Genomic DNA, 57,671 nt, shown 5'->3' on the forward strand with positions numbered 1-57,671 from the left:
CATTGACAATCTATAATAAAATTAAGGTGAGCCCGGTCTCTGTCAGAGAATGCGTCCAAGCAAACTGGTTTTCATCGCCTCAATCGCCTGGCAGGTAATCAGGTGTTCTTCGATCAAGGCATGGTCGTGCGGACCGGCCATTTCGGCGTCTGCGACCTCAAGCGTCTCGGCGAGGACGCTCAATCCCTCAACCGCTTTGTAGTAAGCCTCGCGGATTTCCTGCGCCCGGTCTGCATCCATGTTACGGAAAATATCTCTGAGGTCTTGTTCGCGAGTTTTCTTGTTCTGGTCTGTCATGGTTGTTTCCGTGTTGAAGAGTTGCTTTGCTATGACACATGAAGCCATGAATTCGGAGAGACATCAAGCGCTGTCCGCCAGTATTCACGAGTAATCTGGAAGCTGTTTAAAACGGCACGTCACTGAGATCGACCGGTTCCCATGCAGGGTTTGGTTCTGGTTTCGGTCCAATTTCGTAACCGACGATCTTGTCGTACTTTTCTCCCACGACAGAGCGAATCTTCAGAGACTCACAAAATGCCAACGCACCTGCATTGGCGAGGTCGACGGCCTCCTTTGCTGTCTTCGGCGCTGGATCATCACTCCGCTCGCTCCACCAGCTTTCCGCTTTGCGGCGTGCCCAACCGGTGTGCTCCAGGCAGACCCATTCACTGACCCAGTAATCGAGTCCTAATCGGTAATCGATTCGAAATGTTTTCGGTGCATCTTCGGGAGCGTTCTTCTTGGTATGCACGCTGTAATTGATGTCACGGACTTCGAAGTCTCGATCAACCACTTGACCAGTGAGAATTCCTTCTTCACTCGCCGATGCGTCATGTTCAGTTCGTTCGGGATCGGGAAATTCGTAACCACATTGCGGACAGAGTTTGTAAGCGGTGGCAACGAGGGCTCGACATTCAGGACATTCCTTGGCGGGAGCGAGTCCGTCACTAGCAGGTTGTTTTTCTTCAATTCGAATCGCATCAACTGGTCCATGACGTAATACGTTGCCACCGTAATCAAGAACAAGACAGTTCTCTTTTCCTGGTGAGAGCCTGAACCCACGTCCGACCATCTGGTAATAAAGACCAGGCGACATCGTCGGTCTGAGTAGCACCACGCAGTCCACGTTTGGTGCATCGAACCCAGTGGTCAACACATTCACATTGCAGAGATATTTGAGTGTAGGCTTTTGAAACAGTCCGCGCTGTTCATTACGAAACCGTGACAGAACTTCTTTTCGTTCCTGATCTGAGGTTTCGCCACAGACAAAGCCACATTCGACGCCATGCTGATCTTGTAAGACTCGCTGAACGTGCTGACCATGCGCCACACCTGATGCAAAAACCAAGACTGACTTCCGATCCTTCGTCAGTTCCATGATCTCGGCACAGGCTTCTTCAACCAGTGAATCCTCATCCATCACCGCTTCGACTTCGCTGGCGATGAATTCACCAGCACGGACATGGAGTTCATCGGTTTGTGCTTTGGCGACTCCAGCCTTCGTGACCAATGGCGAGAGATAACCTTGAGCGATCAGTTCTTTAATGCCAACTTCATAACAGACTCCATTGAGAAAGTGGTCGTCACGACAAATCGGTCCTGCATCCAACCGAAATGCAGTGGCCGTGAATCCAACAACGCGTATCTCGGGATTGATGACTTTTGCGTCGGACAGAAAACTGCGATACATCCCTTCGCCATCGGCAGGGATCAAATGACACTCATCGACCAAGATCAAATCAAACGCATCAAGTTCACAGGCACGTTTATAAACCGATTGTATACTCGCCACGATGACGGAATGTGATGTGTCTCTCCGTTTCAGTCCTGCGGAATAAACGCCGACATTGAGATCGGGAGCGATCTGACGAATCTTTTCGACTGATTGTTCCAACAGTTCTTTGACATGTGCCAGGATCAGAACACGTCCGTTCCAGGTCTGGACCGCATCCCGGCAAATTGTCGCCATCGCTGGTGTCTTCCCGCCACCTGTTGGGATCACGACGACCGGGTTGGTTTCTTTTTCCCGGAGGTGCGAGTAGACCGAGTCGATGGCTGATTGTTGGTAGGAACGGAGTTGCATGGCTCTCGTGGTTGAATACTGATTTCGGCACGCCCTTCACCATCCGGTGCATGCATTTCGATGACAGCCCGTTTGATCTGGCTGTCGTCTGCGTAAACTCCAGCGTGCTGCAGTGAATCCCAGATTCCTTTTTGAAAGTTGTCGAAATCTCTCCTTCGACGATCTGGAGGGAACAGGTCCAATTGGACTTCAAGGTGACCTTGAAGAGGCTGTCCGACCCGCCTCGCGAGGAGTGAGCAGACGCGTTTGCGATACTCACGACCTTCGCGGCTGAGGAGTGTGCGATAGCCAACATGCCGGTAGTACCGGTTCACACTCGGCGGGAACGGCAGCACAAAATGCAGATTGGCTACCTTTGCTGATCTGTGCGGGAAAGACAGAGCGCTGTCTCCAGATTCAGCCATCATGAGGTCCGCTTCCAAGGTGGAACGGACCCGTTCGTCTCCGCAGCGGCGGAAGACGGAGCAGAGTTCGGGGTCGAGACGGGAGTTTGAGCATCCCGTCGCTTGTACCCCTTCACCTCATTGGTGAGTTCATTGGTATCTGCACGTTTCTTGCAGACCACCTTGACCAGTAACGGCAGGTCGTGCAGTTCGTAAGAATCCTTCGGCTGCAACACGTTGACCGCTCGGCAGATTGATGAGAGAGTTCCCTTGGCGATCTTGACCGCGGTTTCATTGGAATTATTGAGATTCAATCGATCCCAAACCTTGCGTCCCTGGCAAGGACCTTCAATGACATCCAACTCGAGTTCGAGATACGAACCGTCTCCCGCTTTGGTTGGTTTCATTTCTGAGGATGAGATCACACAGAGGTAATCCCCATTTGGGAGTGGATCGAACGAGTCGTTTGGTTCAACAGTGTTCGCATCGAAGCCATGTAGGTCGACCATAAAATTCTCCTGAAAGCTAATTGATGATTTAAAAACGCAGACAGACCGGGAGCGCAGACGCTTCTAAGATGCACGGCCGACGAGCGATCGCGTCATTTAAAGAGAAGTGTGTGTACGCTGTTTCGTGGGACTGGCTTCCGTAGAAGTCGCCTGGTCCCGGTCATCCGCGGTGAACATGTCAGCACGGGGAACGGCTAAAGTGTTGAGCCAGTTGCTTTGACCTGCATGCTGAGATGTTCTGCGTACGCTGCAAAACTGAGTGGAAGTTCATCCGGCAGATCGAGACGATTCTTCGCGACATGGGCAGGACGTTCAGTCGTCCGCAAGATGCGATCTCCTGCGCCAAGGCCTCGTGTTCGAGTCTTATCGAACCCTTCATCGGTCTGCTTGGTATGCACCTTGTATGTTGCAAACAATACTTCGTCGCACCATTCTTGGATCAGCGCTGAAGCGTGTTTATTCAACCTCGGTGAATACCGGTCGTAAGGATCGGTTTCGGGATTCTCGAAGCGCTCAATCTTGGCGTGAGCAATCAAGATCACCATCATGTCACGCTCTTTACGCAGAGCCGTTAGTCCATCCAGAACTTCCCGCCATGGTTCGAGGGCATACGTATATCCCTTGGCGAACCCGTAATCCTCAATCGAGGTGACATCACGACCACGTTCCGTTGTTGGTCTTCGCCGAACAACTTCTTTCCAGATCAGTTGTTCCAGCCAGTCCGCTGAATCGATGACAACTGTCTGGAATTCATGCTGCTCAGAATAGAGGGCTAACAGAGAATTCATGACATCGTCAAATGACTCCGCCAACGGAAAACGGGAGGCTTCAACATTGGCCATTCCATCTTCGGTCTGAATAAAGACCGGCTGGGGTGCCATCGCACCGAAACTCGTTTTTCCCACCCCATGCACTCCATATACCAGAACACGACGGGGTGCTTGAGATCGTCCGGATTCAATGGTTTGTAATAGACTCATGATGGACCTCAGTGTTGAAAGTGTTTTCTCAATTCCTCTATTACTAGGCTTTGAGATTGAGAGCGATTCGGGCGGGATATTTCTGCTAATTTTCTGAAATTAGTGCCTCACTCGACATCGTTGAGTTTCATTTGCAGACGAGACCGGAGATCACGTAACGTTCGACGGGGAATGCCATGCAGGTCTGCGACCTCAGCTTGAGGTAATTCCGAAAGTTCGCTCAGCAACTTCCGCTCTTCGTCAGTCAACTGTTCGAGCAGATCCTCGACTTCGATGCGAAGTTCAGTGAACTGCAATTCATCGAGTCCATAATTTCCGGTCACGGCAGAGAGTCGATCTGTTCCAATCTGAGATGCCAGTGTGACATCATTACCTTCACCATCAGTCACCAGTACATCGAGTGAGCAGATGTCATTTCCCTGTTGGTGTTTGAGTGTCCGTCGACGCCGTAAACACATCGCTGCCTGACGTTCCACAACTGTGGCGACAAATGATTTCCAGTCCCCAACAGTCGGATCAAAATTTGGAACGGCATTCCAGACAGCCAGCTTGAAATCCTGTTCAAGATCAGGCTGATCTGATTTTCTTAGTGAAGTATGACCGACCATTCTTCGAGCTTTTTGGCGGATAAATCTCGCAGTGAACCCTTTCGTCAGTTCATGGTCAATGTCGATGTTTTTAAGCGCGTGGTTGGTGGGCTGTGTCATGAAAAGCTCCGATCTGAAGTGAGTGGAGCAGCACTGCTTGTACTGCGAACAGCCTCCACCGAAATTGCAGATCCTGAAACTTTTCCTTAACCCCTTTGTTGTAAGTGACCTTCCTATTGAGACTTAAAAAACGAAAAAATGAATTGCAGTTGCAGATTTCAAAACAAACTGCAATTTCCTACCCATATCTCAACACACCCTCGAGATCATCCGCGAGATTCCAAAGCAATTTTAACTGTGTTGCTTCATCGTCATTCAATGAACGGCTCACCCGCGATTCGGAGATACCCAGCCTGTGTGCCAGCTGCTTTTGAGTCGGTCGTGGAAGCAAGGCTGGAATGCCCGTTGAATCCCGACTGTAAAATGCATGATCGCGAGCTGCGCGAAGATGTTGTTTCAACTCTGCAATCAAAGCTTCGATGTCGACAGCCCGTGTTTGACGTTTGGGCGTCGCTGGTTTCTTTATCGGAGACTGAGCAACAACTCTAAGATTGAGAAGTTCCTCCAAACGGTCTTCATCCCAGTCAGGCTCACCCTGCTCCCAATAAGTAATTTCGCGCAGAGAACTACAAACGACACCAGCAGGAATCCCATTCCGAGGACTTCGCCACGGAGAAATGAGCAATGAATTTGGTGGTAGGTGAGCCTCAAGCAGGGGCTGGGCATCTCGTCGACACATTCCGATTCCGAGCCAGACGGTCCACGTATTGTCAGTTCTCTGCCAACGACCGAGTCGCCACAATCGATCTGGTACGATGTCTCCCTGTCGACCATTGATTGGAAGTGATTCTCGAATCCATGTTCGCATTGCGAACTGATCGACCTGCCATCTTCTGAGCGAATCGATCGGGATTTCGTATAATCCACATTCCGGGCACGAGAAAAGAACTCTGGAATTACCACGTGACGGCTCAGTCACAATGACATCTCGATCATATCCTTCAGCACACTCTAAACATCTGAGATTTATAGCAGGAGGTAATTCTCGCAGAAGCTTCCGATTCAGCAATTGTTCAAGTTGTCCCGCAGGCCATCGAGGCGTCATCCAGCCTTGGACTTCAAGAGATCGTGCATCGAACGCGTGCAAGATGGTGTCCCAACCATCCTGGTGAAGATCAATCATTTGAGATTCTCCACATCCGTAAATGGCGACGCGCGATTTCGATACGTTCTTCGGGATGGTTCCGGAGATTGCAGGTGTTGGGAGCTGAGATATTAATCGTCATGGAACCACGACGACGATTTGCGGTTCGACGAAACAGAAACCTTAAGGTTGCGGACGAAATTTGCACATCTTCGAGTGGAACTTCGTCTTCATTGAGGCATTCATCGACCATGCGAAACACATCGTCTGAAGTTGAGGTTGATTCCAGAACGATACGTCGACTGCCACCTGGGAGATCGAGTCTTAATTTTTTCAACTCGACATGGACATCATCAGTCGGAAGTGTTTCCAACTGAAAGTCTCGATCCTTGAGTCGATTCAGGTGATACACTTGTCGTGGGATTCGGGGGCCGAGTTGTGTATCCAAAATCATCCAGGCAAAGGCGTTTTCAAGTGGTCTGCGAAGCTTGGTCGGAACAACTGCTGACATTTCGAGCGTCCCGGTCGGTTGGTGAAACGCATAGACAATCTCAAAAGTCTGGCGAACGGAGCGGGCCTGAAGATCTCCCTGGTCATCATGCATCGTGACCGTCCGTACGAAATCATCTGGATAACAACAGAAGTAGTCCATCCCGTTTTCACGTTGAAAATATTCCACAGTGCAATGCTGTCCACGTCCCTGTTCCTTGACGAGCAAGCGTGAGATTTCAGATCCCAAGCTCTCCAGTGCATGTTGGTCGGTGCGCGGCGCAGTGGTGGGCAGGTCATCCCGCTTTCGCCAATGACCTTGATGTTCGATTTGATGGTAAACGAGCCCTTTCTCAAAGACATCAGGAGCATCTAGCCAGACACGCATTGTGCGGTGATAAAGATTTCCGGTCGACAACGTTCTGTCAAGAAGTACGGACTCTCCCAACTCGGTGGCTGCTTCGCGTAATGCTTGTTGACCACGATCACAGGCCAGGTCGAAGACATTTCGAAGAACGTCTTCCACAAATTCTCTGGTTTCTGATGGCCAGAGCCGCAAGAGATTGACCAGATGCTCCGCTTGACGTTGGCCCATGCGAGTCCAGTCAATGCTGTAACAGGGAACCGGGAGTTGAGTAAAAAAACGTTGCAAAAGTTCGTTTGGAACTTGGCGTAATACAGAAGGGAGTGAAAAATGACGAGCCATCGGTCTCCTCTTTTCTTTCAATTGAGATCGGGTTCGCCTTCCATGGATGAGCGCGCAGCAGTCCCGCTGCCAGATAAAAGATTGTGGTGAGGATCAGGCGACTTTCCGCACAGCGAACCGCTGCTCAAGAACACCTGAAACGCACTGAATTCACAGATTAATTAATGGTCAGGTTTCAGCTTGCTGTGCTGGAGACAGCGTTTGATTGCAGACGCTGTTGGTGCATGAACGTTATCGTCATGGCAACATTCCTCATTTCAGTTGTTGACTCCTACAGCGGTCAACATGCGGCCGGACCCCGCCGGAAATGGTACGTGTGAACACTTTCTTGCCTGCAATCCTTAGCCCGACATTGGAAAGTCACATACCACAATAGTAGGTGACAAGTGTTCACTTATATTAGTTTAGCTCACCGAAATGGAAGTGTCAAAGGATTTCACCTGTGGCGCTCAAATTAGTGAAACGTCTGAACATGTTGTGTGAACAGGACATCCGCCAATGTGTCAGTTTAAGTGATAACAAAATTCAAAAATCGCTCCGCCCAAGTCATCGCAAATTGCAAAGCCTAACAATAGGGGGCGTACGCGCTCAGTGTTCATTTCAATTTCATGTTTATCTAAAAAGTACCTCTGATCTTGTGACTGATTCAGAATATCCACGACTTATGAATTCAATGGAATCGGATCAAAATCCTAAAGATCGAATTGGCTCTACGAAACCACCACTACACCTGATTCCACCTGCTGCTGAGATTCTGGAATCAGTCGTCATGGGACTCGGTGCCAAGAAATACGGAGCATATAACTGGAGATCCTCCAAAGTCCGCACGACTGTCTATATCGCTGCCGCCAAACGACATTTAGCACAATGGCTCGATGGCCAGGATGATGATCCGGAAAGCGGCGTCTCGCATTTAGCACATGCGAGGGCCTGTCTCGGAGTCCTGTTAGATGCCATTGCCAATGAAAATGTCATTGATGATCGTCCACTCAAAGGTGCCGCTTCTGCATTGATTCAGAAGCATACGCAGACGACACACAAGTGATCGACCTAGTTGCTGCGGGGGATTTCAATGGTACGGGGATTTAGTTTTTCATGTCCGTGTCGGATGATAATCCGCGCATTCTGGCAACGATCATGTGACTCCACGATTGTCTGCATTGCAAGCCATAGCTGCTCGGCATCATGACCAAAGAAATAGAGCACTGTGTCATTCGGACCTTCCCACCAGGAACGCAGTTCTCCAATCTCATCGATCGCGTCCTCCATTTCCGAAATCATGTCATTAATATCTGAATCATCGTAGACCTCGTCGGGAAGTGTGGTGCCGTCGAGGACGATGGCTAAGCATTCCGCGACTCCGAACTCCAAAGTTTGAATCTCGTTATTACTGGAGTAGCGCAGTAATGAACCAATTGGAGCACCACGAGATTCCAAGACATCGACGATGACAGGTAGACCACATTCTAGATCTTTGAGCCGAATTTCAATATCGACACTTTCGATTCCATAGGTGTCGGACATCGATGAGCCGCCGCCACAAGTTTCTCCCAAGCTCTCTTCCTCGAGGACTTTGTCCAGTGGATCTTCATAACGATCGCCTCGATCCAGAGGCATGATGTATTCCCATAGTGTTGCAGTCACAAAGTGTTTGTCAGGCATTTATGAATTCTTCAATGGAGTTAATCAAAAGGACCGTGAAAGTTTTGACTGAAGGGCTGCGATTGTCAAATCAACCTAAGAGAGTGCCGGAGGAAACCTTCTAAAGATGGTTCAGCCTGGTCATGATACTCCCACTCCACTGGAAGCCGCTCATGAATACGTGCGACGCGGCTGGTCCGTCGTGCCAATTCCGTATAAACAGAAAGGTGCGGTCATTAAAGGCTGGGAGCAGTTCCGTCTGACCGACGAAGATCTGGCGGACTATTTTGACCAGCCTGCTAATATCGGAATCATTCTCGGCGATGCGTCCCGTTGCCTTGTCGATGTTGACCTCGATTGCGCAGAGGCAATCGAGATTGCCAGCAAGTATCTTCCTGCAACGGATTCAAAAACCGGACGGCTTGGTGCGCCTCATTCACATTGGTGGTATTACGCGACGGATGTGGTGACCGGCCAACATCGTGATCCGCAGACCAACGATATGCTCGTTGAACTGCGAGGAAATGGCGCACAAACAGTCGTGGGACCAAGCATTCATCCTGATGATGGAAGTCAGTATGAAGTGCTGCGTGGTGAACCGGCGTGTGTTCCCGCACCAATGTTGACTGCCTGTGTCGATGCGTTGGCCAAACGTGTTATTGAGATGCGGTACGGCAGTGACGGTCCACAAAAGAAATCTGAAACCAAGAATACCAAAACGGCGACGTTGTCGGTTGTCAATGATCGTCCCCAAATAGACTCACTGCAGATTGAGCGACGAGCACTCGCCTATTTAGACAAGATTCCATCCGCCGTCAGCGGTCAAGGTGGTCATAGCACAACATATACAGCTGCGGTTGCTCTGGTGCACGGATTCGAGATCGATCCCGAGCAGGCACTCGCCATGTTACTGGCACACTACAATCCACGTTGTGCGCCACCATGGTCTGAGAAAGAACTGCGACACAAAGTCGAAGATGCAGCTAAGAAATCGCACTCTCGACCACGAGGGTGGTTGCTCGAACACCAATTCGAGTCGCTTGTCGATCCTGGTGTGAACATTCAGACGATTGTCGCTGAAGCGCAGGGAAATCGAGATGACCAGTCAAAGATAATTTTAAAGAATTCAGAGCAAGGAACTTCATCCGACCCAGTTGATCCAGGACCAATTCCTGAAAAGTTGCTTTACATTCCAGGCTTTGTCAATGACGTAATGCAGTTTTCGCTTGAGACCGCTCCATACCCTAATCGTCCGTTGGCGTTTGTGGGAGCGATTGCGCTGCTTGGTACATTGACCGGTCGCAAAGTACGTGAGCCAGGGAATATTCGCACAAACGTTCAGATTCTCGCATTAGCTAGTTCTGGAGTCGGAAAAGACTGGCCACGCAAAGTGAACGCCAATATTCTGCTCCATGCTGGAGAAGCACGTAAATTGGCAGGAAAATCCGCCAGTGGTGAAGGGATTGAAGATCGACTCATTAGACATCCAGTGATCCTCAAGCAAGATGACGAGATCGATGCGTTGTTTGAGAATATGAAAGACAACAAAGAAGTTCGCTATCGCAATCAATTCGGTATGCTACTGGAACTGTATGGTGAAGCAGGCGGCTGGAGATCGATCCGAGACAAGGCGGGATGTGAGAGTGGATTGATTCATCAACCTCATCTCGTCCTATTCGGAACCACGACTCCTGGGGAATTCTACGATTCACTCTCCGGAAAGATGTTGAACAAAGGGTTGCTGGCCCGGATTATCTCGGTTGAAGCAGGTCAACGAGGCAACCGTCGTCGAGCAAACTGGACAAGCCCTCCAGAGAACATTATTGATACGGCTCGATCCTGGTCGGAATTTCGGCCGCCAGGTTGGGGAAACCTGAGTGAAGAGTCCTCTGGCGAAGCGACGCCTTTGATCGTTCCCATCACCCAACAAGCTCTACGTCAATTGGATTGCTTCGCCGACGAGTGCGATTCCACATACCGAGCGGCTGCAAAATTACCGAATGAGCCTGTGATGGCAATCTGGGCGCGAGCCATCGAAAAGACCACGCAACTTGCTCTGATCTATGCCTGTTCACAGCATGGCATCAAGCCCGTGATTGAGCCAGAGGCAATCGACTGGGCCAGTGCGTTTATTCGACACACAATCCAGAGAACAATATTTGTTCTCGGAAAACGCTTTCATGAAAGCGATTTTGAGCAGAAATGCAAACAAGTCCTCGAAACATTAACCGACTGGTATCAACAACATGGATGTGATTGGATGCCATTTCGGGACATCTCCAGAAAACATCGCTGGCCACGACGCGAACATGATGCGGTCCGCGAGACGTTAGTTGATCAAGAGTTGATTGAGACCGACACATTAAAGACAGCTGGTCGTCCCAGGCTTGTCTATCGGTTGCTCACAAAGGAAGATAATTGAGGTTCGAGTTTCAGACTGGACAGATACTTTTGTCCAAAACAGGTGCGCAGAGTTTTGATTGGACACGAGGCTTTTGTCCTCGGACAAAAGCAGATTCAGTTGGACAAAAATTGGTTGCCGTAAATCGTGGTGAGTCAGAGAGTAAGAATGTTTTTAATTAAGAAACAACCCCTTTTGTCCTTATGTCCACACCCTCACGCGAGAGACACCTACGTACACCCGCGCGTGTCTAAGCGGGACAAAAGGACAAAAGTGAAGTCAGAGTATTTCGTTTGGAGACATTCATGGTCGACACCAGGAGATACGTTCCGCAAAATCCTTTTGAAAGTCTCCGCGCCAGCGACTGACGGAGAGACGAGGATCATTTCCCATCTGGTAACGATCTCGATACCAGCCCGTTGACGATTTGATGTACTCGCCTCCCCAGCCTGGTTGCTTAGGATGGGAAGGATCGTTGCCTCCCAGCGGGAGGAAGAAGAACCAAGAGGGCGTGTCACCTTCCTTCATGCAACTGTGACGATTCGGAGCCGTCCATGTTTTTGTTGGATAGAGTTGGCCAAGTGGACCAGTGCTACGAATATGTTTCTCGATCCAGTCTCGACTGGTCAGTGATTCATCGCCTGTGAGATACATCCCCCGAAACGAGGCTTCGCGTTTGTCATGCTGAGGACGAGCATCGCTGAGAATATAAAACATTCCTGGGAACTCGGACCTCATCCAGTCCGCAATTCCGTCCTGATCAGCAATATCAAAGACCCGGAATCGTTTTACGAATTCCGCCAGACCAGCATCACCGCGATCATGTTTAATCCGCCACAGAGCTTGAGCGAAATCAGTTTGACCACCCCAGATAGAAATGTTCAAAGGATGTTCGGGGGATCCGGCATCAATACGCTCAACTAACCACTTCGAACCTTCCGTGTCATGCTTGGCACCAATGTGATCGCGACCACGGTTTGGGTTTCCGGTTTTGATCAGCCGCAGCAAGGAATCGGTCTCTGGCCAGTTATTTTCATGATTCAAGAGGTTCTGACGAACTTGTCCGTACGCATTTACAATTTGCCGAATGAGATCGGGACGGGTTGTGGCAACTTTGAGCTCACCCGGTGTCCCTGATGCAGTTGCAACCAGTCCCTCGATCTCAAATTGGTTCGCGTAGACCATCAACCGAATCATCGATTGCTGATCATCAGGATCACCGCCGATGTCAGTCAAAATGCACAGCCGAGGACGTTCTTCAGCTTGTAGCGCAGCGTTGGCAACAAGGAACAAGCAGAGAGCGAGAGTCATTCGGTTTGTTTTCATTAAGAATACTCATCACAGGTGAACAGTGAAGTCTGAATCTTTGCAGATCAACGATGGCTCCACCAGCAATTCATTTGAAATTCTGTCGGTACGGTTCAGTTTGGAGATCTCAAGGCTTGTAATGCCAATAACAAACCAACTCCGAACAAGATCGCATACCCAATTTTCCAACTCACTGAAACTCCTGGTTCAAATGAGGCCAGAAAACCAAAGACACAAAATGCGGCGACAGAAATACTGATCGCGGAGATTAGGATTCTCATGACGTTATTCACACTCAATCTCGCAAATAGTTCAGGGGGTGTTCTGAAATTGTCAGGCGTGAATTCAAAACGAATCTCACACGTTTTTTTGTGGGCCACAGTTTTTCCCCACGTTGCGTGGTTGTCGCGACCGCGAGACATTCTTCGACTTGCCAACTGGACGCGACAGGCGGCCAACAGTGGCCACTGGGCGGATGCCCCTGGACCGCCAATGGTTCCTTCCGATCGACGTAAGTCCTTTGATACCATAGGGAACCGCCGCGTTGTCAGACACACTTTCTTTCGTTGGCAGCCGATTCGTAACTCTTGATGAGCACTAAAGATACGAAAATGTGGTCGCAGACAATGAACCGCATGCGTAGACAGTGAGAAATCGTCGGAACTAATCCAGAAGTGTCGACACAACCTCACTCTTTGACGGAACAAGACACCTCCACTGCTGAATATGTGGAGGGGATTTTTACCACTCTCTTTTTTTGAAAGCAGCATCATGCACATTGAAACCTGGTCCATCGACCGACTCCAACCTTACGAAAACAACCCTCGGATTAACGATGGTGCGGTCGACTCCGTGGCGCAATCGATTACAGAATTCGGGTTCCGACAACCGATTGTTGTCGATGATCAGGGAATCGTGATCATCGGTCACACGCGGTTGAAGGCGGCGAAGCAACTGGGACTCTCGGAAGTCCCAGTCCACGTCGCGAAAGGTCTCTCGCCAGAGAAAGTGAAAGCACTTCGGCTGGCTGATAACAAGACTGCGGAATTGGCCGACTGGAACATGGAACTGCTGCCAATCGAACTGGCGGAACTGCAGGAGATGGATTTCGATTTGAACATGCTCGGGTTCGATCAAGATGAACTCGCCAAGTTGCTGAATCCGGAAGGAGAATCAGGATTGTGCGATCCCGAAGATGTTCCGGAGCCTCCAGACGCAGCGATCACTCAACCTGGCGATCTCTGGATCCTGGGTGAGCACCGATTGCTCTGCGGAGACAGTTCCAGTGTGGAAGATTTGGACAGACTGTTGGATGGCCAACCCATTCATCTGGCGAATACCGATCCCCCGTACAACGTGAAAGTCGAACCACGTTCGAACAATGCGATCGCTGCGGGTCTCTCTTCATTCGAGGGAACCAAGCACCATCAGAAGTTGGACCTCGAACGGCATCCGGAAAAGTCACAATCGACTCACAAAAAGTTACGCGCCAAGGATCGCCCACTGGCGAACGATTTCGTGACTGATGAAGAATTCGACAGGTTGCTGGATGCCTGGTTCGGCAACATCGCACGCGTCCTGGTACCGGGACGCGGGTTCTACATCTGGGGCGGCTACGCCAACTGCGCGAACTATCCTCCGTTCCTCAAGAAACATAAGCTGTACTTCTCACAGGCGATCATCTGGGATAAGCAACACCCTGTCCTCACAAGAAAAGATTTCATGGGTGCTCACGAGTGGTGCTTCTACGGTTGGAAAGAAGGTGCCGCTCATGAGTTTTTAGGTCCCACGAACGCGACCGACCTCTGGCACGTTAAGAAGGTGAATCCACAAAGTATGGTGCATCTGACTGAGAAACCGGTCGAACTCGCAGTGCGAGCGATGCAGTATTCGTCGCGAACAGGCGAGAACGTCCTTGATCTGTTTGGTGGTAGCGGATCGACATTGATCGCCGCACAGCAGACTGGTCGTCGAGCATTTCTGGTGGAACTGGATCCGCTTTATTGCGATGTCATTGTTCAGCGCTGGGAGCAGTTCACTGGGGCTAAGGCTGAGGTCAAATCATCCGGTCAGGCAGTAGCGTAAAAGCTCAGAGGGGATTACGCTTAGTAGAGATTTTAGGTTCGCTCTGACTGTTATCGATAGGAGATTAGCATGTGTAGGCTCCGACTGAGTCTTTGATTGCCACCGGCTGAACAGACCTAAACGATCTGGTTTATTGAAAGGCATATTCATGAAGCGTCCGACACTCTATCTGATGGTGATGTTTTGCGTGAACGCGATCCTGTTGGCAACCTCTCAGGCAGAGGCTGGCGATCTGCGGGCAGGAGCATCTGCCGAGGATGTTTCGCCGCAGCAGTTTCCGGTCAGCTTGAGAAGTGGAAAAGCATTGGATGCGAGCGCAATTCACGACCCGCTGCACGCCCGAGCGATCGTATTGGACGACGGCGAGACAACTCTCGCGGTTGCCGTCCTCGATGCACTCGGGGCTCCTCCTGAAATGCTCAACGAAGCAAAGCAGATTGCTGCAGAGAAAACGGGAATCTCCGTGCACCGGATGTTGATCTCATCGACTCATTCTCATTCGACACCCCCGTCCAATCGAACGGAAGGTTCGCCGGGTGATGTGGCATATCGCGAATTGCTGATCAACGGTCTCGCTCAGGCGATTATTGAAGCTTACGAAAAGCGGGAGCCCGCCGCAGTGGGAGTGGCCTCGCACGATCTTCAGGAAGAGGTCTTTAATCGCAGATGGTTTTTGAAGCCAGGAAAGATGCCAGCGAATCCCTTTGGGAAGATGGACATCGTCAAAATGAACCCTGGTACGAATCCAGAAGTTCTTGACCGTCCCGCTGGTCCGACCGATCCAGAGCTGATGATCCTCTCACTTCAAAATGCAAAACGAAAACCATTAGGGATGCTAGCGAATTACGCATTACATTATGTGGGAGGTGTCGCGCCGAGGCATGCTTCGTCGGACTACTTTGGAGAGTTTTCACGGTTGATGCCGAGTCGTTTACGAGCCGCTCCAGAGTTTGTGGCGATGATGTCGAATGGAGCATCAGGAGATATCAATAATATTCCATTTCTTGTCAATCGACCTCCACGAGAGCCTTTCGAGCAGATTGGAATCGTTGCCAGAAAGGCCGCCGATGCAGCCTATTTCGCGTACAAGAAAATCGACTCGCACGACAGCAACATCACGCTAGACATGATCGAGCGAGAAGTTGCACTCAGGTATCGCCGACCGAGTGAAGACGATGTAATTGCTGCCCGCAAGGTTCTTTCAATAACTGATGAGGACAAGATCTCTCAGTTGCCGAAGAAAGCGGAAAGCTATGCAAGACAGACCATCCGGGCACATGAACGTGAAGAAGAGTTCTTAACGGTGACCATCCAGGCGATTCGGATTGGTAATTTCGCGATTGTTGGCATTCCTTTTGAAACGCTGGTTGAGATTGGACTGGAGATCAAAGACAAGAGTCCCTTTTCAAAGACAATGGTCATCGGTTTAGCGAACGGACGACATGGTTACCTGCCACCGCCGGAACAACACCGGCTTGGTGGCTACGAAACCTGGCTCGGGACCAACATTGTCCAAGAAGACGCATCAGTGATCTTGACGGAGAATCTCTTGGAGATGCTGAATGAGTTACAGTCTTCAATGAAAAATGATTGAGAACGAATCGTATCGACCACGGATTGTTCTCAATTCGGTATGACAAAGACCTACTTCTTAAGTTGAAATTGACCTTTGTCGACTTTGGCGAATCTCGCCTCCTTCCCTTTGTTTTTGATTTCCCGAGTGATCGCGGAATAGAGCGTCGCCCAAGGCGTCTTACCGCCTGGGCTAGACCAGTACCCTTTGGAAGCCATCGCCTCGATCATCTGTTTGGTGGTCATCGGTTCCTTACTCTCAGTGAGCACCTTGACCGCCGCATCGAGTTGGCTCATTGAACCATCCGTGGAGGGTTGCTTTCTGGTGTTTGTGGTCTTCTTCGTCGTGGAGGCTTTCTTCTTCGCCATGGTGGAATTTCCTTCATCAAGAGGTTGAAAAGAAAGGACTTCGACCGACACGATCGGGGTCCAGGAGGTTTCGATGTAACGAGTCGCTCGAAAATTACGGGGTTGTCCGTTGCGACCGATGAACTCGACATTACGTTGTGGTTGGTCAATCCGGACGCGAGCGCGGCAGGCATTGACCATCAACAGTGTGCCAGTGATCCCCAATTCAGGTTGCCGGAACCGCGTGCCAGGTTTGAGTTGGTGCAGAGGTTTTCTCATCCCCATGTCTCCGTCTGATGCTTTCAAGACAGGACATCAGTTACCTCGATCGCTGCAAAGCATCCAGCAACATCTCCCTCATTTATCCAGGATTCTGAAACTCAACCCATGTCCTCCGAAGCTCCCTTAAACCCGAATGCCCTGACACCGGAACAACTAGCGATGCTGCTTTCAAAAGGGAGTGCCAACCGCTGGCGGATCACAGCTCAAGAGATCGTTCAAGACATGGAGTCCGGTCTCCCTACGAACTCTGATGGGACTCTGAATCTCATGACTTACTCAGCTTGGCTCATTCAACAACGTGGACGTGGCAAGTAGTCTCAATTGAAAGAACAACTGTGGCCAACGATCCACTCCGCATGAAGAAAGCCGATGCTTGTCGCGCGTTGAACTCCACCCCACTGGGGACGGTGACCAACGTGCGGCAGTTGGAACGCTATGCGCAAGCGGGTGGTTGGCCGGTCAGTGACGGTAAGACGATCAACTTGATACGTCTCACCGCCTGGCTGGCTCATGAACGTCATCATCCTCGCGAAAAACAGTCCTATGAGGACCATAAAGGTCGCATGGGACAGAAAGCCCGTCAGCAGAGTGCAGATGGACGTGACATCGGTGAGCTCCCGGTCATTGAGAACCCACAACGTCGTTTGCAGGCCGCTGCGAACTTCCAGTACTTCTGCGAAGTCTACTTTCCACAGTCATTTCATCTGGCGTGGTCAGAAGACCATCTGAAAGTGATTCGCAAGATTGAAAAGGCCGTCTTGGAAGGTGGTCTGTTTGCAATGGCGATGCCGCGCGGAAGTGGCAAGACGACCCTCTGTGAATGTGCTTGTATCTGGGCCATCTTGAACGGTCATTGTGAGTTTGTGTGTCTGATCGGTTCTGATGAAGGGCATGCCATGGACATGCTGGAGTCAATCAAAACCGAACTCGACGCCAACGATCTGCTCCTGGTTGACTATCCTGAGATCTGTTTTCCGATTCAGGCGTTGGAAGGGATTGCGAATCGCTGCAATGGCCAGTTGTACCAGGGAGAACGGACACACATTGGTTGGACTGCGAAGCAGATTGTGCTGCCGACACTCTTTCCAACTGGCTGGAATGAGAATGATCTGACCAGCCCGTTTGTGCATAATGATGGTCGCTCAGTTGGGAGCGGAGCGTTAATCAAAGTCGCCGGACTGACCGGCCGTATTCGGGGAATGAAGTTTAAACGACCTGATGGGAAGAGTGTGCGACCTTCCCTCGTGGTGCTGGACGATCCCCAGACAGACGAGTCGGCGCGTTCGATTTCACAATGTCAGCAACGGGAAAGCATCCTGGCCGGTGCGGTTCTCGGTTTAGCGGGACCGGGTAAGAAAATCTCCGGGATTATGCCTTGTACAGTCATTCGTCCGGGTGACATGGCTGATCGAATTCTCAACCGAGACAAACATCCGCAGTGGCAAGGTGAGCGGACTAAAATGGTCTATGCGTTCCCAACCAACACCGCACTGTGGGACCGCTACGCAGAGATCCGTGCCGAAGGGTTACGCAACGAAGATAGTGGGAAAGCAGCGACCGATCACTATCGAGAGCATTATGAAAAGATGAACGTTGGCGCCGAGATCGCCTGGGAAGAACGGTTTAACCATGATGAACTCTCCGCGATTCAGCATGCGATTAATCTGAAACTCCAGGACGAAGCGGCGTTCTGGGCAGAATACCAGAACGAACCACTCCCTTTGGATGCTCCTGATGAAGATGAGCTGACCGCTGATCAGATCGCTGAGAAAACTAATGGACTCCCCAATGGCAAGATTCCGCTCGGTTGCCAGCACCTGACAATGTTCATCGATGTTCAACAGAAGTTGCTGTTTTATGTGGTGACTGCCTGGAGCGATGATTTCAGTGGAGCGGTGGTGGACTATGGAGCCTATCCCGACCCAAAACGCTGGTACTTCACGTTACGGGATGTGACCAACACGTTAACACTCGTCGCTCCCGGAACAGGACTGGAAGGTGCGATCTATGCTGGACTACAGACACTCACCTCCCAGTTGCTGGAACGGGAATGGCAACGGGAGGACGGTGCGATGATGAAAATTGATCGTTGTCTGATCGATGCCAACTGGGGATCATCCACTGATATCGTTTATCAGTTCTGTCGGCAATCGCCCCATGCTGCGATTCTGCTGCCGAGTCACGGGCGGTTCGTGGGAGCCTCGAGTCTTCCGATGAACCAATATCAGCGGAAACCAGGAGATCGAGTTGGTCTGAATTGGCGAATCCCGAGTGTCATGGGGAAAAGAGCAGTTCGTCATGTCTCTTATGATACGAACTATTGGAAGTCGTTTATTAACGCCCGACTTTCCGTTGCCACGGGTGATAAAGGAGCGTTGACACTCTTTGGCAAGAAGGCAGAACGCCACCGACTTTTCGCCGAACACCTCACTGCAGAGTACCGTGTTCGCACACACGGACGTGGACGAACTGTTGATGAATGGAAAGCTCGTCCCAATCAGCCTGACAACCACTGGCTCGATGGAATCGTGGGTTGTGCGGTGGCGGCATCGATTCAGGGTGTGAACCTGTTTGGTAATGAGACTCAGGCAATGAAAACAGGTCAACGGCTCAAGCTGTCAGAAATTAGGCGTTTGCGAAGATAAAGAAATAGTGCCATTCGTGTGCCGGACCGGAGCAGAAATACAAACAAAGTGTTCTTTTCGACTTTATTTCATCCAAGTTCAATCATCGAAATGGTTACTATCGACCTCGATCCTACGAATAAAATCGATCGTCCATTTCGATCGCTGAGTACTGCGAGCCAGAGACGCTATTACACTCATCACTCGGTCTCGGACATCGATTTCATCATAGCGTTCCAGAACAGCGGTCTGTCGGCAATCGCTTCAGCTTCGTCGATGATATCTAAAATGTGAGTACGGGAATGAGAGTCACTTTCTCCGAGTTGTTCAGCCAGATATTGATATTCCAATTTCATCCGATGAAAATCCCCGATTACCTTGGTAAATTCTTTGGGATGAGAGTTTTCGACTTCAACCAATGCGTCGATTGCGGACTGATAATGTTTGAACGACTTATTCGAATCACCGTCATGTGCATCCACTCTCGCAAGAAACAGATGTTTTCTCACCTGTTGTAGCGCGTCGGTTTGTTCCAATCGGCATCGTATGGTCCAGTAATCAAGTGCCAGCGATTCTCGGGCTGCCTCCAGAACTAGCCGAGTTTCCTCATGCAATTCAATTTCATCCGTTCTGTCGATGAGATCATCCAACCGGGAAGGAAATAAAGCCGCAATCGGAAGTTCTGTGTCAGTGAATTCATCAAATTGTCGTTCTGCTTCCTTCCACGCCAGACGTGATTGTTTCCAAAATCCTGCTTCCGACATCGCCTGTGCATATCTTGCCTGCACGTAAGCGGGGCGTGAGAATGGAAGCAGGACCGACATCTTCAGGTCCCATTGTGGCAATTTATTGTCTTCAATCGTTTCAAGACACATCTCTGCGAGACATTTAGCAACAATCCAGCTATCGACGTCGTATTCGGGCGAAGCAACATCGGACAGTTCCACAACTGTTTCAATCTTTTGATGTAGTTCGTGGTCATTTGAAAACAATTTGCGAAATTCATCACGTTCGTCAGATCGACCAATTCTGCGTCCTATAAAGTTGCCAAGCAGACACTTTAGTTCGATTGATTTCGGATTTTTTTCGATTCCCTCGATGAGAATTTCAATGCCGTGTCGAGTCCAGTTGTATCGCGTTTGAAATCCGTCAAAAACAGGAGGGACATTGAAACCTATTTGATGCGCGCGGCGCATCCATGCCTGTGGTGTTTCAGGAATGCGACTCGTTGTGTGTTCGTACATTTCACAGGATGCTGCAAATCGATGCCGATTGAAGAAGTCTCTTCCCATTGCCTCTTCCACATTTGCCAAAGCAAAGCGAACCGATTCTTTGTCGAAGCTCTCAATTTCAGGTGCTTTGAATAGAATGGTGACGTTCCGTCCGCGCCGGTCGACGTCAACATTGGCTAGCGATCGCTCCATAATCTGTTGCAATATTTTGATCCGTTCTTCAATCGTTGGTCCGTTCGAATTGCTGAAAGAAATCGAGTCAAAAGCCATCGAAGTCAGATGACTAAATGCGGCTAACCGATTCACCGACTGTTCGATTGCCTGGCCAGCTGAAGCTTTTCTGTTTTCAATCATGTTGTCGAAATCGATTTTGAAATTGCCAGCGTTGCGAGATGTGTCGAATCGCAGCGAGACATTTGCATCCAACTTTTCTGTCGTCCCCAGTGAAGCATGTAAACCGGTTAGCGAATCTCCATCAAGTTGTAATGGTTCGAGAATCGGATTACTGAGCCTCAACAACGATTGGAGATGCTCGTGATCTTGGGGGTTCTGCACGTCAACAATTGCGACAATGCCATCATCTGAAGGTGGAAACGTTTCGGAGATCGTTGCGTCGTGAGACGCCAACAGCGATGTCATGTGTGCCACGGATTGAGTGACGACCAGTTCGTCGTCGGACTCATAGACATATTCGAACGCTTGGGGTCTGATGTTCAAATGCTGCGCACCGACTCCCAGGTAAATTCCTTCATGATCTGCTTGAAGGATCACTTCGAGTTTTCCGTCCACAACCAAATTCTTCAGTAAATCGACACTGCGAGTTTCTCCTGCTTCATGAATAGGAATTTCGCGTGAAAGCTTCAAACGCTGCTTAACATAGGATCGCGTCTTGAATGAAATAGGTTGGCTTTGCATGCCCGATACAGGATTTCGCAACATGATCGTCGCAGTTGAGAATTCGTCTTCGACAAAGTAGGTGGCAAATACATTCAAATAAAACTCCAAAATCAATTGGTCGTCTGCGAGGTCCGCCTCGTCGATTTGATCCAACTCAAATATCGCTGACGCTTTCGTTTGCCCCTCGATGTATCCGCGGTCATCATAAATATCGCCCACAACAAGTCCTTCATCTGCAGGCGTGCCATCTCGATTGGTGAATTTGAGTTTAGACTCGATTCGACGCAGTGGAAAGAAGCATCCAGCAGGGACTCGAAAACAGTCTTTTGATCCAATTTTGATCGGTGTGACCACAAATGTGGGTGTCGGTTCTCCCGGCACAGATGATCGATTCCAGAGTTCAATAATCTTTGTCAAATCATCAAGCTCGGAAAACTTTGCAATCAAAGCCCACTCAATCTCCGCTGGATAGTGACTCGTGCTCTGTTCCCCGGTTGCACCACTGCAAATGACAGCGATCTCCTTAATGTCCATTTCAGTGAGGCGTTTAAATGAGAATTGTTCAGGCAGGAACAATCCAACTGGCAGAGATCTAGCCAACTCGTGGTTGATCATCTGAGTCGGTCGAATCAAACAAGCGGCAAAAGCGGACTCTGCTGGATACCCAAGGATGGTAGAGCCGAGTCTCGGTGGCAGTGGTTCTTTGAAATCCCAAAATCTCATTCCGCTGAAGAAGATGCTGCTAATGCATATAAAGGCACATAGCATGATAAATACGGGCCATTTTCTTGAGCGCATGGTGTCTCTCGAATTCATAGGAATTACGGATGAACCACTAATGTCACCTAATGACGTACTGCACGCCTTGGTCATAACATTACGAATCGGGAACGGTTGTGATTAACGTGCGGCGTCTGAGTGGACGAATTGATACGAATACAGATCGCCGTCGATGACCTCGAAGATGAGACGCACAGGTTTGCCTGAAAGCGAGCTGAGGTCCGTATTATCACCCCAGACAACCGTTCGTTCGACCGAATCACCGAACTCTTCGCTGCAGTCGTCCAGTCCGAATCCGTCGATCGATTTGCCATCGGCAGTTTGGATGCCAACACGGATGCTGCCGACGGCAGAAGTCGCAAAGTTTAGACGCAACTTGTCGCCTCCAAACCGAATTGGTTTTGTGGTCATCGTGCCACCTTTCCACTTGCCGTGAATGGAAACAAACCCATCCAGCCGCAACGTGTAACGTCGCAGTGCATTGCTGTCTCCCGTCCACCCGCCTTCGCTGGCATAAAAGGAGAGTTCATTTGCCGCACCCGGCAAGGAGGATTCTGTTTCGACCACATGCCAAGCCACGTAGTTCTGACCGTACTGCCATGTTTCAGGGCGTTGGATTCCAGGGCGGATAAACGCTTCGTTCCAGCGTTCGAAATGAACTCCATCACGACTTGCCATCACGAGTGCTTCAGTGAGCGATGTACCGTAGCGAAGATGAGCCTTTGAACGCATTTCCCGATGTTGCAATTGCGGCAAATCCCGCATCGAAGGAGACCAGCCACGTTCGACATAACGCGTCGGTAGACCGATCAAAATATGAGGAGCTCGGAAATACGGAGCGACCTGGTTTGTGTAAATATGCTCCGCCGGTGAATCTTCGTAGATCAAGTCTGCCTCGTTTCCCCAGGACAGAAAGTCCTTCGACGTGGCTGTTCGCACGGCGCGATATCCCGCCGGTTTCCAGACCTTGCCTGTCGTCGTCCCTTTTGTGAACGTTCGGAAGTACGCTCTGTAGATTTTCGCGGTAGGATCCCAGAAGGCGAGGTTCTGTGAATCGAACGCCCCCTCAGTCACGACTGGCTCTTTTTGCATCAACGACCAATGGATTCCATCTGCTGATTTGAATGCGAATAGCCCTCCCTCTTTCGCTGTACCCGCCAGTGCTTTGAATCGAGCATTTGGAGCACAATCAGGGTTCGTATCGAGAAATGGAGCAAAATTGTGAACACCGACTCCGTCCCAGACGATATTGTTTTCCTTTGAGCTGTTGTACTCGAAGAGTCCGAGGTTCGGCTTATGAAACTTGATGCCATCTTTGCTTTCGGCATAGCAGAAAACCTGTTTCCCCACGACCAGCCGGTCGTTTTTCACCCCCAACGCCGAGCCACGGTAATACATGCGGTAAAGATCACCATCTCTGATGACCGTGTGATATCCACTCCCAGCGCCTTCCCAGGGTGCGTCATGGATGATGGCAGTTTCACGAGGGACTGGATGATGCAGTTTGCGATCAACGCCATCGAGTTTGCCGATCAACATTGCATCGACAAACAGTTCTCGTCGTGAGTCAATATTGACAACATCGTTAGCCCAGACTGCAGACGAAAGAGTGAGGACAATTACTGAGAGAAAAATTGTCGTTGTAGAAAATAGAAGCTTCATGATCACCAACTTCGAATTTGTTTGCTGCGAATTCATGCCAGATTAAAACTATGCAATCATTGAGATCGGTCGTCAACCAGCAGACCTCCTGTTCTCAACAACCAATCGGAGCGAAGGCAAATAGTCACAATTGTTGAAGCCAAGATCACAGTCTTGTGATTCACGTGATCGCGACCTGGGACACATTTTCATTCATTACAGCTTACGCTAGTCACCGACCGAAGCGACTTACATGAGTTCAGACCGACCTTTTTAATGAAATGCAGTGCCTCGAAAAGTGATTATCGATGAAAACATAAGAGCACTCTACTCAACCAGATTTCCATCAATAATTCTGGCCAATATTTCCTTTGTGTGTTGCAATGGCTCATCTGCATTCGAGTAATAGCGATTCCATTGCCGAGGAAACAGAATCGCCTTTCCACCATCGTTCTCAAACTCTTCACAATGTCGTTCGTGATCATCAATCAGAATCCGGTTTCGACCAGCAAGTAATCGTTTATTTGGTGTGAGAATATAGCGACGAAATCTCTCACCAAACATCAACTTCAGAGCTTCCAGTTTCCCTTTCAGTGAATCGGAGTTTCGTGCTGGTGAAGATAAGATGTACCACTCGCTGGAGTTTCTCTCCACGAGGTCAACGAGCTCGCGGCTCCAGGGATATTCTGGCATCTCATTCCAGAAGGCATAACCGTGATGGCCAATCCTTTCCCACATCTCATCCTCAGTCATGCCGATTTGTGGAGCAATGTTGCGAACACCTGGTGCCAGCTGATCCTTGATATCGGGGATATTCAGAACTTTTCCAAATGCAGCCACAAAGTCAAACAAGACTCCGTCCATATCAAGGTAAATGATTGGTTTTACGTTCATGATGAAGCTTTTTGGACGCTCTTGGTCTAGGCAGTTTTTGATGAATTGACAATGTGAAGAGTAGGAATGTATGCCAACCCCATGACGGCATTCACTCAATGTCTTGATGCATGGGGAAATTAAACATCGCTTGCAATTCCGAAGTCAGAATTGACGATTTCTCGACACGGTAAAAAACAATTTCATAAAATTCTTTGAATTTCACCGCCCAATGCGACTCAAATCGCAAAGCCTAATAATAGAGGGTTAGTAAATTGTAATACATCATGCCAGACAATCTTGAAGAATCGATCCGTGACAACGCTGCTGGCCCTGCTGAGGCACATGGCGATTCAGGGGGCATGAAACAGCACTCTCTCAAAGATCAGATTGAAGTGGATCGCTATCTCGCTTCGAAACGAGCCATGCGGAAAAAACGGCGTGGCGTTCGTCTTTCTCAAATCACACCTCCCGGAGCTCAGTAAGCTCCGTGTAGATTCTTTTCTTGTAAAGTGAGTTGGCATTGCTCCGCTGGCGACGTCAAAAACCGAAGTCCTCAGAGAAGGTCTCGTCACCCTCAATGTTTCAGACATTGCGGTTGATGAAGGCCCGTTACGACGCGGCAGCGACAACTAATGAGAACCGTCGACACTGGCAACATGCCGATGATCTCTCCGCGAATGCTGCCAACAGTCCAGATGTTCGTAAACTGCTCCGCAATCGTTGCCGTTACGAAATTGCGAATAACAGTTATGCCAGAGGGTTGGTCCTCACACTGGCCAACGATGTCGTCGGAACAGGACCTCGACTGCAGATGCTCACAGAGAGCACGGACGCCAACCGCAGGCTTGAACAGGAGTTTGCCAACTGGGCGCGGACTGTCCGGCTGGCTGAAAAACTTCGCACGCTCCGCATGGCACGTGTGGCTGATGGTGAAGCGTTCGCCATTTTAACCAACAACCCGGTACTCCCAGGTCAGGTCAAACTCGACCTCAAACTGGTCGAAGCGGATCAGGTCACGTCACCAAACCTGAAAACAATTCGCGACAACGAAGTCGACGGCATCAAACTCGATGAGTTCGGGAACCCGCTCGAATATCATGTGATCAAAGAACATCCTGGCAGTCTATTTGGTAGCCTGAACCTGAAATTTGATCGTGTTCCTGCCGACGACATGATCCACTACTTCCGGACGGACCGACCAGGTCAGGCACGTGGAATTCCGGATATCACCCCTGCATTGCCGCTATTCGCTCATTTACGGCGTTACACCTTGGCGGTCATTACGGCTGCTGAAATTGCCGCACTCCCGGGCGGGATTCTGTACACCGATGCCCCTGCTAACGGAGAAGCCGAAGAGGTAGAACCACTCGATTCGTTCGAGCTCGAACGAGGCATGTTAATGACCATGCCAGGCGGCTGGAAAATGAATCAGCTCCAGGCACAATTTCCGACGACAACATATGGAGAGTTTAAACGCGAAGTCCTGGGTGAAATTGGAAGATGCTTGCTCGTGCCGGTCAATGTTTTAACCGGGGATTCATCGAGACACAACTACGCTTCCGGTCGTCTCGATCATCAGACCTATTTCAAGTCGATCCGTGTTGAGCAATCGCATCTCGAAACCGTGGTGATGGATCGGATTCTGGCTGCCTGGTTCCACGAAGCAAAGCACATTGAAAATCTGATTCCCGCGAATATGGGAATCGAGGGATTGAGGCTGCGTAGCTGGATGTGGGACGGAACTTCGCATGTCGATCCACTCAAAGAGGCCAATGCTCAATCAGTTCGACTCGCCTCGTTCACCACCACATTGGCGGATGAATACGCTCGCATGGGGCTCGATTGGGAAACTCAACTCCGACAGCGTGCCAAGGAACAAGCCTTGATGCAGGAATTGGGACTGAATGAAGTCGATGCAGAGTCTTCAAACTCTTTCGACGACGAAGAAGAACACGACGAGAACGATGACACCAACAATGAGGAGTCGCTGAAACACAATGCCGCCGCCTAACGAGCCTGAAACATCTTCTACGAACCCTCGGAAACCAGACACTTGGTTCGTCCCGACCAGCTTCCGAATTCTGGAAGCACAGGGACCGAGTGACTTCCAATTGCTCGAAGCGGCGGCTGACGCGGACGATGCCAAACAGCTTCGTAAGTTCAAGATGACCGCCTATACCGGTGGAAAACTCCTCCTGGCGGGTTATACCTATCCGGTGGTGGTCGATCTCTCCGGAATCCGCGTGACTGCCAAAAGTCGTCCCATCCTACGTGATCATGATGCGTCCCGCATCGTAGGACATACCGAGACGATTGAGATCAATGCCGGTTCCATTCGACTCTCTGGTGCGATCTCGGGATCGAACGAACATGCTCGTGAGGTGACCGACTCCGGAGACAACGGGTTCCCCTGGCAATCGTCCATTGGAGCCATTGCACAACGGATGGTGTTCGTTGACCGCGGGGAATCGGTCGAAGTCAACGGACGGAAGTTCTCCGGTCCACTCTATGTCGCCCGCCAATCCTCACTGCGGGAAGTCAGCTTCGTGGCGCTCGGAGCGGATGACCAGACGATTGCGAAGCTGATTGCAGCCCGTGGTCACGACCTTTCTGAAACCAATTCACCTTCTGCTTTATTGAAAGCTCTCCCCATGAATTTTGAAACGTGGCTGCAAGCCAAAGGGTTTAAACCAGATGAACTCTCCGAGGAACAATCTAGCAGCCTCCAGGCTCTGTTTGATCTGGAGACCAAAGAGCCTGACCCCAAGGAACCGGAATCGAACGCTGATGAAACCGAGACTGTGACCAGCGAAACCGTCACCGCCACAGGTGAGACGGGCATGGTCTCAGTCATCGACGCAACCACTAACATGATCAAAGATCTCCGGGATAAAGTGGTCGCCGAACGTCGACGTATCGCCAAGATCAGCGACATCTGCAAAGGCGACTTTCCGGAGATTGAAGCGAAGGCCGTTGCCGAAGGCTGGGACACCAACAAGACTGAACTCACAATCCTACGGGAATCCCGTCCTAAAGCTCCGGCCATTCATGGTGCTCCACCTGTCGCCTCGGCTCGTGTGCTGGAAGCAGCTGTTTGGATGTCCGCTCATATTGCGGAACCGCAATGTCTGCGTGAATTCGGTGAGCAGACTCTCGAAGCGGCTCATCCCCTGCGTCAGATTGGCTTGCGAGAACTGGTGGCCGAGTGTGCACGATTGGAAGGCCACGATGTTCCCCGTGTGTTCGGAGACGGACGTGCGGTGATCAATGCCGGATTCTCTACGATCGCGCTGCCAGGGATTCTGGAAAGCGTGATGAACCGGACGATGATGGCTGCTTATGAAGCCTCACCGATTGCAGCCTTACAACTTTGTGCGGTCGGTTCGGTGAGTGATTTCAAAGAAGTGAGCCGTTATCGATTGCTGGGAACCGGTGGATTCGAGAAGGTCTCTCCGACTGGCGAGCTCAAGCATGGATCTGTCGACGAACAAAAATTTGGCAATAAGGCTGATACTTACGGCCAGATGCTGATTCTGGATCGTCGGGACATCGTCAATGATGACCTCGATGCGTTTCTGGATCTGCCACGTCAAATGGGACGCAGTGGAGCGGAGTCGATCGATGATCTCTTCTTTACCCTGTTCCTTTCCAACCCGGGGAACTTCTTCAAAGCTGGAAACAACAACTATCTCGAAGGTGCTGAAACAGCATTCGGTCCTGATTCGCTGACCACGGCTAAGACTCTGTTCCGTAAACAGAAAGCTGGTCCTGGCAGTAAAGCGAAGGACCAGAAGCCGATCAACGTCCGGCCGAAATACCTTGTCGTTCCTGTCGAGGTTGAGACCGATGCCGAACTGTTGATGGGTTCCTCGCAGTTGATGATCGATGCCTCCGGGACCAAGACCAAGATTCCGGTCGACAACCCGCATCGCAATAAATACGAAGTGGTCTCGATGCCGCATCTGTCCGATTCGTTTTACCCTGGGAACAGTGCCAAGGCATGGTATCTGTTCGCCGATCCAGCTGTGCTCCCTGCTTTTGAGATTGTCTTCTTGAATGGACGGCGGACACCGGTCGTGGAACGGGTTGAAGCTCCACCGAATACGTTGGGGATGGGATTTAGAGCTTATTTGGATGTGGGCTGCCGGGAGCAAGATCCCCGCGGTGCTGTGAAATCCAAAGGTGAGGCGTGAGCCTCACTCTGGAGACTTGACGAGGGTTCTCTTCAGGTCTCGGTTTCTGATCTTCTCGTAATCAATCACTCATTCATTTTTTTGGAGTCGTCATGGCCACACCATTGGTCACATTTGTTCAAGAAGGGAGTGCGATCGACTATACGCCGGTCGCTGATGTTGAAGCGGGTGCGGTCGTTGTGCAAAACGATCTGCTCGGAGTCACCAAACGTTCAATCGTGGCCAACGAGCAAGGAGCGTTGCATGTTGCGGGTGTTTTCGAATTCCCGAAAGCGACAGGTGGTGGTTCTGCGATTGATGTTGGTCTCGAAGTCTATTGGGACGATGCAGAACAGGTTGCCAAGACCGATGATGAAGCGGGCGCCAACAAGAAACTTGGCAAAACCATCGCCGCGGCTGTTGATGCTGATGAGTTTGTCCGTGTCCGTCTGAGTCAGTAATGGCTGATCTCCTGGCGAATGCCGCCTCGTGGTTGGCACAACAACGGACGAAGCATCTGACTCAACAGATTGTCTATCGCCGTGAGACGCTCAGTGTCACAGTTCCTGCCACGGTCGGAAAAACGGAGTTTGAAGTTGATGATGAATTCGGTGTTGTTCAGCGAATTGAGTCACGTGATTTTCTCATTCTGACCAGTGATCTCATCCTCGACGGGACTGTCACAATCCCCGAGCGTGGTGATGTCGTTGAAGAACAGGCGGGAACACAGACGTTGCAGTATGAAGTGAATGCACCCGGCAAAGAACCGTGCTGGCGTTATTCCGACCTCTATCGTCAGACACTCCGTATTCACACCAAAGCAACCGGAACCAGTTAATCAACTATGCCGCTCATTACCGCTGTCGCTGACGCCGTCGTCGCAGAACTGAACTCTAAAACTTTCAGTCTGCCGTTCACTGCCCAGCGTCACTACCAACCCCATTACGAACTCAAAGACCTCAAGTCGCTGCATGTGACCGTGATCCCCAATGGTCTGACAACAGGGAACTTGGGACGAAGAGTACAACAACAAGAGGTGGCGATCGATATCGCAGTGCAACAGAAGCTGACCAAAGAGACTAATGCCGATCTCGATCCGTTGCTGGCACTGGCTGAAGAGATCGCTGAGTCATTTCAGCCTCAACGGCTCACAGCGTATCCATCCGCCATTTGGAGGCAGACCGAGTTCCGTGCGATCTACTCAGCGGAACACCTGCATCAGAATCGTCAGTTCACCAGCGTGATGACGATCACTTTCAAAATCATGACATAGCGCGAGAACCCGATGGTCTCCATCGGCATGAAGCTCAATAAGACGAAGTCGCAGTTTTTCGACCGAGCGAAAGTTCAGAACGCGATCAGTCGCCGCGAACGCAAAGTGCTCTCAAGGTTCGGAGCGTTTGTCCGCTCGGATGCTCGAGCGAGTATTCGTCGTCGTAAACGTCCTTCCAAACCGGGACAAGGACCGACGAACCAGACGGGTCGTCTGAAGAAGAACATCTTCTTCGTTTACAGCCATTCCCGACGATCTGTAATCATCGGACCCACGCTGCTGAATGGCTCGACCAACGCTCCCGAGATTCTGGAGTACGGTGGCGTCACCACGGTGCAAACCGTGAGAACCGTTCGTCAACGCAACGGAAAACGCAAATCAATCCGCGTTGTCAAACGGGTGCATATTGAACCACGTCCTTATATGGGACCTGCGTTCGAGAAAAACAAAGACCAGAAGCTCCCTGGTCTCTGGCAAGACGCCGTCATCGGCGCTGCTTAATTCTTTAAATGATACTTGGACAACTCAATGCCTCACTCTCCCTCAGAGCCTGAAAACTCTGCTCCAAACACGCTGATGCACGCTCTCGGGATGAACGGCCACGGTTATGTTGTGATTCCGAAATGGTTTGTTTCCTTTTTGAGTTTTACCGTTTCTGTCATTTTCGTGGGTGCCATTCTGTGGGCCTGGCAAATGAGCTCGGACGTCAGTGCGATTAAGGCAGAAGTTCGCTCCAGTTCGCAACTGCGGGCCGCAGAACTGGAAGATATTCGCCGTCGCCTCGCTCGTCATGATGAACTCTTTGATCGGTTACGAGGGCTCGAATGAACTGTTCAGACCCTGAGTTTCAACCACTCGATATCGCAGCCTGTTACGGAACCGGGCTGACAGCCAAAACGATCAGTTACGGGACCGCATCCTTCCTCGCTCCGCATAGACTTCGCATTGGCCCTTCCCATGTTGCGGTCCTTTGCCGGTTCCAGGGAAACATGGTCTGGATCGAGTCCACCACGTTGTGTCCGCATCCTTGTGCAATTCTCGGTTACCAACTGGATGGCTGCCAGGCACATCTCCCGGAACAGAGGATTCGAGACTATGTCGCTGCAGGCGGGCGCGTGGATCTCTATCGCCTTTCTCCGATTGATCGACTTTCCGAACCAGAGTCGGAACTACTTACAAAAATCCTGGTCAAACATTTCATTGGCCAGCGGGTCACCTACGACTTGGGTGGAGCGTTGCTCTCCGGAACCCGGCTTTTCAAGCGGACGCAACTGTTGCCGCAGGCCGATTTGAACGAACTCTTCTGTTCGGAACTGGTCGCTGCGGTACTGATGCGGTTGGGACGCATGAATCGGGCGAACCCGACGCAGTTCAACCCCGCGTCACTCCTGCGTCAGCTCGTTCGTCAGGGGACGTATCAGTTTGAGCAACGATTCCGCAGTTGTTGAGGAATGTTTCTGTGCTTGTCCTTTTGTTGTTGTGGAGTATTCGGTTGTCGAAGTTCTTTTTATTCCTGATCTTTCTGCTGACGGTTCCCGCTCTGGTCTTTGCCAGTTCAATTGACCAGGCGGTGGTGTTGGTCAACGGCTGTAGCGGTGTCTGTGTCGATCCAGCAGGACTCGTCATGACCGCGAAACATTGCGATTTACCTGAGACCGTCACCATTCGGTTCAAAGAGAGGACGGTGACAGCTCAACGGATCTATCAATGCCAAGAGACTGAAGGTCCGGTGGTTTATGACTGTGAAGGAGATGGTTATCCATTCCTGAATGTCGCTGCCTCGCCCCCGATGTTGGGAGAGAATGTCTGGACCTACGGCTATCCCCAGTCAAAGCATCAACGCGAACTTCGCTGGACTGCCGGTAAACTTCTGCGTTGGAGTACGTTTGAATATGGCGGCGGTTCGTTCACTGGCAACGTGGTGAAGTGTCGAACTGGCTCTGGATGGAGCGGCGGACCGCTGCTCAACGCGAAAGCCGAAGTCTGTGGATTACTAAATAGTGGCGATCAGCGAACGAGCGTCTTTATCTCATCAGCTGCCGTTCGCGAGGCGTATGCCAAGGCGAAAGACGAACTCCGCACAAAGCCTGAGAAGGAACCAGTCCGAGCAGACGTAAAACCGACGCTCTACGTGTTCGGATCCACCACTTGCCAGCCGTGCCGCAAGTTCAAAGAGGATTTCGGGAATGTGGAATCGTTTTGGAAGGCGATTGAAGCGGCGTTTGTGGTGGAGTTCATCGATGTCGATAACGATCCAGAACTAGCATTCAAGGAGAATGTGACGGAGGTTCCGACATTTTTGGTTCGGGACAGCTTGAGAATTACTGGGTATCAGAATCCGGATGATCTCCTTGTTGCTCTGGGACTCCAACAACAGGTCGCATCAAATCAGGTTGAAGTTCCGCCTGCCGTAACAGAACCAGTCAGTCAACCAACACTCCCTGAAAAACGAGAACCTGAAACTCAGACTTCCACTGTCGAATCCCCATCCATTCTTCAAGCAACGCCATCCAACGACCGTCTTGATCGACTCTCAGGATTGATTCAATCAGCCATCACGGTCTCCACCTGGTTAGGAGTGACAGGAGCAACGGGAGGAACCGCGGGACTGGTACTGGGGGGAATTGCTTGCTGGCGAACACTGCGTCGACGATCTCAGCATCGTCCTGGCCGCGCACCACCTGTCAGTCAACCGACCACCATCACCGTGGAAAATTCTCCTCTGCCACAGGCCATTGTGCCGGAGACACGGTTCACTCCCTATGAACGAGACACCTATGCAGAAGCGTTCTCCTGGGCCGAATCTGAAATGGCCCGTAAATATCCCGGCTCGGTCGGCACGCTGGAATCAATCAAAGGTTTGATTGACCAGTACCTCTCGGCGAAGGGCTACAAGCCCTCAACCAAGAAATCCTAATCCTCTAATCTTGGATCATCCTTCATGTCTCACGATGCTTTTCTGTGGTACAGCGCGAGTGACTGGGGTCGTTTCGGTCTCGCGGTTCCCAACTTCTCCAACGATACCAAGTCCCAGAACGACACGATTCGTTATCTCAACGATGTGCTGGGACGGAACCTGCAAGCCATTCTCTGGCATCCCGATGCGAGGCTACGGACTCCACCCAGTATCAACACGCTGACGCGGATCCATAAACTCTGCACTCGAGCGCGATCGATTCTGGCAGGCCGTGCGGTGCCAGCTTCGACGCTCAATATGGAAGCGGCCCACGCCCTACCTGCTCCCGAGGAGTTCCTGGTTTATCCGACTCCGTATTTCAAAGTCCGCAACCAGTGGCTGAAGCAATACGCCGGCTTGATGCTCCTTTCTCTGACGGAAGCGATGCAACATCAGGAAAATGCTCGCCCACTGGAAATCAGTGAAGCGTTTGCGGGGTTGATTGGCCAGTACGTGCAGCGTGTTTATCGCTTGATGGCGACTGAACTGTTTCGAGTTCCGCTCGAAGAAGCCTCGAAACCAGACTTCACGCTGACTGATCAGCAACTCGCTGGATACAACCCAGCCGCCTGGTTCACCAGCACCGAACTCCTGGATACCGTCCCTCCGATTGATGACTGGCCAACCGAGGATGACCTCGAAGTCCTGACTAACGGGATTCCGATCAGTCATCTTCCCGTACTGGGACGTTGGCCATCTGGACCACTCCCAACAACCGACAACGTGTCGATGAATGCGGTCCCTGGTGAATCGTTTGCACCAGCTCCGGGAGCGTAGTGAATTCACGAAATGTATGAATATCGTGCCAAGATTGTCCGGTTGATTGATGGGGACACGGTGGTTGCCGATGTGCAGCTTGGCTTCCACGTCTCCCTCCGGACCACGTTTCGCCTGTTCGGGATCGATGCTCCCGAAACTCGCGGTGTCGAACGTCCCGATGGCCTCGCTGCGACCGAGTATCTCAAGCGATTCATCTCCAAACTGACCGACGGCAGCAACGAACTAACGATTCGCACGCAGAAAGACCGGACGGGCAAGTACGGTCGCTATCTCGCCGAGCTGTGGGTTGGCGACATCAACCTCAACGAAGCTCTGGTCGCTGCCGGACACGCTGCGATTGCTCACTATTAATACTGTAAGGATTTCACATGGGAATTCGACTTGGTCTGGAAGCCAAGCTGTATCACAATACTGCCGACTTCACGGGCACGATGGAGGAGATGAAGAATGTCAAAGATTTGACACTCAACATCGAAGCGGGGGAAGCGGACGCGACCACACGTGGAAACAATGGTTGGCGTGCGACGCTGGCAACTCTCAAAGATGGCTCGATTGAATTCGAGATGGTGTGGGACACTGCGGATGCCGCATTCAACGCTGTGCGAACGGCGTTCTTTTCCAGATCAGCAATCGGGTTCGCGATTCTGGATGGTGATATCGCTGATACCGGAACTCAGGGATTGAAGGCGGCGATGGCGATTACAAACTTTAGTCGCAACGAACCGTTGGAAGAAGCGATTACGGTCAGTGTGACGGCGAAGCCAACCTACAGCGATAATCCTCCAGAATGGATGGTGGTCTGATTATGAAATCGTTTACTGATGCCAAAGGAAACACCTGGACCATCGAGGTCAACGTCACCACGTTGCAGCGGGTCAAAGGTTTAACGGGCATTAATCTCACCAATTTGATCGATGCCAAAGGAGACACATTTACCAAAGTCGTCGAAGATGTGTTTGTCATGTTCGATGTCCTGACCGCATTGGTTCGACCACAGCTAGACGCACAAGGGATGACGACTGAGCAGTTTGGGGAATCACTCGATGAAACTTCTCTGGAAGCTGCAGTGCACGCGCTGATTGAAGCGGTGATCGATTTTTTCCGGGAAGGGAAGCGGACGCTGCTGAAGCGAGCGTTCACGAAAGTGAAGACAGCGGCCGAACGTCGTCAGTCGACAAACATCGACAAAGCGATGCAGGCAGTGGAGAGTCCGGAGTTCGATCAGGCGATCGAAAACGCCCTGCAGTCGACGTCTGGAAACTGATTTTCGAGTTGGCGGGCATTGTCGGTGTCGATCCCGCATTGCTGACGTTACGGCAACTCTGCTGGATGGTTGATGCGGCGAGTCACGATCGCTGGAACCATACCGCTTCCCTGATGGCATTGATCTCCAATTGTCACCGCGATCCCAAGAAATCACGACCAGCGAGACCGAAAGATTTTCATCCGCATACGCAGCCGCCGCCTAACCGTTCTCCTGAAGCCAAGCCGCGTGTCGGCGTGGAAGTGCTGAAACAGGTCTTCGTCGATCGGCGACCACTCGATGCTCGCTAATTCTTTCATGTTCAACAGGAATTTAACGTGGTCGCTGCTGGTGCCATTCGTGCTTCACGTGCGTATGTCGAGTTGTTTGCCGATGACTCGAAATTGGTACGAGGACTGCGTCGGGCTCAGGCAAAACTGAAAGCGTTCGGGAGATCGATTCAACAGTTCGGTCGCAAGCTTCTTTCCATTGGGAGTTTGGCGGCCGTTCCTTTTGCGCTGTCGGCCAAGACATTCGCGAACTTTGAATCGCAGATGGCTCGCGTTAAAGCCTTGACCGGAGCGACGGAGAACGAATTCAGTCGTCTGGAGAAAGCAGCCAAACGGCTCGGAGCGACCACTGTCTTCTCAGCGAGTCAGGCGGCTGAGGCGATGAGTGCGTTTGCACTGGCGGGATTCGATGTTGATCAGATTCTCGCTGCGATTGGTCCCACCCTCGACCTCGCTGCAGCCGGTCAAATTGAGATTGGAGAAGCTGCCGACATCGCTGCCAAAATCATGGCGGGGATGGGACTCTCTGCGGAAGAGTTGGGGAATGCGGTCGACGTCATGGCGAAAGCGATGACGACTGCGAACACCGACCTGACGATGCTGGGAGATGCTTTCAAGTTCGTCGGACCGATGGCGAAGTCAGCGGGGATCTCACTCGAAGAAATCACCGCAGCCATTCAGTTGCTGTCAAACGCCGGCATCCAAGGCGAGATGGCTGGTTCCACATTACGCGGGATCCTGCTTTCGCTGACGTCTCCTTCCGCGGCCGCTGAATCAGAATTGAAACGCCTCGGAGTCCGAATCGTTGATGAAGCTGGCAATGTCCGCACATTGGCTGACATCCTGGCGGATCTGGAAGGAGCATTGAGCAGCGTCGGTTCCGGTGAAAAACTACGCGTCCTGGGGACCATTTTTCCGGCTCGTCAAGCTGCTGGAGCTGCGGAACTCGTGGCACAAGGTGCTGAACGGTTACGGGAGGCGACTGATGCTCTCGGAGATGCCACCGGGACCGCCGCCAACATCGCAAACACACAACTCGACACGCTCAAGGGGGATGTCACGATTCTGCTGTCTGCACTGGAAGGAGTCGCCATCGCAGTCGGAGATGCGTTTGGAACGGAACTGAGAATGGCAGTCCGTGGGGTGACAGCATTCTTGTCAGCACTGGGTGATTGGATTGGTGAGAACAAACAGCTTGTCCTGACGACGGTCGCGATCATCGCGGGACTCATGACCGCTGGCGTGACGTTAATCGGTCTGGGTGGAACGATTCAGTTGGTCACGTTCGGCTTGGGAGGGTTAGCGACACTCTTGGGGACAGCCGCGTCGTTGCTCGGAGCGATTCTGTCTCCGATTGGTTTAGTGGTCGCAGGATTGGGAACGTTGGCAGCTTATCTGGTGACCACAACGGATATTGGCGGGCAGGCTCTCGATTGGTTGGGAAACAAGTTTTCTGCGCTCAAGGGAGTTGCTCTGCAGGCGTTTCAAGGAATCGGAGATGCCCTGGCAGCGGGCGACCTTGGCTTGGCTGCCCGGATACTCTGGCTGACGCTCAAAATGGAGTGGCGGAAAGGGACAAATGCCTTAAATGCGCTCTGGCTCTCCGTAAAGGAAGCCTTTGTGGCGACATGGACGGATGCCGTCTTCGGAACTGCAAAAGCCAGCACCACGGCTTGGTCGGGATTGCAAAAGAGCTGGATTGAGACCGTTGATTTTTTGAGTGATCTCTGGTCAATGTTCACCACCGGGATGGTCAAAGCCTGGAACATCGCGCTTGGGTCAGTCCGGAAAGTGTTGACACAGTTTATGGGACTGTTTCAGGCACTCCAGGAGATTGTGCAGACGATTAATCCTTTCACCGACAAAGCGTTCTCGGACATCATTGATCGCGTCAAGTCTGCTGTCGACGCCAACCCAGAACAACAGGCCATTGATGAGGAGGTTACTCAGCAGAACAGTGCTGCCGATTCCAAACGAGACTCAGCAATTTTTGAGCGGGAACAATCCCGCAAACGAAGAGTTTCCCAATTAGATCAACAACAAAGTGCCGTTCGCTCAGAACTCGGTCAGATGCAGGCCACCGAGAAAGCCCGCCAACGTCAGCAGTTTGCGGCCGACCTGCAGGACTCAGAAGCGGCGTTGAATCAAGCTCGTCGTGAATGGCAAGCAGCTTTGGAAGAGGCCGCCAAGAAGCGTACCACCAGTGAATCCGAGACAACACCTGATGGGAAATCTCCGACTGACCTCATGGGAGAACTCCAAGACAAACTCGCTCAAGCGGGTCAGGGGCTGCAATCCGCCGCCGACAAAGTGAGTGTCAGCGGAACGTTTAACGTGTTCGGATTACGAGGAATGTCTGGTGGTTCTGCTGCGGACCGTACAGCCAGCGCCACCGAAGAGACCGCGAAGAACACGAAACGTCTGCTCGATGAAGCACATCACGGTGGTCTGCAATTTAGTTAATGAGGTTTGATGTCTGTCATCGTCACCGAGAAATGGGATTCGCGAGAACAGTCGGCTGGGGAACAACCCTCGGTTGATCTGCGGTATCTCGTGCTCGGGACCACCGATGACATTGAAGCTCACAGCGAACTGATTGCGCAGACACCGAACGTTTATTCTGGGCTGGTTCGCCAATCGACACATCTGGAACGACTCGCGGACGATGCCTGGGAAGGCTCGGTCCGCTACGGCAAAGAAGCACCACCAGAAGCTGGTGATTCTGCCTATTCGTTCGATACAGGTGGCGGAACTCAGCATGTGACGCAGTCGATCGCGACTGTCGGCGTTTATGCGGCTCCGGGAATCTATCCCCCGAACTTCAAAGGAGCGATTGGCGCCACGAAAGACGGGATCGAAGGAGTTGATATCAGTGTCCCAATCTACAACTTCTCCGAAACACATTATGTTGATGCCAACCTGGTGACCGGTGCTTACAAGTCGACACTGTTTTATCTGACAGGAACGGTCAACAACGGTGGGTTTCGGGGGTTCTCTGCGGGCGAGGTGTTGTTCCTGGGAGCGGGAGGAGCCAAGCGTGGTCAGGATGACTGGGAGATCAGCTACCGGTTCGCAGCCAGTCCAAACGTTCAGGGCTTACAGGTGGGTGACATCACTGGGATCGCCAAGCGAGGCTGGGACTACCTCTGGATTCGCTATGCCGATGCCGTCGACAACGATGCGTTCATGCTCGTGAAACGACCTTTATCCGTTTATGTCGAACAGGTTTATCCCTATACAAATTTCTTCGGTCTTGGAATCGGAACGTGACCGGCACAGCCGGATTGTCCTGAACGTCAATCACTTCGATGCATGTTCCGATAAGACTCGCGTCGAATGATCTGACAACGAGGCAACGTCGTGGGCGATCCATTCAAGAAGGTTCAGCGTGGTGATTCGCTCAGAATCCAAGCTGAAACTTTCAATACGTTTATCGATGCCGCGCAAGACTTTCGGCAACGGACGCAGAACCGTGGTTCAAAGAACCAACCCGAGATTCAACAACCGGGGATCATCCTCGTCAAAAATGAGTCTGGTACGGATCTCAACCGCTTTGAAGTGTTGGGGATTGAACGGCCACTCTTCTTGCCTGCTGAGAACATGTTCAGTTTTCAGAATCAACTGGCCGTCATCGGAAGTAAGCCTGATGAATCGAACCATCTCGGTCGATTCGTGGTCCTGCAGGAACCGTTGCGGGCGGGGATGATTGGTCGGGGACTGATCAGTGGAGTCACTACGGTTCAGCTGAATGTCGTGGATGAAGAGCATGAGTGGGCGGATGTCGAGCATGACGAGACCGATTCTCTCAAAACCGACACTGCAGGGAGTGCGTTCATTCTCTGGAAAGAGTCCGGCTCGGGATCGGGCTACGGTGGTTATGGATATGGCTACGGGTATTACGGCAGCCTGCGTTGGGCACTGGTGCGGATTGGGAATCTGAGTGATGGCGATCAATGGGGGACTGTGTGAGTCCGGTTGATGATTTTCTGAATGAACTCACCGAACGTGGTATTCGCCTCGAACTGCGTGGTGATCAACTGGTCTATTATCCTCGCCGAAAGCTGACAGCAGATCTTCGCCAGCGGCTCGTTCAACTCAAACCGGAGATTCTGAATCGTCTTCGTGGAGTTCATGAAGCAAGAGAGGTTCCAAGCCAGACTACTCCTATCACAGAACCGCCTCGTATTGAGCACCCTCCGGTTTCGGTTGTGATCAGTGATCCCCAACCAAAATTTCTCGAAAGCCTGTTGATCAACGTTTTATCGCAGCGCCCGGCTCCCGCTGAAATCCTCATCACAGGGAAAACGAATCGGAGTATTCGCAAAATCGTCAACCGATTCAGATCACGTGGCGTCCACATCGCCAACAGTTCGCTGGATGTCCAGCACAACTCCGTCTGTCTTATTTCACCTGACACACAACTTGGTCCAGATTGGCTGCCTCAAGCAGTTCAAAAGTTGAATACTCCTGAAGTCGGAGCAGTCTATTCCGATCACGAACTCATTCAAACTGAAGAACGGACTGACTATCCGGGACACGTGACAGCCAATGATCTCGCGAGATCGGGAATACAAGCACCGACCATCCTGGTGCGTCGTGAAGCATTGGTGGCAGTACATCACCAAGGTGAGCCACTGAATGTTCTGTTACGACAACTGTCACGATCAGGATGGGAACTCCGTAAACACTCCGGAATTGTTTACGTTCAAAGTGACCGCAAGGAATCGTATTTTCAGCAACAGTCTCTCGATCAAGAATCGATCACGTTGTTTATTCCGCTGTCAGGACGAAAACATCTCTGGCCAAAGCTTCAACACTTCTTGCAACAACAGACGTGGCCGCATCATCAGACGCGACTCATTCTGTGTGACACAAGTCGTGATAAATCGTTCTCGAACAGGATTCGGTCGTGGTTCTCAACGTGCGACTATCCCGACGTACGAAATATTCGTCTTCCATCAAAGCAGGCAGGATTGGCCGACCTCCCACGCGATCAGCAACTGATTGCCGTCAACGAGCAGATGTGTCGCATCTATAACCTGCTGCGGGCGGAACTGAAAACCGATTACGTTTGGATCCTGGAAGATGACATCATTCCACCGGTTGATGTTCTTTCGCGTTTATTGCATTCCTTTGAGGAGAATGTCGCTTCTGTCTCCGCACCGTACCGATCACGGTTCGATGGTAGGTATTTGGTTTGGTCACGTGAGCGGTCTGGAAATGCAGGAGTTCATCAACTCTGTCGCCCCTTACCAGATCGTCCCCAAGTTGAAGAAATCCGAGGGAGTGGGTTTGGGTGTCTCGTAATGAGAGCTGAGGTTCTCAAACAACGACCATTCTGCCTCCCGGAGGGAGAGACTTGTTATGACGTTCGCTTTTTTCGTGAACTTGAACCTCACTGGAAGCGACTCGTCGATTGGACCACCGCATGCCAGCATCTGCACAACGTTCCTCAACCGAAAAGCAACATCACAACTCGCAACCTGATTTATCACATCACGCCATTTGCGACGAATGACATCTGGCTCCGCAATGTCCAACAGTTGTTGAAACGGATCGATTTGTTCAACGGCAGACGAGTCATTGCGGTTGCCACAGGTGAGGGACTTATCACTCCCGATCAGGTTCAAGCAGCATTTGGGAATCACCAGATTGAGATCATCACCAGACCCAACTCGGCACAACTGCGCGAGAATGCCACATTCCTACCATTACTGGAATCAGTCGCCGATCCTGATCCCCACACGGCCACGTTTTACGCTCACGCCAAAGGAGTCGGGAAAGATGTCTGTTGCCTTGGGCCACCGCGTGGCTCGCGTTATTGGCGGAACGCCATGTATCACGAGTTACTCGATGACTGGTCACGGATCAATGAGTTGCTAATCGATTCCGCAATCGTGGGAACACATCGCCGCCAGCACAACGAAAACCACCAGATCTACCCCGATGGCCAATCAACATCACCCTGGCATTTCGCGGGCACATTCTTCTGGTTCCGAAATACCGATGTGTTCAGTAGCGAGAAATGGCGGGACGTCTGGCAACCGACTGGCTGGGGCGCCGAAGCCTGGCCGGGACGGATGTTCGATTTCGAGCAGTCCGCCTGCGTCGCTTATGACGGTCTCGAAGATCTCTATAACCCCGCTGTCTACTTTCCTCAGATTGAAGATGAATGAACATTTCGCTGGTCACCGTAATCTACGAGCCTGATTGGTCAATCACGGGGAGGATTCTTAGTCAGGCATTGAGTGCTTTAGAAACCAGCAACCTTTCCGGTGAGATACTGATCGTCGATAACTCACCGTCACCAACAACTCAAGCTCAGCAACTCGCAGCAGCCGATCCTCGAGTTCACCATCTCTGGAACGATGGCTACAACATCTACATCGGTGGCGGACTCACCAAAGCTGTCGAACAAGCTAACGGTGACAGCTTCGTTTATCTCTGTGCTTCACATGGTCTGCAAAACGATCCCTCCTGGCTCAAAGACTTGATCGCTCCGTTGGTAGATCCGCAAGTAGGATTAGCCGGCCATATTCATCCCTGTGAATTCAACCGCGTTGCGGCCGTTCCTGAAGACATCATTGAACCTGAGATCCATGTCCAGGGTGGCCTGTGGTCTGCCCGCACTGAAACGTTACGTGAAATCGGGTTCAGTCATCGGTTCCCGTTTGAGTTTTGTGATGTTGATCTCTCCCGCCGCATGCTCACTGCGGGCTATGCCCTCGTTACCGTTCCTTCGATCGTCTCCGTCGCTGGAGGCATCATTCCCGATCCCGAGCGTTACAAATATGTCCACGATTACCGCACCACTACAACGGACTGATTTTGATGACTGGTACTTTGATCGACCATTCCGTCACGAAGTCATCGACAACTGGGCACCTCCCGAGTTGGTCCGCGCCGCCGAAGCCGAATGGCCTGATCATCATTGGCCGTTCTGGCATCGCTATGAGAATGGAAAACTGACTTCCAAAGATCCGTTGCGGATTCCACCTGCTTGCAGCGAACTCGTGCGGCGAATGCTCTGTTTGCCGATCGCGGAATTGATGGGAATTGAGAATGCTTTCGGCGACTGGAACTGTCATGCCTCGGGACTGCACGGGATGCCGACGGGAAGTTCGCTGGGAGTCCATCTTGATAGTGATCACCACCCGATCACTGGTTGGCAACGGGCATGCAATGCAGTGTTCTATCTGAACAGCGATTGGCAAGCTGACTGGGGTGGTCAGTTTGAGTTGTATGACTCAACTGGTCAGAAGTGCGAGAAACTGATCGCACCACGGTTCAATCGATTGGTGCTGTTTGAGCCGTCGGATGTCTCGTACCACGCAGTGTCGGAAGTGACCGGTCCAGAGACTCGTAAAACATTGACGGTCTTCTTCTGGAAGAAAGTGGAATTCAGTACCGCAAAACGCGCTACGGCTCAGTTCATTGATAGGGATGCATAATGCCTGGAGCATTTCAGCTATCGAATGCCTTGAGCAAACAGGCAGAATCTTATCGCTGCAAGTTTCTGATCCTGTGCCAGCCACGAACGGGCTCGAGTCTGCTCAACGCATCGCTGCGGAAACATCCTGAGATTGTGATGCACCGCGAGATCTTGAATCATCAGCAGCCTCACAGGTTGCCGCAGGATGGCAAAGAACGCATTCGGGCTGTCTATGCCAATCAATCAGCGTCCGCAATCGGATTCAACGTGCATGCGTTTCAGCCGGATCGTCGCTGGTCTGGTTGGCAGGATTGGGAACCCGCCTGGGAAGCGATCGCTGAAGATCGCAGTATCAAGATCATTCATCTGGAGCGGCTCGATACCCTCGCTCAGTTTGTCTCCTGGAAGATTGCTCAAATCACGGGGCTCTGGGGAGAGCAAAAGGGATTAACAACGCGACCGACGGTGCATGTGGAACGGGGAGAGTTGCGGTGGTTTCGGGAATGGAATCGGGCGGTGTTTGACTGGCGATTGAGTCACTTACAGCGTCACTCCATTGAACATGTTACCTATGAATCGCTCTGTGATGACTGGGAAAACTCACTGTTGCAGCTTCAGGGCTTTCTCGGCGTGCAACTACAGTCCTTACCACAAGCCGTGCAAAAGAACGAAACACGTCCCCTCAGTGAGGTCATCACCAACTGGTCAGATTTCGTTCATGAATATGCGAAAGATTGAGTCATGAGTTCACCGACAACGAAAAAATCTGATGTCCAATCAGAAATTGAACGTCTCGGTCCCTGGACGACGAAGTTTCAGCTCAACGGTAAAACCATTGGCGGTTCTTACGAAGTCAGCGAAGAAGAATTGCTCTTGCGCCAGTTCCGAGAACGGCTGCCTTATGCAGAACGTGTCCTGGAGCTGGGCTGCATGGAAGGTGGCCGAACATTTCCGCTGGCGCGCAGAGTCGGACATGTGGTTGGTGTGGATGTCCGGCGTGAACATTTGAAACGAGCACGGTTCATTCAGAGAGAGCGGAATGTTCAGAATGTGACATTCTTGGAAATGGATCTCGAAGCGACTGACCTGGAGACACTCGGTACATTCGATGCAGTTCACAACGTCGGTCTGATGTATCACATGGCCGATCCGGCGAAGTTGCTGAGACAACTCGCTGCCGTCGCTCCGGAGATGTTGCTCTGGACGTATGTCGTTGACGATGGAGATGCCGAACAAGGAGGCTATCAAGGACGGTTCGTGAATGAGAACCCAGCAGATCGGATCGGAGGTGTCCGTTCGAAGTCATTTCGACCGACCCGTTCAGAACTGATCCGCATGCTCAGCGATTGTGGGTGGCGGGATGTGGAGTTGATTGAAGAAGCGGGGACGGCGGTCTCGCTTTGGTGTCGCCGGAAATCAGACGAGAATGCAAAACGAATTCCACCCAAAGCGTTATCAGTGGCCGTTGTCGTGACCTGCCACAACTACGGTGAATATCTGGACGAATGCCTGAAAAGCATTCTTCATCAAAGTCGTCGTCCTGACGAGATCGTGGTTGTGGATGATGCGTCGACTGATGAGACTCCAGAGATTGCCAAACGCTGGTCCGACTGGAACGTTCAGTATCTGCGAACAGAACACGAGAATGTTCGCCTGGCACGTAAAGCGGGTCTGGAGGCAACGAACGCAGATGTGCTCTGTTTCGTCGATGCCGATGATCTGCTGACTCCGGACTATCTCCGCTCGGGAATGCAGCAGTTCAACAGGCATGATATTGGAATCGTCTACTCAGACATGGTCCGGTTCGGGGCGGAAGATGTTGTCAGTGCGTTTCCGGAGACGCTCACCAGTGAGGAGATGTGCTGGAAAAACTACGCTCATTGTGCCTCACTCGTCCGACGTGAAGCGTTGGAAATGACCAGAGCGTTCGACGTGCCGGTCGATCCTAAGGTCGGACACGAAGACTGGCTCGTCTGGCGTAAAGTCCTCGAGCAAGGCTGGAAAGCCAAAAAGCAAACGGCATTGTATGCCTATCGACGTCATGCATTGGGGGCATCTCTGAAGAAGAATTGGGAGAGTGATCGATACTACCGACTTCGCTGCCTGAATCTGGAAACGATCACACTCTTTGTTCCGCTCTCTGGCAGGACAACTATTTGGCCTCGGTTCTCGCAGTTCCTGGAGTCCCAAAGTTCGCCGAGGGAGCAGACAAAACTGCACTTTCTGGATACGAGCCAGGACCCAGAGTTTTCCAGCATGGTCAGAGCTTGGTTATCAAAATGTGATTATCCCCATGTCAGCTATGAAGAACTCTCAGTTGGCGATCCGGGGTTGGCAGATGAAGAACGTCGAGGACAGGTTGCTGTCCAGAATGCAGTCCGGATGGCTGCCGCTACGATCTACAATCATCTGGCTCGTCATGTACAAACATCGTTCATCTGGATCGTCGAAGACGATGTCATCCCTCCCGACAATGCTGCTGAGTTGTTGCTGCAAGGGTTCGATCAGGACACTGCGTCCGTTGCCGGTCCATATCGATCGCGATATCACGATGGCTATGTTGCCTGGACGAAGGGGCACAAAATCATCAAAGAATCTGGCGAAGGTGTTCAGATAGTCGAAGGCAATGGGTTCGGGTGTGTGATGCTGCGAGGGAGCGTGCTTAAAGAGTCGCTCTTTACCTGTCGACAGCCACCGTATGATTTTGACCCTGCGTTCTATGAGCGCCTGAAAGCGGGTGGCATCAAAGCCAAACTCCGCTGGGATGCTGAGTGTGAACATTTGGATGTGGTATCCATGACAAATTGAATTCGAATTGTTTTTCGAAAAGTCCGGAAATCGTTGAACCATTAGACAGGTCCCTGATCTTTCTCTGGGAAACCTACAGCCTCCTCCGACCCGATCGGAGATGAGGCTCTTTTTGTTTTAGCAGCCCATTTCCAACTGAGCGTGTTCACTTACACGAAAATTTCGCGTCACGATCGGGGAGAAAAACTTCGAAAATCGTTGAAAACGGCACGCTTGATCGAGGGTGACGCGAACTCGCTAGCCATTGACCTCAAAAGCACTTCCGGAATATCAGCGCTCTCTCCGGGGTTCGTACTGTGGTCTTGTACGGGGAGGTAATTAACATGTGAGTGTCTCCTTTCACTCATACGGGTATGCAACTTGCTTGCCACTCCTTTTATAAAAACAGGGTTTTGAAACTGCCTCTAGTCATTTGAGCGAGCTTTCTCAATCAGCTTACCAACTCGCAGAAAGAGGATTAAATCAAGTTTCAGTCAGCATTTTGAGAAGGTTGGGGATTCCGTGGCCTTGGTGGTTGCGGTCTCGCCCGACGTCGTTGCAGTTGCTTAGCAGTATCTTTTTGACTTCGTCGGGGCGGCCGATGAATTCGCGGCGAACGGATAGGAAGGCGGCTAGTAGGCCGGATACGTGGGGGCAGGCCATGCTGGTGCCGCTGGACTCGCGATACAGGCGGCCGTTGAAGTCGTTGCTGCACGAGCTGATTCGTTCGCCTGGGGCGACCACATCGGGCTTGACGCGTCCGTCCATTGTTGGGCCGCGCGATGAGAAGTGTGAGATTCCGTGTAGGTACGGCTTGTCCGTATTGACCGATCCGACGGCGATGCAGTCGTCCAGGTTTGCCGGGTCGCCAATCGACAGTGATGTGTTCAGATCGAACGGACCGTCCTGGGTGGAGACTTGGATTTGACCGTCGTTGCCCGCTGCAACACAAACCAACGTTCCTTGACGCCAAAGGTCACGAAGCTCTTTGCAGATTGGTGAAAAACCACAGCCATACACCGTTGGGTCGAATGAACCTCCGAGGCTTAAGTTTACGCCGTGAACGGCCATTCCCGAGTTGTTTTCGTTGCGGCGAAAGATATCGTCGATCGCCTTGATGATTGAAGCATCCTCGCCGAATCCATGGTCGTCGAGAACTTTATAGACCAACAGTTTTGTCTTGGGAGCAACACCGCTGTGCGTCAGCGAACGCTCCTTTCCTCGACCAGCAATGATGCCGCAGACATGCGTCCCGTGACCATCGGGATCACTCATTGACGGGTCTTGAATCAAAACCGGTTCGTGTGACGCCGTGGTACAGTCGAGAACTTCGATGACAAGCGAGTTGTCGTAGCCGGTTTTGTCACTCTTTCGTCGTCGCTGAAAATGGGGGTGATCGAATCGGCACCCTGTATCCAGCACCGCCCAGGTAATCCCGCTTCCATTTGAGTTGAAGCTAGAGCGAGCGGCGTCAGCACCAATCGCACGATGGGATCGGTGAATCAGCTTTTTCTTGGCCGAACTTCGCCACATCGCATAAATGTTCAAGTTGGCATGGTCCATCGCCAAGGCTTGTATTTCCGTCGGCGTCAAATGTGCGGCAACGTACTTCCGCAATCGCTGGACACGAGCAGCTCTTAACGCTTCATCAGGATCGTTCTCGCCACAATGTTCTTCAACGACCGCCTCGACTTCTTCGGCCAAATGCTTGATTCGTCCGGCTAGGCTTTTCAAACGCTTGTTTTGTTCTCGCTGTCTCTTTTCACGTTTCTCCATTTCGTCGTAAGACTCGTCGACAGCTGGGTACTTCCACTCCAACACCTCGATCAAAACCGGCTGACGCATTTCGCGGGCGGCAAAGCCATGAGCTACGTCACGCGCAATCACAAAGCGACCGGTGGAATCGAACCGCATCACCTGATGAACGACGGCGCGGACTTCTGGATGAGATAGATAGCCTGCCGAGTCATGCGGATTGACGCTGGCAAACCCCCAAAGACTTCGATTGATGATTCGATGGTCCTGAATCTCGCCGAATGCTGACGGAGAGACCGCGAAGTCATTAGCAAGCCGACTATCCAACGAGACTGGATCCAACCGGTCCGCAAAATTGTGCCAGCATCCGATTCCGCTAGGCACTTCGATCGGCAAACCGTCTTCGGCGAGTTGGTCTTGGATTTCGCGTATCCCTAGTGGCGACCCCAGAGTTACGAACAACGAAACGAGCTCCCGCTGCTGGGGAGTCATTTCGCAAAGCACATCATAGGCAATGATCGTGCCCATGCTGTGGGAGACCAAGACATACGGCTGCTCGGCCTTGGCGATTTGCCGCTGCAATCGCTTCTTGATCCGACGACGGACATCGGGATCAAAAAAGTATGTGGCCGTGTCCTTTACGAATCGACGCAAGAAAGCAGCGGCGACCCGGCCACGCCACCTCCTCAGTGCAGGAATGGCACGAGTCGAAATCGACTCCGTCGCATCATCACCAGCCAAGTCCAACCGAGCAGAAAGACGCTTCACGAAATCCGCAGCACGCTCGTCATCAGGATCTAGACCAGCATCTTCAAGCACCGACGACACATCGTGATCACCAATAGTCGATGCTTGCGACGACACCCTCTCGTCATCGTCGCCATGCAGGATGTCCGCCCAATACGAACCGCAGGTCTGCTCCCCCATTGGCCGCCCAAACAATGCCAAGTCCCATTGCGACTTCCACACATCCCCAGGCGGATGAGAGCCGATTCCATGGATAAACACGCAAATAGACATTTCAAAACCACCAACACTCTAGGGGGGCTATCGGTCGTAACAAATTTGAATGAACTTGTTAATTTCTTCTAGTTGAGAAACCTGCGAAGCAATTTCATCCCAACTACCTGAGGGCACTTCTTCCTCGAAGAACACATGCAACTCAGCAAGGTATTCCTCGTGAGGAACTTTACCGACAACAGTCTTCAGCTTAACTCCATGAAATGGACGCCATTCACAACTGCGAACCTTACCAAACACCTCTAGCTGGGTCGTCGTACGCGGCACCAAATGAGTGATCTCACCAAGCCCACGACCTTTCTCAGGCTGAACAAGGCAATACGCTATACCAAAAATACTGGTAGGCTTAGGTATCCGTTGATTAGGAACTCCAACAGCGAGTCGCGTCATCTCTGAATGAAGATCAACGCCCGAAATAAAATTAGCAATCCGGGCAACCTCACTCCCGCCTACTCTCGGATTTACCTCAATTACGTGCAGCTTATCGTCTCGTCGAACACCCTCGATATGAAAAGCAGAATTATTCAGGTCGACGGCCTTCACAACGAGTTTAGTCCAGTCCACTAGTCGTTTGACAAAACTGTCTTCCCTATTCGCGAAGCAAGTGATGCCGCCTGTCTCAGAAAAACCCTGTGACCAAATACCGGGGTTGGTTACATGCCTCTTTATTCCGACATCGCAGATAAAGCATGTTCCATCGGAAACAAAACCGTCAACCTGGAATACTGAGCCAGGAATATACTCTTCGACCAACAAATCCACGTTTGGGTCTAAGTCAAAGAAACTATTTGAAATAACTTGATAAGAATTCGTACTGATCCATTTCGATCGGCTCTCGTCGTATTGCTTGGCGTCGTCTGAGTTCAAAAGACGACTAACCCAAGAGCTACCCGCTCCTACAATAGGTTTCGCGACAAAGGTTTTACATGAGGTTTCATCAGAAAAACAGGTTTGAATAGAGCCTAAGGACACTTTGCGAAAGCCTGGCTGTGGAACCTTCTTGTGAGAAGCGATCAGGTCTCTAGCTTTCGGCTTAACTCTGCAGTTTCGATAACCATCGGGGGTTCTGAACCCAAATCTGTCGGCGATTTGCAGAACAGTCTCGGTCCAGTCATCATGCGGATGAATCCAAGCTGTATCTGCAATAGACGAAACACTCTGGTCAATGTTGCGTTCGAGAAGCCATGCCTCAAACTCTCTCGAAGTCTTTACAGGGTCATGGATATTTCGAGGAAAGAAGCCGCCGGCTATTGAATAACTTCCAAGTTTTCTGGCTAGCGATTCTCTCTCGTCGATAGGCGAAAAGAGCAGCGGCAAGAAACCGCACTCCCTCAAAAGCGCACACCGATCTTTAACAAGGTTTCTAGCCTTTTTAGCGTCCACGATCACATGCCGATTGAAACTGCCTGAACTACTCGTCACAAGTGAACTCCCCTAGGCATCTAAGCTCCTTGTGCATAAGAAGACGTCTGAAACGATCGCGAATCGATCGCTTACGATTCCCAGTGATCTGATGAGTTTGTTCAGCAGCATCCTCTCGAAACACATAGGTGCAGAGGTCGTTGTCTTGGCTTCCAATCCCGATGACAAATTCCTCGGTGAGATCTTCGTCTTCCAGATGTTCTGCGAAGAGAACAAAGACTGGCGTAGACGCCAGTTGGTGAATCGACTCGATCATTCTCACGAGATTCTTGTCATCAAGCCAACTCTCTTTCCAGATCAAGATACGTGCGATTTCTAGCGAATTGCAAGAGGAAGTTTTGTTACTAGCCTCAATCAGCGTCGCACCAGACCTTGGTTGCCAATTGGTCCGCGAAACAGCTTCAAAAACTTCCGATGAGAACGCAAGCGTTGCTTCACGGCGCATCTCGATTCGCCCTAGTCGTTCTTGAAACTGCACAAGCATATAGTCGAGATAGCGCGTCAAAATCCATCCGTCGGGGCCAAGAGTGTCAACTCCGTAGATTGCCGATAAGCTGGGGAGAAGATCATTAAAAACAACTTGCCAACCACCATCTTGCCAGTCATCGACTAATGCCTTGAGCTCAATTGTGGGGCGTAGTGTCTGTTTCAAAGCATCGCGAACTTGATGCTTATTACTTAGAACTTTACGACTAAGTGCCTCTTGGATATGACGAAGACCAGAATAGACCGGCTTGTCGATTATCAGCTTATAGGAGTTGCTGCCATCCTCGAAAGTCATGTTTGCGTCGTTTGCGATCATGGGCAGTACTTTCATGATTGACGATGGAGGCGCAACTCCGTGTGCAAACTTTGCGTCAGACACAGTAAGCTCAAAGAACTCGTTTTTATCGCTCGAGCCAAGTGTTCCGGCGCCGACGATATACATTCCTTCTCGCATCGAATTGACGTTTGATTTCTCAGGTCGCAGGTATTCTTCATATGCACAATGCTGAAAATGGCGGTGCCCATGAAGTACGACATCAAATCCGTTGCGAGCGAGCCGTTCTTTGAATACCCCGCCGTTTACCATCGCATCGTACTGATCGACATGGAGGCTGGGGACAATCGATGGGTTGTGATGAACCACCGCGAGCTTGACCATAGAGTCGTGTTCTTTGGGAAGCTCCACCATGCTGTTCAGTTCTTCAACAGGAACAATGCCTGGGTCTTGCTTAATTCGCTTTTCGAGTTTGTCGATAGCCGCGCGAAACGCGACTCGAGCTGGCTCATTCGAGCCAAACTCGCACCTTTCAAATTCACTTACCAAAGCTTCGATTTCTGGATCCGAAACTCCGCCGAGAGAACAACTGTTGAATAGATAAATGAGAAGGTTGCAGTCTTCGTAGTAGTAGTACGGCTTTTCATCTGAAAAAGGCGATAGCACGCGATCGCCGAAACGCTCGACAAGCGATCTGAAGCGATCGAGCCTCAATTCTTGTCTAGGGTTAGCCCAGTCCACATCATGGTTACCCGGTACAATACAAAGACGAGGACCAACCACGTGAGAGGTGATGCGTTTATCGACTGTCTGCAGAACATCTTCGAAAAAATTCTTGCAAAGTTCAAATTCACTTTCTTCAGCACGACTGGTAATGTCTCCGGAAACAACTATTACTGTCGGAAACCTTCTATCATCACAGCGTTTTAAATATTCTGCGTAGCAATCAAGATAGTACCCTCCCTCGCGTGAGTTCGCTAAGGCAGGGTTTCGATTAGCGTGTCGATAGTGACTCGCTCCTGCGTGAAGATCGGTAATGTGGTGTAATACATACTCATTCATCAAGTCATGCCCCGGTCATCTGCGATCTAGGAGCGGTGAGCACTACGTTCCCTCTGAAAAGTCGAACGTAGCCTCGGAATCTACCCGTTGCGTCCGAGTAGCAGGCGCTGACGGCGGTAGATATGCGAGAGAATTTAAGCGATGCATAGTCACCGCACTCTAAGTGCAATTCTACCGATGAGGAAGCAGGAGTTGTGGTTTCAGGTGTGCTGTGCCATTGAATGGCGATGCCACCTGGATACCCTGGGACAGTAAGCGAAACGAGGGACTCTTCAGCAGAGATGCCAACTTCCCCAAAACGTTTGGGCATTGACCAGTGAAGTCTTCCTGCTCTCAATCTGCAATAATTGTCTACGACGATGTCCTTGATCTCATTTGATCCATCATCTTCCCTAGTTAATTCCCAGTATTCACTGAAGCCACCAGTAGGTGCGATCGGAAATCTTCCCCAGATCAAAACGCGGTTGCTTTCGGAGAATGTGAAGACTCCTCCACTAGCTGCGCGATATAGAAATGGAGGTAATGGTAGAGACGTTTTTTCGTCAAGAAGCATGGAGTATGGTTCTGAAATCTTCATTTTGTATCTCTTGATTTGTTGAACGAGTCGTTTTTGATCTAGATGTTACTGAAAAGATCTGTCCGGCGTGAGATAGCTCGCACTTGTTTGTGGTCTAAAGACTCTTCCGAAGTATTGAACGAGTCGAATGCTGCGATCTCATCGAAGCCGATTCCCGTTTCATCTGAAAGTCTGCTGAGTGACACTTGATAAAGATGAAATTTGTCGAGCTCTCGACCTTCGACGAAGACCAGTTCTTTTTGGCTGATAATGTAGGCGGCGACTTTGAATTCGTCGTCGTCCTCGTCGTGGAATGCGATTAGTTTCCAGAAGTCTTCGGGGATTTTGACGTCTCGGTAAGCCTTGTCGGTGTCTCGAAAAATGGGACCAGCCATGACGGAGACTTTTAGGTTGTCGACGTTCACATCCTCGAAGACGGCGTTTTCGAGTTCGCCCCACAGGCCGCCTTTGGAGGACTGATTGAACGCTTCGTGCTGCGGGGTCATGTTGGTGAAGAAGAAAGAGTCGCGGTTGGCGGCCTTGGCTTCTTTGAGTGGTCCCCAGTTGAGGTCGGCGCGGCGGGCGACGTGGCCTCGGTCGTAGGCGTTGTTCTTGTAGAGTTCGTTGCCTGCTTGGAACTCGGAAGGTACGCGGGAATCGCGGATAAACCGGATGCCTTTCCTAGAAAGTTGCTTCATGTTGCCGCCGTCGATGTTCCAGGCGACGAAACGTGGCAAGGATCGTGATTTGCTTTGGCAAACCGAGAAGTGTGTGTAGTGAATGAGTTTGGAACCGTTGTGCTCGAACGTGTCCTTGGCAATCTTCTTTGACAGGTTGGGCGTTGGGACCGACTCGGACAGGAAGTCCTCGTCGTAACCGCTGCCCTTGCTTTCGCCGATATCGAAATCGTCATCGACATCTTCGCTGGGCATGTCCGCCTCTCCATCACCGTCGCCTGGGTCGTGAGCCGGGGCAACGTGGTAGACCTTGTCGGTGCCGGGACGGCCGAGCGAAATGGTGATCCGCAGAGGGACCTCGATGGTTACGTCGTTTGGCTTGTTCTTCATTGGGTGGCTCCTGTCACGGGCGGAATGATGCTGTTTGTCGTCGGGGGCGTTGCTGTGGTCGGATGGTGATTCGGTGTTTTCCCAATAGGTTACGAGTGTCTCGTTGGGCTCGGGAACATCGGAGGCGAACAGCACTCCGGCATCGACGATGCGTGGATCGCGGGCGAGTTCGTAGGCGGGAACGCCATAGTTTTCGACCAGATACCTGCCACCAAAGTGCAGTGCGGCGACGGTTCCGCTCTTGACGTCGATGATCGCGGAACCGGAGTTGCCGCCGAGCGTTGATGCATCGTGCGTGAGCGCCGCAACGGGACTCGAGAGCCATTTGGAGCTCACTAGACGCTTTTGTTTTGACACTCGTCCAGGTGCAATTCGTTTGACTTCGTACTCGTCGCCGAAGATTTCTTCTTGGGCTCTCTTTCCGTTTCGATCATCGAACGCGGGGTAGCCGATGGCGACGACCGCTTGCTTGCGTTTGAGGAGCGTCGGATAGGTGGTGGTTGAAAGCCGAAGCGGTTTGATGTCGGGCAGGTCGGCCTTGAACAATGCCATGTCCCAGTACGGATGGACCATCACGCACTCGTGCAGCACAAATCCGTCTTCTTGGTCGAAACTCGGTTCGTCCTCAAAATCGACTTCGGCGCGAAGGTCTAGAATTCGGACTCGCTTTCCTCTGCCCACGCCCGTCGTGAATTCCTTTGCGACGTGACGGTTGGTCATCACGAGGTTTTTGCCGACTACGAAACCGGTGCCGCCGTAGGTTGATAGGTCGGTGATGTCGATTCGGCCGACGGCAGGAAACGTTCTTTGGATGCGACTGCGGGTGTCGCGATCTTTGCTGATGAAGCTGAATTCGCCAGGAAACGGAGCGAACTTCTTGCCGAAGATTCGGTGCGAGGGGCGATTCTTGCGATGCACAATCGCTTCGAGGTGGTAAAGGCCTTCTGCGGAGACCGACTTGCCCTGCACGGCTCGCATCGCCGCTTGCTCTGCCTTCTTGATTCGCTTCGTGCTGACTCCCTCAAGACCGTCGTCATCCGCGATGAAGTCGACGAACTCTTCCATCGGTGTATCGCCAGCGATGGACTTCACGTACTGGAGCAAACGCTTGGCGTGCTCGTCGGGCGAGATGGTTTTCTCCATGAGTTAGCCTGCCTTCGTGGTGATCGGGTTGATTTGAGCTTGTTGCATTTCAAACGTCGACTTGGTATTCGCCTTCATCGTTCTTGAAGAAGGTGATGGTTTGTTCGGCGGCGTCCATGTTGAGTTTGCCGTAGATGTGTGGATACAGTCCTCCGGTGGCTGGTTCCCATTTGACGGGTGCGGTGACGCGACTCTTGCGGACGACAGCGACGTGGACGGTGTCGTTGTCGCGGTAGTATTTGTTGGCGATTCGGGTGAGTTGGTTCGCGGGCGAGGCGTGGATGAATTTTTCGGTCGCCAGCGATTCTGGAGCGTAGGTGCCGGTGCGTGTTGATTCGCGAAGCGTTTCGGGCGACATGAGGACGTAGATGAACGGGTGGCCGCCGTCGGCATACATGCGGCGGAATATCTCGGTGACTCGCTGTTGTTCTTTTCCGCCGTAAACGTGCAGGACTTGGAACTCGCCTTTGATTTCGATGGGAGTTCGCGATTGATTGATGACTTGGATTTCGGCCAGCGCGGTCCAATCGGATTGCGTTAGCCAGATCGGGATGTCGTCGAAGAATACCCGACTGCCTTGTTTGCGAAACGCACGGGTTTCGCCCACGATTAAGTCTGCGTATTCATCGCTGCGCAGGATGGAGTTGATTTCGACGTGGAAGCCCATCAGTCGGTCTCCTCATCGACAAAGCGGAAACACGGACCGTAGTTGAACGGTTGATCGTGGATCGGGACTTGCATGATCTCGATGGCCAATCGCGGCAGGTCGGCCATCATGGATGCGATGGCTTGGTTGAGTGCGGTGTGGCTGCCGGTCGACCATGCCAAACCTAGTTGCTTGAGCATGCGGGTGTAGGCAAGATCGAACTGGATCATTTTGTCCCACGTTTCGGCGGGAACGTCGTCTTGCTGATAGCCGCCGAGCGGGATTTCGGCGACGGGCCAACAGTCGGGTATGTGGACTTCCGGACCTTGATGAACCCAGCGTCCATCGTCGGCTTGGATCAGCTTGCGACCGACGGCGACTTCTTTGAAGCGATAGTAGTGGGCCAACTCATCGGTCTCGTCGTCCTTGACGGATTCGGACGTGCCTTCGCCTTGGTCCTTGATGAGGTCGATGGCTGCTTCGACGTCTTCGATGGAACCGATGTTCTTGGGAATGTACTTGCCGTGGGGCAGTTGCGATTCGCCGAAGTAGGCTTCGATTTGCCCTTCACGATTGAACTCGGGATCAACGTTCTCGAAGACGAGCTTGATTTTGTCGTAGAATTCGCCGATCCGAACAAAGGTTTCTGTTTTGCGGACGGTTTCGAGGTGAGCGATATCGGTTTCGGGTTCTTCGATCTTCATGAACACGCCGAGGGCTTGCTTTGACAAACCCTGTAGCGAAACGGTCAGCAGTGGCTTTACGCCGCCGGGCATCGGAGACGGATACCGGGGAACGGCTTTCGCATCGAAAATGCGGGGAGTGCCACCGATGGACGCCAGCATGTTGCAGGCGAGTGACATGTGCAGCATTTCTTCGGCCAGGACTTCGCGAATAGCGACGGCGACGGGATCGCGATGATCCTTCACCGACCATCCCGCCATCAGGTACGGCGGGATGGTGAAGAATTCAAGCTCGATGGCGGATTGCAACGCGTCCTTGATCCACTGGCGGTCGCAGTCGTCTATGTTGGTTTGGGCAAGCTTCGTGATGCGGTTGTCGCTCATGCTGCGTCTCCGTCGTGAATCAGTTTGTCGGCAAGACGCAACGAGAGTGCGGATAGCGTGAGCGTCGGGTTGACGGCGGCACCGCTGGGGAAGACGGCGTTGGAACAGACCCACAAGTTCTCGACATCGTGGACTCGCAGGTCGCGGTCGACGACGCTGGTTGTGGGACTATCGCCCATGCGACAGGTGCTTGCGGAATGGTCACCACGTTGGGTTCGTACGGCGGCTTTGGTGATCTTGGCACCGGTCTCGCGCACGATGCGCTGCATGATCTCTAGCCGTGTTGCGGCACGGTCGGTGAAGTCGGACTCGCGTGAAAAGTCGACTTTCGTTTGTGGCAGACCGATTCGATTAGTGTTTGTGCCGATGCTGATGCGGTTGTCGTAGATCGAGAACTCTTCCATGAATCCTTGCAGTTCGATTTCCATCGGCCCCATGGATGCGCGCTCGATCTGGGCTCGCGTTTTTCCCGCGATCATCATTCCGGCGAGATCGACTTTGGGACGACTGCGGTCTTTGAAAAGGAATAGCTTACCGTAGGCTTGTTGCTCGGGCGTGTCGAAGTGACGCGACATTAACGTCGGGAAGTCAAGTTCCTGGTTCCAGCGGTTGGCGTTCGATGGTAGTTCGGCTCGGACGTGCAAGAACGGATGCGAGATAAGAAAGCGTCCGACGAGGTCTCGATCATTGCCGATTCCGTGAGGCCATTTTTTTGCGATGGATCGCTGAAGGAGCTTCGGTGATTCGTAGGCTCCCGAGGCGACGATGAAGTGGTTTCCTTCGATCGTGATGGGATTGCCGGATTCGGTGGAGAGAATTTCGGCGCCGTGAACGCGGTCTTTCGTGTCGGCGAGGAGTCGCTCGCACGGCGATTGATCGAAGTATCGAAAGTTTGCGTATAGAGGATTCGATTCGATTTCGTCTAGCAGATAGGCGGCCGTGAATCTGGCTCCGAACGGACAATAGCGACAAGTGCCGGTGGTCATGCACTTGCGAAACCGTGCCATGGGCATGTGACCGTAGCCGATGTCTAGACGCTCCATGGCGTGAATCAGCGGACGGTCGGCTTCGACAAACGGGAACGGATCGAGTGGGTAGTCGCTTTTTCGCGGCGGTACAACGTTGCCAACGGAGTCGCTGGCCTGACCCGAGACGCCAAGCAGGCGCTCGGCTTTGTCGTAATAGGATTCAATATCTCGATAAGCGATCGGCCAATCGGCACCGCGCCCGGTGCGAGAGCAGGTCTCGAAGTCTTCTTCTTTGAAACGCAATGCCCAACCGCCCCAGTGAACGGTGGAGCCTCCGCGACCCATCAGCCGCGATTCGCGAAACGTCCATGGTTCTTTGCCGACGGATTGGTTCTCGGATTCGATTGGTAGATCGTGGTAGTCATCGTATGGGTTCGCGCCCGTGGAAACGAAGTCCCACCATTTGCGACGATCTTTGAGCGGAACTCGCTTGCCGGCTTCGACGACAGCAACAGATGCGTTGGGATTTGCCTCAAGCAATCGCTTGGCAACGATCGCGCCAGCAACGCCGGAGCCGATAATAACGTAGTCATATTCGAAGCGTTTGTTTGCCATCACGCGTCCTCGTACGTTCGATAAGGACG

52 protein-coding genes (2 of these 52 cut by a window edge) are annotated in these 57,671 nt (G+C 51.6%); 30 read left to right on the forward strand and 22 right to left on the reverse strand.

What is annotated here, in order from left to right; all coding sequences use genetic code 11:
- A protein-coding gene (locus ACN0YR_RS11600) for a MotA/TolQ/ExbB proton channel family protein (protein ID WP_417849385.1) crosses the window boundary here: on the forward strand, positions 1-16 show its 3' end. It extends 416 nt beyond the left edge of the window; 16 of the gene's 432 nt are visible here — the last part of the coding sequence; its start codon lies off the left edge, out of view; it ends in the stop codon at positions 14-16.
- Positions 17-42: 26 nt separating this feature from the next.
- Here ACN0YR_RS11600 and ACN0YR_RS11605 read toward each other — a convergent pair whose 3' ends face one another.
- The 8 genes from ACN0YR_RS11605 to ACN0YR_RS11640 form a co-directional block, all read right to left on the reverse strand.
- Complete coding sequence (locus ACN0YR_RS11605) at positions 43-297, reverse strand: hypothetical protein (protein ID WP_417849386.1); 255 nt, start codon at positions 295-297, stop codon at positions 43-45.
- A gap of 106 nt (positions 298-403) precedes the next feature.
- Positions 404-2,083, reverse strand: a complete 1,680-nt coding sequence (locus ACN0YR_RS11610) for a DEAD/DEAH box helicase (protein WP_417849387.1) — start codon at positions 2,081-2,083, stop codon at positions 404-406.
- Entirely contained in the window at positions 1,999-2,490 is a 492-nt protein-coding gene (locus tag ACN0YR_RS11615; RefSeq protein WP_417849388.1) for a RusA family crossover junction endodeoxyribonuclease, read from the reverse strand. Before ACN0YR_RS11615 ends, ACN0YR_RS11610 begins: the two co-directional genes overlap by 85 nt.
- Positions 2,487-2,975: a DUF669 domain-containing protein gene (locus tag ACN0YR_RS11620; RefSeq protein ID WP_417849389.1), complete on the reverse strand. Its 489-nt coding sequence runs from the start codon at positions 2,973-2,975 to the stop codon at positions 2,487-2,489. Before ACN0YR_RS11620 ends, ACN0YR_RS11615 begins: the two co-directional genes overlap by 4 nt.
- A gap of 194 nt (positions 2,976-3,169) precedes the next feature.
- Positions 3,170-3,955 (reverse strand): ATP-binding protein, encoded by a 786-nt coding sequence (locus tag ACN0YR_RS11625; RefSeq protein WP_417849390.1) that lies wholly within the window; start codon positions 3,953-3,955, stop codon positions 3,170-3,172.
- 107 nt (positions 3,956-4,062) lie between these two features.
- Positions 4,063-4,662: a sigma-70 family RNA polymerase sigma factor gene (locus tag ACN0YR_RS11630; protein WP_417849391.1), complete on the reverse strand. Its 600-nt coding sequence runs from the start codon at positions 4,660-4,662 to the stop codon at positions 4,063-4,065.
- 178 nt (positions 4,663-4,840) lie between these two features.
- Positions 4,841-5,785, reverse strand: coding sequence for a hypothetical protein (locus ACN0YR_RS11635; RefSeq protein WP_417849392.1), 945 nt, complete (start codon positions 5,783-5,785; stop codon positions 4,841-4,843).
- On the reverse strand, positions 5,778-6,941 hold the full coding sequence (locus ACN0YR_RS11640; RefSeq protein WP_417849393.1) for a hypothetical protein: 1,164 nt from the start codon (positions 6,939-6,941) through the stop codon (positions 5,778-5,780). Before ACN0YR_RS11640 ends, ACN0YR_RS11635 begins: the two co-directional genes overlap by 8 nt.
- A 664-nt stretch (positions 6,942-7,605) precedes the next feature.
- Between ACN0YR_RS11640 and ACN0YR_RS11645 the strand changes: the two genes are divergently transcribed.
- A complete protein-coding gene (locus tag ACN0YR_RS11645; RefSeq protein ID WP_417849394.1) occupies positions 7,606-7,986 on the forward strand; it encodes a dATP/dGTP diphosphohydrolase domain-containing protein in 381 nt (126 codons plus the stop codon).
- 5 nt (positions 7,987-7,991) lie between these two features.
- On the opposite strand, the gene ACN0YR_RS11650 is transcribed toward ACN0YR_RS11645, so the two are convergent.
- The gene (locus tag ACN0YR_RS11650; protein ID WP_417849395.1) at positions 7,992-8,603 is read right to left on the reverse strand and encodes a hypothetical protein; all 612 of its coding nucleotides are present in this window, start codon (positions 8,601-8,603) and stop codon (positions 7,992-7,994) included.
- Positions 8,604-8,709: 106 nt separating this feature from the next.
- Here ACN0YR_RS11650 and ACN0YR_RS11655 point away from each other — a divergent pair, with 106 nt between their 5' ends.
- Positions 8,710-11,004, forward strand: coding sequence for a bifunctional DNA primase/polymerase (locus ACN0YR_RS11655; RefSeq protein WP_417849396.1), 2,295 nt, complete (start codon positions 8,710-8,712; stop codon positions 11,002-11,004).
- A 282-nt stretch (positions 11,005-11,286) separates the two neighbouring features.
- On the opposite strand, the gene ACN0YR_RS11660 is transcribed toward ACN0YR_RS11655, so the two are convergent.
- Positions 11,287-12,309 carry a DUF1593 domain-containing protein gene (locus ACN0YR_RS11660; RefSeq protein ID WP_417849397.1) on the reverse strand — a complete coding sequence of 341 codons (1,023 nt, stop codon included), beginning with the start codon at positions 12,307-12,309 and terminating at the stop codon, positions 11,287-11,289.
- A gap of 753 nt (positions 12,310-13,062) precedes the next feature.
- Here ACN0YR_RS11660 and ACN0YR_RS11665 point away from each other — a divergent pair.
- Both ACN0YR_RS11665 and ACN0YR_RS11670 read left to right on the forward strand, forming a co-directional pair.
- The gene (locus ACN0YR_RS11665) at positions 13,063-14,376 is read left to right on the forward strand and encodes a DNA modification methylase (protein ID WP_417849398.1); all 1,314 of its coding nucleotides are present in this window, start codon (positions 13,063-13,065) and stop codon (positions 14,374-14,376) included.
- A 148-nt stretch (positions 14,377-14,524) separates the two neighbouring features.
- Entirely contained in the window at positions 14,525-15,970 is a 1,446-nt protein-coding gene (locus ACN0YR_RS11670; RefSeq protein ID WP_417849399.1) for a hypothetical protein, read from the forward strand.
- Positions 15,971-16,020: 50 nt separating this feature from the next.
- Here ACN0YR_RS11670 and ACN0YR_RS11675 read toward each other — a convergent pair whose 3' ends face one another.
- The gene (locus ACN0YR_RS11675) at positions 16,021-16,575 is read right to left on the reverse strand and encodes a winged helix-turn-helix domain-containing protein (protein ID WP_417849400.1); all 555 of its coding nucleotides are present in this window, start codon (positions 16,573-16,575) and stop codon (positions 16,021-16,023) included.
- Positions 16,576-16,683: 108 nt separating this feature from the next.
- Between ACN0YR_RS11675 and ACN0YR_RS11680 the strand changes: the two genes are divergently transcribed.
- A complete protein-coding gene (locus ACN0YR_RS11680; RefSeq protein ID WP_417849401.1) occupies positions 16,684-16,893 on the forward strand; it encodes a hypothetical protein in 210 nt (69 codons plus the stop codon).
- A gap of 20 nt (positions 16,894-16,913) precedes the next feature.
- Positions 16,914-19,223, forward strand: coding sequence for a terminase gpA endonuclease subunit (locus tag ACN0YR_RS11685; protein ID WP_417849402.1), 2,310 nt, complete (start codon positions 16,914-16,916; stop codon positions 19,221-19,223).
- A 179-nt stretch (positions 19,224-19,402) separates the two neighbouring features.
- Here ACN0YR_RS11685 and ACN0YR_RS11690 read toward each other — a convergent pair whose 3' ends face one another.
- The 3 genes from ACN0YR_RS11690 to ACN0YR_RS11700 all read right to left on the reverse strand — a co-directional run bounded on the left by ACN0YR_RS11690 (position 19,403) and on the right by ACN0YR_RS11700 (position 24,646).
- Positions 19,403-21,865, reverse strand: a complete 2,463-nt coding sequence (locus ACN0YR_RS11690; RefSeq protein ID WP_417849403.1) for a hypothetical protein — start codon at positions 21,863-21,865, stop codon at positions 19,403-19,405.
- A gap of 366 nt (positions 21,866-22,231) precedes the next feature.
- The gene (locus ACN0YR_RS11695; protein ID WP_417849404.1) at positions 22,232-23,773 is read right to left on the reverse strand and encodes a hypothetical protein; all 1,542 of its coding nucleotides are present in this window, start codon (positions 23,771-23,773) and stop codon (positions 22,232-22,234) included.
- Positions 23,774-24,079: 306 nt separating this feature from the next.
- A complete protein-coding gene (locus tag ACN0YR_RS11700) occupies positions 24,080-24,646 on the reverse strand; it encodes a 5' nucleotidase, NT5C type (protein ID WP_417849405.1) in 567 nt (188 codons plus the stop codon).
- A gap of 266 nt (positions 24,647-24,912) precedes the next feature.
- On the opposite strand from ACN0YR_RS11700, the gene ACN0YR_RS11705 reads away from it, so the two are divergent.
- From ACN0YR_RS11705 to ACN0YR_RS11815, 23 genes are all read left to right on the forward strand, one after another.
- On the forward strand, positions 24,913-25,110 hold the full coding sequence (locus ACN0YR_RS11705; RefSeq protein WP_417849406.1) for a hypothetical protein: 198 nt from the start codon (positions 24,913-24,915) through the stop codon (positions 25,108-25,110).
- 95 nt (positions 25,111-25,205) lie between these two features.
- A complete protein-coding gene (locus ACN0YR_RS11710) occupies positions 25,206-26,639 on the forward strand; it encodes a phage portal protein (protein ID WP_417849407.1) in 1,434 nt (477 codons plus the stop codon).
- Positions 26,626-28,821, forward strand: a complete 2,196-nt coding sequence (locus ACN0YR_RS11715; RefSeq protein WP_417849408.1) for a hypothetical protein — start codon at positions 26,626-26,628, stop codon at positions 28,819-28,821. The genes ACN0YR_RS11710 and ACN0YR_RS11715 overlap by 14 nt, the downstream gene beginning before the upstream one ends.
- A 92-nt stretch (positions 28,822-28,913) precedes the next feature.
- Positions 28,914-29,261: a DUF2190 family protein gene (locus ACN0YR_RS11720; RefSeq protein ID WP_417849409.1), complete on the forward strand. Its 348-nt coding sequence runs from the start codon at positions 28,914-28,916 to the stop codon at positions 29,259-29,261.
- Positions 29,261-29,638 (forward strand): hypothetical protein, encoded by a 378-nt coding sequence (locus ACN0YR_RS11725; RefSeq protein ID WP_417849410.1) that lies wholly within the window; start codon positions 29,261-29,263, stop codon positions 29,636-29,638. Before ACN0YR_RS11720 ends, ACN0YR_RS11725 begins: the two co-directional genes overlap by 1 nt.
- A 6-nt stretch (positions 29,639-29,644) precedes the next feature.
- Positions 29,645-30,073, forward strand: a complete 429-nt coding sequence (locus ACN0YR_RS11730; RefSeq protein ID WP_417849411.1) for a hypothetical protein — start codon at positions 29,645-29,647, stop codon at positions 30,071-30,073.
- A 12-nt stretch (positions 30,074-30,085) separates the two neighbouring features.
- Positions 30,086-30,574: a hypothetical protein gene (locus ACN0YR_RS11735; RefSeq protein WP_417849412.1), complete on the forward strand. Its 489-nt coding sequence runs from the start codon at positions 30,086-30,088 to the stop codon at positions 30,572-30,574.
- A 27-nt stretch (positions 30,575-30,601) separates the two neighbouring features.
- Positions 30,602-30,901, forward strand: coding sequence for a hypothetical protein (locus ACN0YR_RS11740; RefSeq protein ID WP_417849413.1), 300 nt, complete (start codon positions 30,602-30,604; stop codon positions 30,899-30,901).
- Positions 30,898-31,521, forward strand: a complete 624-nt coding sequence (locus tag ACN0YR_RS11745) for a hypothetical protein (protein WP_417849414.1) — start codon at positions 30,898-30,900, stop codon at positions 31,519-31,521. The genes ACN0YR_RS11740 and ACN0YR_RS11745 overlap by 4 nt, the downstream gene beginning before the upstream one ends.
- A 44-nt stretch (positions 31,522-31,565) precedes the next feature.
- Positions 31,566-32,990, forward strand: a complete 1,425-nt coding sequence (locus ACN0YR_RS11750; protein WP_417849415.1) for a trypsin-like peptidase domain-containing protein — start codon at positions 31,566-31,568, stop codon at positions 32,988-32,990.
- 24 nt (positions 32,991-33,014) lie between these two features.
- Positions 33,015-33,806, forward strand: a complete 792-nt coding sequence (locus tag ACN0YR_RS11755) for a hypothetical protein (RefSeq protein ID WP_417849416.1) — start codon at positions 33,015-33,017, stop codon at positions 33,804-33,806.
- 12 nt (positions 33,807-33,818) lie between these two features.
- Entirely contained in the window at positions 33,819-34,160 is a 342-nt protein-coding gene (locus tag ACN0YR_RS11760; RefSeq protein ID WP_417849417.1) for a thermonuclease family protein, read from the forward strand.
- Between the two features lie 17 nt (positions 34,161-34,177).
- Positions 34,178-34,612 (forward strand): phage tail tube protein, encoded by a 435-nt coding sequence (locus ACN0YR_RS11765; protein ID WP_417849418.1) that lies wholly within the window; start codon positions 34,178-34,180, stop codon positions 34,610-34,612.
- A 2-nt stretch (positions 34,613-34,614) separates the two neighbouring features.
- Positions 34,615-35,073 (forward strand): hypothetical protein, encoded by a 459-nt coding sequence (locus tag ACN0YR_RS11770; protein ID WP_417849419.1) that lies wholly within the window; start codon positions 34,615-34,617, stop codon positions 35,071-35,073.
- Positions 35,074-35,081: 8 nt separating this feature from the next.
- Positions 35,082-35,363, forward strand: a complete 282-nt coding sequence (locus ACN0YR_RS11775; protein WP_417849420.1) for a hypothetical protein — start codon at positions 35,082-35,084, stop codon at positions 35,361-35,363.
- 27 nt (positions 35,364-35,390) lie between these two features.
- On the forward strand, positions 35,391-37,805 hold the full coding sequence (locus ACN0YR_RS11780) for a phage tail tape measure protein (RefSeq protein ID WP_417849421.1): 2,415 nt from the start codon (positions 35,391-35,393) through the stop codon (positions 37,803-37,805).
- 9 nt (positions 37,806-37,814) lie between these two features.
- Entirely contained in the window at positions 37,815-38,612 is a 798-nt protein-coding gene (locus tag ACN0YR_RS11785; protein ID WP_417849422.1) for a hypothetical protein, read from the forward strand.
- A 90-nt stretch (positions 38,613-38,702) separates the two neighbouring features.
- Positions 38,703-39,311 (forward strand): hypothetical protein, encoded by a 609-nt coding sequence (locus ACN0YR_RS11790; protein WP_417849423.1) that lies wholly within the window; start codon positions 38,703-38,705, stop codon positions 39,309-39,311.
- Positions 39,296-41,518 carry a hypothetical protein gene (locus tag ACN0YR_RS11795; protein WP_417849424.1) on the forward strand — a complete coding sequence of 741 codons (2,223 nt, stop codon included), beginning with the start codon at positions 39,296-39,298 and terminating at the stop codon, positions 41,516-41,518. The genes ACN0YR_RS11790 and ACN0YR_RS11795 overlap by 16 nt, the downstream gene beginning before the upstream one ends.
- The gene (locus ACN0YR_RS11800; RefSeq protein ID WP_417849425.1) at positions 41,515-42,168 is read left to right on the forward strand and encodes a glycosyltransferase family 2 protein; all 654 of its coding nucleotides are present in this window, start codon (positions 41,515-41,517) and stop codon (positions 42,166-42,168) included. The genes ACN0YR_RS11795 and ACN0YR_RS11800 overlap by 4 nt, the downstream gene beginning before the upstream one ends.
- The gene (locus tag ACN0YR_RS11805; protein WP_417849426.1) at positions 42,134-42,793 is read left to right on the forward strand and encodes a 2OG-Fe(II) oxygenase; all 660 of its coding nucleotides are present in this window, start codon (positions 42,134-42,136) and stop codon (positions 42,791-42,793) included. Before ACN0YR_RS11800 ends, ACN0YR_RS11805 begins: the two co-directional genes overlap by 35 nt.
- The gene (locus ACN0YR_RS11810; protein ID WP_417849427.1) at positions 42,793-43,512 is read left to right on the forward strand and encodes a hypothetical protein; all 720 of its coding nucleotides are present in this window, start codon (positions 42,793-42,795) and stop codon (positions 43,510-43,512) included. Before ACN0YR_RS11805 ends, ACN0YR_RS11810 begins: the two co-directional genes overlap by 1 nt.
- 3 nt (positions 43,513-43,515) lie before the next feature.
- Positions 43,516-45,582 carry a glycosyltransferase gene (locus tag ACN0YR_RS11815; protein ID WP_417849428.1) on the forward strand — a complete coding sequence of 689 codons (2,067 nt, stop codon included), beginning with the start codon at positions 43,516-43,518 and terminating at the stop codon, positions 45,580-45,582.
- 462 nt (positions 45,583-46,044) lie between these two features.
- Here ACN0YR_RS11815 and ACN0YR_RS11820 read toward each other — a convergent pair whose 3' ends face one another.
- The 8 genes from ACN0YR_RS11820 to ACN0YR_RS11855 form a co-directional block, all read right to left on the reverse strand.
- Positions 46,045-48,336, reverse strand: a complete 2,292-nt coding sequence (locus ACN0YR_RS11820; protein WP_417849429.1) for a S8 family peptidase — start codon at positions 48,334-48,336, stop codon at positions 46,045-46,047.
- Between the two features lie 27 nt (positions 48,337-48,363).
- On the reverse strand, positions 48,364-49,719 hold the full coding sequence (locus ACN0YR_RS11825) for an ATP-grasp domain-containing protein (RefSeq protein ID WP_417849430.1): 1,356 nt from the start codon (positions 49,717-49,719) through the stop codon (positions 48,364-48,366).
- 28 nt (positions 49,720-49,747) lie between these two features.
- Positions 49,748-51,580, reverse strand: coding sequence for a metallophosphoesterase family protein (locus ACN0YR_RS11830; protein WP_417849431.1), 1,833 nt, complete (start codon positions 51,578-51,580; stop codon positions 49,748-49,750).
- 615 nt (positions 51,581-52,195) lie between these two features.
- Entirely contained in the window at positions 52,196-54,346 is a 2,151-nt protein-coding gene (locus ACN0YR_RS11835; RefSeq protein WP_417849432.1) for a DNA/RNA non-specific endonuclease, read from the reverse strand.
- A 49-nt stretch (positions 54,347-54,395) separates the two neighbouring features.
- Positions 54,396-55,013, reverse strand: a complete 618-nt coding sequence (locus tag ACN0YR_RS11840) for a DUF952 domain-containing protein (RefSeq protein ID WP_417849433.1) — start codon at positions 55,011-55,013, stop codon at positions 54,396-54,398.
- Entirely contained in the window at positions 55,013-56,059 is a 1,047-nt protein-coding gene (locus ACN0YR_RS11845) for a ferritin-like domain-containing protein (RefSeq protein WP_417849434.1), read from the reverse strand. Before ACN0YR_RS11845 ends, ACN0YR_RS11840 begins: the two co-directional genes overlap by 1 nt.
- The gene (locus ACN0YR_RS11850; RefSeq protein WP_417849435.1) at positions 56,056-57,642 is read right to left on the reverse strand and encodes a GMC oxidoreductase; all 1,587 of its coding nucleotides are present in this window, start codon (positions 57,640-57,642) and stop codon (positions 56,056-56,058) included. The genes ACN0YR_RS11845 and ACN0YR_RS11850 overlap by 4 nt, the downstream gene beginning before the upstream one ends.
- On the reverse strand, positions 57,642-57,671 hold the end of the coding sequence (locus tag ACN0YR_RS11855) for a hypothetical protein (RefSeq protein WP_417849436.1). 417 nt of this gene lie beyond the right edge of the window; the window shows 30 of its 447 coding nt (coding positions 418-447); the start codon falls outside the window, past its right edge — the gene reads right to left on this strand; it ends in the stop codon at positions 57,642-57,644. The genes ACN0YR_RS11850 and ACN0YR_RS11855 overlap by 1 nt, the downstream gene beginning before the upstream one ends.

The sequence above is a fragment of the Thalassoglobus sp. genome (genome assembly GCF_048270125.1).
Classification (GTDB): domain Bacteria; phylum Planctomycetota; class Planctomycetia; order Planctomycetales; family Planctomycetaceae; genus Thalassoglobus.

Excerpts from the sequence above, each read along its gene's own strand:
- ACN0YR_RS11755 (WP_417849416.1), top strand. The coding sequence starts at position 33,015 with ATGTCTCACGATGCTTTTCTGTGGTACAGCGCGAGTGACTGGGGTCGT.
- ACN0YR_RS11620 (WP_417849389.1), bottom strand. The coding sequence starts at position 2,975 with ATGGTCGACCTACATGGCTTCGATGCGAACACTGTTGAACCAAACGAC.
- ACN0YR_RS11835 (WP_417849432.1), bottom strand. The coding sequence starts at position 54,346 with ATGGAGAAAACCATCTCGCCCGACGAGCACGCCAAGCGTTTGCTCCAG.
- ACN0YR_RS11635 (WP_417849392.1), bottom strand. The coding sequence starts at position 5,785 with ATGATTGATCTTCACCAGGATGGTTGGGACACCATCTTGCACGCGTTC.
- ACN0YR_RS11760 (WP_417849417.1), top strand. The coding sequence starts at position 33,819 with ATGTATGAATATCGTGCCAAGATTGTCCGGTTGATTGATGGGGACACG.
- ACN0YR_RS11645 (WP_417849394.1), top strand. The coding sequence starts at position 7,606 with ATGAATTCAATGGAATCGGATCAAAATCCTAAAGATCGAATTGGCTCT.
- ACN0YR_RS11715 (WP_417849408.1), top strand. The coding sequence starts at position 26,626 with ATGCCGCCGCCTAACGAGCCTGAAACATCTTCTACGAACCCTCGGAAA.
- ACN0YR_RS11730 (WP_417849411.1), top strand. The coding sequence starts at position 29,645 with ATGCCGCTCATTACCGCTGTCGCTGACGCCGTCGTCGCAGAACTGAAC.
- ACN0YR_RS11615 (WP_417849388.1), bottom strand. The coding sequence starts at position 2,490 with ATGATGGCTGAATCTGGAGACAGCGCTCTGTCTTTCCCGCACAGATCA.
- ACN0YR_RS11695 (WP_417849404.1), bottom strand. The coding sequence starts at position 23,773 with ATGAAGCTTCTATTTTCTACAACGACAATTTTTCTCTCAGTAATTGTC.
- ACN0YR_RS11845 (WP_417849434.1), bottom strand. The coding sequence starts at position 56,059 with ATGAGCGACAACCGCATCACGAAGCTTGCCCAAACCAACATAGACGAC.
- ACN0YR_RS11770 (WP_417849419.1), top strand. The coding sequence starts at position 34,615 with ATGAAATCGTTTACTGATGCCAAAGGAAACACCTGGACCATCGAGGTC.
- ACN0YR_RS11795 (WP_417849424.1), top strand. The coding sequence starts at position 39,296 with ATGGGGGACTGTGTGAGTCCGGTTGATGATTTTCTGAATGAACTCACC.
- ACN0YR_RS11745 (WP_417849414.1), top strand. The coding sequence starts at position 30,898 with ATGAACTGTTCAGACCCTGAGTTTCAACCACTCGATATCGCAGCCTGT.
- ACN0YR_RS11660 (WP_417849397.1), bottom strand. The coding sequence starts at position 12,309 with ATGAAAACAAACCGAATGACTCTCGCTCTCTGCTTGTTCCTTGTTGCC.
- ACN0YR_RS11830 (WP_417849431.1), bottom strand. The coding sequence starts at position 51,580 with ATGAATGAGTATGTATTACACCACATTACCGATCTTCACGCAGGAGCG.
- ACN0YR_RS11675 (WP_417849400.1), bottom strand. The coding sequence starts at position 16,575 with ATGAGAAAACCTCTGCACCAACTCAAACCTGGCACGCGGTTCCGGCAA.
- ACN0YR_RS11820 (WP_417849429.1), bottom strand. The coding sequence starts at position 48,336 with ATGTCTATTTGCGTGTTTATCCATGGAATCGGCTCTCATCCGCCTGGG.
- ACN0YR_RS11740 (WP_417849413.1), top strand. The coding sequence starts at position 30,602 with ATGCCTCACTCTCCCTCAGAGCCTGAAAACTCTGCTCCAAACACGCTG.
- ACN0YR_RS11655 (WP_417849396.1), top strand. The coding sequence starts at position 8,710 with ATGGTTCAGCCTGGTCATGATACTCCCACTCCACTGGAAGCCGCTCAT.
- ACN0YR_RS11800 (WP_417849425.1), top strand. The coding sequence starts at position 41,515 with ATGAACATTTCGCTGGTCACCGTAATCTACGAGCCTGATTGGTCAATC.
- ACN0YR_RS11650 (WP_417849395.1), bottom strand. The coding sequence starts at position 8,603 with ATGCCTGACAAACACTTTGTGACTGCAACACTATGGGAATACATCATG.
- ACN0YR_RS11665 (WP_417849398.1), top strand. The coding sequence starts at position 13,063 with ATGCACATTGAAACCTGGTCCATCGACCGACTCCAACCTTACGAAAAC.
- ACN0YR_RS11810 (WP_417849427.1), top strand. The coding sequence starts at position 42,793 with ATGCCTGGAGCATTTCAGCTATCGAATGCCTTGAGCAAACAGGCAGAA.
- ACN0YR_RS11670 (WP_417849399.1), top strand. The coding sequence starts at position 14,525 with ATGAAGCGTCCGACACTCTATCTGATGGTGATGTTTTGCGTGAACGCG.
- ACN0YR_RS11805 (WP_417849426.1), top strand. The coding sequence starts at position 42,134 with ATGTCCACGATTACCGCACCACTACAACGGACTGATTTTGATGACTGG.
- ACN0YR_RS11625 (WP_417849390.1), bottom strand. The coding sequence starts at position 3,955 with ATGAGTCTATTACAAACCATTGAATCCGGACGATCTCAAGCACCCCGT.
- ACN0YR_RS11815 (WP_417849428.1), top strand. The coding sequence starts at position 43,516 with ATGAGTTCACCGACAACGAAAAAATCTGATGTCCAATCAGAAATTGAA.
- ACN0YR_RS11765 (WP_417849418.1), top strand. The coding sequence starts at position 34,178 with ATGGGAATTCGACTTGGTCTGGAAGCCAAGCTGTATCACAATACTGCC.
- ACN0YR_RS11840 (WP_417849433.1), bottom strand. The coding sequence starts at position 55,013 with ATGGGCTTCCACGTCGAAATCAACTCCATCCTGCGCAGCGATGAATAC.
- ACN0YR_RS11720 (WP_417849409.1), top strand. The coding sequence starts at position 28,914 with ATGGCCACACCATTGGTCACATTTGTTCAAGAAGGGAGTGCGATCGAC.
- ACN0YR_RS11605 (WP_417849386.1), bottom strand. The coding sequence starts at position 297 with ATGACAGACCAGAACAAGAAAACTCGCGAACAAGACCTCAGAGATATT.
- ACN0YR_RS11850 (WP_417849435.1), bottom strand. The coding sequence starts at position 57,642 with ATGGCAAACAAACGCTTCGAATATGACTACGTTATTATCGGCTCCGGC.
- ACN0YR_RS11725 (WP_417849410.1), top strand. The coding sequence starts at position 29,261 with ATGGCTGATCTCCTGGCGAATGCCGCCTCGTGGTTGGCACAACAACGG.
- ACN0YR_RS11680 (WP_417849401.1), top strand. The coding sequence starts at position 16,684 with ATGTCCTCCGAAGCTCCCTTAAACCCGAATGCCCTGACACCGGAACAA.
- ACN0YR_RS11705 (WP_417849406.1), top strand. The coding sequence starts at position 24,913 with ATGCCAGACAATCTTGAAGAATCGATCCGTGACAACGCTGCTGGCCCT.
- ACN0YR_RS11690 (WP_417849403.1), bottom strand. The coding sequence starts at position 21,865 with ATGGACATTAAGGAGATCGCTGTCATTTGCAGTGGTGCAACCGGGGAA.
- ACN0YR_RS11700 (WP_417849405.1), bottom strand. The coding sequence starts at position 24,646 with ATGAACGTAAAACCAATCATTTACCTTGATATGGACGGAGTCTTGTTT.
- ACN0YR_RS11610 (WP_417849387.1), bottom strand. The coding sequence starts at position 2,083 with ATGCAACTCCGTTCCTACCAACAATCAGCCATCGACTCGGTCTACTCG.
- ACN0YR_RS11710 (WP_417849407.1), top strand. The coding sequence starts at position 25,206 with ATGTTTCAGACATTGCGGTTGATGAAGGCCCGTTACGACGCGGCAGCG.
- ACN0YR_RS11640 (WP_417849393.1), bottom strand. The coding sequence starts at position 6,941 with ATGGCTCGTCATTTTTCACTCCCTTCTGTATTACGCCAAGTTCCAAAC.
- ACN0YR_RS11785 (WP_417849422.1), top strand. The coding sequence starts at position 37,815 with ATGTCTGTCATCGTCACCGAGAAATGGGATTCGCGAGAACAGTCGGCT.
- ACN0YR_RS11735 (WP_417849412.1), top strand. The coding sequence starts at position 30,086 with ATGGTCTCCATCGGCATGAAGCTCAATAAGACGAAGTCGCAGTTTTTC.
- ACN0YR_RS11630 (WP_417849391.1), bottom strand. The coding sequence starts at position 4,662 with ATGACACAGCCCACCAACCACGCGCTTAAAAACATCGACATTGACCAT.